This window comes from Pseudomonas sp. Kh14 (assembly GCF_900291005.1).
Classification (GTDB): domain Bacteria; phylum Pseudomonadota; class Gammaproteobacteria; order Pseudomonadales; family Pseudomonadaceae; genus Aquipseudomonas; species Aquipseudomonas alloputida.
This window is the reverse complement of record NZ_OLKJ01000022.1, coordinates 1-56945: the sequence shown is the minus strand read 5'-3', so window position 1 is coordinate 56945 and position 56945 is coordinate 1. Positions and strand designations below refer to the sequence as shown.

54 protein-coding genes and 1 pseudogene (1 of these 55 running past the window's edge) are annotated in these 56945 nt (G+C 62.6%); 27 read left to right on the top strand and 28 right to left on the bottom strand.

Annotated elements, in window-relative coordinates; translation table 11 throughout:
• The 7 genes from FQ668_RS09855 to FQ668_RS09825 all read right to left on the bottom strand — a co-directional run.
• On the bottom strand, positions 1-298 hold the start of the coding sequence (locus FQ668_RS09855) for an SDR family oxidoreductase (RefSeq protein WP_014591351.1). It extends 509 nt beyond the left edge of the window; only the first 298 of its 807 coding nucleotides appear in the window; its start codon is at positions 296-298; its stop codon lies off the left edge, out of view.
• Entirely contained in the window at positions 285-965 is a 681-nt protein-coding gene (locus FQ668_RS09850) for a TenA family transcriptional regulator (RefSeq protein ID WP_019436677.1), read from the bottom strand. The genes FQ668_RS09855 and FQ668_RS09850 overlap by 14 nt, the downstream gene beginning before the upstream one ends.
• Positions 966-973: 8 nt before the next feature.
• The gene (locus tag FQ668_RS09845) at positions 974-2443 is read right to left on the bottom strand and encodes an AMP-binding protein (protein ID WP_019436678.1); all 1470 of its coding nucleotides are present in this window, start codon (positions 2441-2443) and stop codon (positions 974-976) included.
• Positions 2433-3113 (bottom strand): thermostable hemolysin, encoded by a 681-nt coding sequence (locus tag FQ668_RS09840; RefSeq protein ID WP_144180063.1) that lies wholly within the window; start codon positions 3111-3113, stop codon positions 2433-2435. The genes FQ668_RS09845 and FQ668_RS09840 overlap by 11 nt, the downstream gene beginning before the upstream one ends.
• 116 nt (positions 3114-3229) lie before the next feature.
• The gene (gene xth / locus FQ668_RS09835) at positions 3230-4027 is read right to left on the bottom strand and encodes an exodeoxyribonuclease III (protein WP_014591355.1); all 798 of its coding nucleotides are present in this window, start codon (positions 4025-4027) and stop codon (positions 3230-3232) included.
• Positions 4024-4266: a hypothetical protein gene (locus FQ668_RS09830; protein WP_003254042.1), complete on the bottom strand. Its 243-nt coding sequence runs from the start codon at positions 4264-4266 to the stop codon at positions 4024-4026. The genes xth and FQ668_RS09830 overlap by 4 nt, the downstream gene beginning before the upstream one ends.
• Positions 4267-4332: 66 nt before the next feature.
• Positions 4333-4590: a hypothetical protein gene (locus FQ668_RS09825; protein ID WP_019436681.1), complete on the bottom strand. Its 258-nt coding sequence runs from the start codon at positions 4588-4590 to the stop codon at positions 4333-4335.
• Between the two features lie 180 nt (positions 4591-4770).
• Between FQ668_RS09825 and FQ668_RS09820 the strand changes: the two genes are divergently transcribed.
• On the top strand, positions 4771-5322 hold the full coding sequence (locus FQ668_RS09820) for a GNAT family N-acetyltransferase (protein WP_019436682.1): 552 nt from the start codon (positions 4771-4773) through the stop codon (positions 5320-5322).
• 171 nt (positions 5323-5493) lie between these two features.
• On the opposite strand, the gene FQ668_RS09815 is transcribed toward FQ668_RS09820, so the two are convergent.
• Complete coding sequence (locus FQ668_RS09815; RefSeq protein ID WP_019436683.1) at positions 5494-6678, bottom strand: M20 aminoacylase family protein; 1185 nt, start codon at positions 6676-6678, stop codon at positions 5494-5496.
• 1 nt (position 6679) lies between these two features.
• Positions 6680-7981 (bottom strand): MFS transporter, encoded by a 1302-nt coding sequence (locus FQ668_RS09810; protein ID WP_019436684.1) that lies wholly within the window; start codon positions 7979-7981, stop codon positions 6680-6682.
• 373 nt (positions 7982-8354) lie between these two features.
• On the opposite strand from FQ668_RS09810, the gene FQ668_RS09805 reads away from it, so the two are divergent.
• On the top strand, positions 8355-9485 hold the full coding sequence (locus tag FQ668_RS09805) for a porin (RefSeq protein ID WP_019436685.1): 1131 nt from the start codon (positions 8355-8357) through the stop codon (positions 9483-9485).
• Here FQ668_RS09805 and FQ668_RS09800 read toward each other — a convergent pair.
• On the bottom strand, positions 9462-10400 hold the full coding sequence (locus FQ668_RS09800) for a LysR family transcriptional regulator (RefSeq protein WP_144180060.1): 939 nt from the start codon (positions 10398-10400) through the stop codon (positions 9462-9464). The genes FQ668_RS09805 and FQ668_RS09800 overlap by 24 nt on opposite strands.
• Positions 10401-10486: 86 nt before the next feature.
• Positions 10487-10987: a peroxiredoxin gene (locus FQ668_RS09795; RefSeq protein ID WP_019436686.1), complete on the bottom strand. Its 501-nt coding sequence runs from the start codon at positions 10985-10987 to the stop codon at positions 10487-10489.
• A 231-nt stretch (positions 10988-11218) separates the two neighbouring features.
• Here FQ668_RS09795 and FQ668_RS09790 point away from each other — a divergent pair, with 231 nt between their 5' ends.
• From FQ668_RS09790 to FQ668_RS09775, 4 genes and pseudogenes are all read left to right on the top strand, one after another.
• A complete protein-coding gene (locus FQ668_RS09790; protein WP_019436687.1) occupies positions 11219-12202 on the top strand; it encodes a DUF1852 domain-containing protein in 984 nt (327 codons plus the stop codon).
• Between the two features lie 26 nt (positions 12203-12228).
• Positions 12229-13263, top strand: coding sequence for a methionine synthase (locus FQ668_RS09785; protein WP_023390404.1), 1035 nt, complete (start codon positions 12229-12231; stop codon positions 13261-13263).
• 25 nt (positions 13264-13288) lie between these two features.
• Complete coding sequence (locus FQ668_RS09780; protein WP_014591365.1) at positions 13289-13798, top strand: flavin reductase family protein; 510 nt, start codon at positions 13289-13291, stop codon at positions 13796-13798.
• 98 nt (positions 13799-13896) lie between these two features.
• Positions 13897-14826, top strand: a pseudogene (locus FQ668_RS09775) (LysR family transcriptional regulator).
• 66 nt (positions 14827-14892) lie between these two features.
• On the opposite strand, the gene FQ668_RS09770 reads toward FQ668_RS09775, so the two are convergent.
• Positions 14893-15780 carry a LysR family transcriptional regulator gene (locus FQ668_RS09770; RefSeq protein WP_014591367.1) on the bottom strand — a complete coding sequence of 296 codons (888 nt, stop codon included), beginning with the start codon at positions 15778-15780 and terminating at the stop codon, positions 14893-14895.
• 95 nt (positions 15781-15875) lie between these two features.
• Between FQ668_RS09770 and FQ668_RS09765 the strand changes: the two genes are divergently transcribed.
• The 13 genes from FQ668_RS09765 (at position 15876) to dsdC (ending at position 31231) form a co-directional block, all read left to right on the top strand.
• The gene (locus FQ668_RS09765; protein WP_019436690.1) at positions 15876-17318 is read left to right on the top strand and encodes an aldehyde dehydrogenase family protein; all 1443 of its coding nucleotides are present in this window, start codon (positions 15876-15878) and stop codon (positions 17316-17318) included.
• Between the two features lie 13 nt (positions 17319-17331).
• A complete protein-coding gene (locus FQ668_RS09760; protein WP_019436691.1) occupies positions 17332-18318 on the top strand; it encodes a dipeptidase in 987 nt (328 codons plus the stop codon).
• A gap of 55 nt (positions 18319-18373) precedes the next feature.
• On the top strand, positions 18374-19924 hold the full coding sequence (locus FQ668_RS09755; protein WP_019436692.1) for a BCCT family transporter: 1551 nt from the start codon (positions 18374-18376) through the stop codon (positions 19922-19924).
• Between the two features lie 26 nt (positions 19925-19950).
• Complete coding sequence (locus FQ668_RS09750; RefSeq protein ID WP_019436693.1) at positions 19951-21645, top strand: hypothetical protein; 1695 nt, start codon at positions 19951-19953, stop codon at positions 21643-21645.
• Between the two features lie 2 nt (positions 21646-21647).
• Positions 21648-22343 carry a DUF3726 domain-containing protein gene (locus FQ668_RS09745; protein ID WP_014591372.1) on the top strand — a complete coding sequence of 232 codons (696 nt, stop codon included), beginning with the start codon at positions 21648-21650 and terminating at the stop codon, positions 22341-22343.
• A gap of 27 nt (positions 22344-22370) precedes the next feature.
• Entirely contained in the window at positions 22371-22742 is a 372-nt protein-coding gene (locus FQ668_RS09740) for a RidA family protein (protein WP_003254071.1), read from the top strand.
• 432 nt (positions 22743-23174) lie between these two features.
• Complete coding sequence (locus FQ668_RS09735) at positions 23175-24584, top strand: circularly permuted type 2 ATP-grasp protein (RefSeq protein ID WP_019436694.1); 1410 nt, start codon at positions 23175-23177, stop codon at positions 24582-24584.
• A 3-nt stretch (positions 24585-24587) separates the two neighbouring features.
• A complete protein-coding gene (locus FQ668_RS09730) occupies positions 24588-25538 on the top strand; it encodes an alpha-E domain-containing protein (protein WP_003254074.1) in 951 nt (316 codons plus the stop codon).
• On the top strand, positions 25535-26314 hold the full coding sequence (locus tag FQ668_RS09725; RefSeq protein WP_019436695.1) for a transglutaminase family protein: 780 nt from the start codon (positions 25535-25537) through the stop codon (positions 26312-26314). Before FQ668_RS09730 ends, FQ668_RS09725 begins: the two co-directional genes overlap by 4 nt.
• Before the next feature lie 73 nt (positions 26315-26387).
• Complete coding sequence (locus FQ668_RS09720) at positions 26388-27110, top strand: proteasome-type protease (RefSeq protein WP_014591375.1); 723 nt, start codon at positions 26388-26390, stop codon at positions 27108-27110.
• A gap of 410 nt (positions 27111-27520) precedes the next feature.
• Positions 27521-28864 (top strand): gluconate:H+ symporter, encoded by a 1344-nt coding sequence (locus FQ668_RS09715; protein ID WP_023390151.1) that lies wholly within the window; start codon positions 27521-27523, stop codon positions 28862-28864.
• A 34-nt stretch (positions 28865-28898) separates the two neighbouring features.
• Positions 28899-30248, top strand: a complete 1350-nt coding sequence (locus FQ668_RS09710; protein WP_019436697.1) for a D-serine ammonia-lyase — start codon at positions 28899-28901, stop codon at positions 30246-30248.
• A 35-nt stretch (positions 30249-30283) separates the two neighbouring features.
• Positions 30284-31231, top strand: a complete 948-nt coding sequence (gene dsdC, locus FQ668_RS09705) for a DNA-binding transcriptional regulator DsdC (RefSeq protein WP_014591378.1) — start codon at positions 30284-30286, stop codon at positions 31229-31231.
• Between the two features lie 76 nt (positions 31232-31307).
• On the opposite strand, the gene FQ668_RS09700 is transcribed toward dsdC, so the two are convergent.
• The 10 genes from FQ668_RS09700 to pedF form a co-directional block, all read right to left on the bottom strand.
• A complete protein-coding gene (locus FQ668_RS09700; protein WP_019436698.1) occupies positions 31308-32972 on the bottom strand; it encodes a NahK/ErcS family hybrid sensor histidine kinase/response regulator in 1665 nt (554 codons plus the stop codon).
• On the bottom strand, positions 32956-34119 hold the full coding sequence (gene ercA / locus FQ668_RS09695; protein ID WP_004576476.1) for an alcohol dehydrogenase-like regulatory protein ErcA: 1164 nt from the start codon (positions 34117-34119) through the stop codon (positions 32956-32958). Before ercA ends, FQ668_RS09700 begins: the two co-directional genes overlap by 17 nt.
• An 89-nt stretch (positions 34120-34208) precedes the next feature.
• On the bottom strand, positions 34209-34481 hold the full coding sequence (gene pqqD, locus FQ668_RS09690) for a pyrroloquinoline quinone biosynthesis peptide chaperone PqqD (protein WP_014591381.1): 273 nt from the start codon (positions 34479-34481) through the stop codon (positions 34209-34211).
• A 51-nt stretch (positions 34482-34532) separates the two neighbouring features.
• Positions 34533-34604, bottom strand: coding sequence for a pyrroloquinoline quinone precursor peptide PqqA (gene pqqA, locus FQ668_RS09685; RefSeq protein WP_003243383.1), 72 nt, complete (start codon positions 34602-34604; stop codon positions 34533-34535).
• Positions 34605-34836: 232 nt separating this feature from the next.
• Complete coding sequence (locus FQ668_RS09675) at positions 34837-36357, bottom strand: aldehyde dehydrogenase family protein (RefSeq protein WP_003254088.1); 1521 nt, start codon at positions 36355-36357, stop codon at positions 34837-34839.
• 316 nt (positions 36358-36673) lie between these two features.
• Positions 36674-38461, bottom strand: coding sequence for a PQQ-dependent alcohol dehydrogenase PedH (gene pedH / locus FQ668_RS09670; protein ID WP_019436699.1), 1788 nt, complete (start codon positions 38459-38461; stop codon positions 36674-36676).
• Positions 38462-38656: 195 nt separating this feature from the next.
• Positions 38657-39580, bottom strand: a complete 924-nt coding sequence (locus FQ668_RS09665; protein ID WP_019436700.1) for a quinoprotein relay system zinc metallohydrolase 1 — start codon at positions 39578-39580, stop codon at positions 38657-38659.
• 38 nt (positions 39581-39618) lie between these two features.
• The gene (locus FQ668_RS09660; RefSeq protein WP_019436701.1) at positions 39619-40380 is read right to left on the bottom strand and encodes a quinoprotein dehydrogenase-associated SoxYZ-like carrier; all 762 of its coding nucleotides are present in this window, start codon (positions 40378-40380) and stop codon (positions 39619-39621) included.
• Between the two features lie 8 nt (positions 40381-40388).
• A complete protein-coding gene (locus FQ668_RS09655; protein ID WP_014591385.1) occupies positions 40389-41264 on the bottom strand; it encodes an ABC transporter substrate-binding protein in 876 nt (291 codons plus the stop codon).
• A gap of 5 nt (positions 41265-41269) precedes the next feature.
• Positions 41270-41731 (bottom strand): cytochrome c-550 PedF, encoded by a 462-nt coding sequence (gene pedF / locus FQ668_RS09650; protein WP_010953594.1) that lies wholly within the window; start codon positions 41729-41731, stop codon positions 41270-41272.
• 254 nt (positions 41732-41985) lie between these two features.
• Here pedF and exaA point away from each other — a divergent pair, with 254 nt between their 5' ends.
• Positions 41986-43881, top strand: a complete 1896-nt coding sequence (gene exaA, locus FQ668_RS09645) for a quinoprotein ethanol dehydrogenase (RefSeq protein WP_014591386.1) — start codon at positions 41986-41988, stop codon at positions 43879-43881.
• A 66-nt stretch (positions 43882-43947) separates the two neighbouring features.
• The gene (locus tag FQ668_RS09640) at positions 43948-44607 is read left to right on the top strand and encodes a pentapeptide repeat-containing protein (RefSeq protein ID WP_019436703.1); all 660 of its coding nucleotides are present in this window, start codon (positions 43948-43950) and stop codon (positions 44605-44607) included.
• A 203-nt stretch (positions 44608-44810) separates the two neighbouring features.
• On the opposite strand, the gene FQ668_RS09635 is transcribed toward FQ668_RS09640, so the two are convergent.
• On the bottom strand, positions 44811-45449 hold the full coding sequence (locus FQ668_RS09635; protein WP_003254098.1) for a response regulator transcription factor: 639 nt from the start codon (positions 45447-45449) through the stop codon (positions 44811-44813).
• Positions 45449-46723 (bottom strand): histidine kinase, encoded by a 1275-nt coding sequence (locus FQ668_RS09630; RefSeq protein ID WP_019436704.1) that lies wholly within the window; start codon positions 46721-46723, stop codon positions 45449-45451. The genes FQ668_RS09635 and FQ668_RS09630 overlap by 1 nt, the downstream gene beginning before the upstream one ends.
• A 150-nt stretch (positions 46724-46873) precedes the next feature.
• On the opposite strand from FQ668_RS09630, the gene FQ668_RS09625 reads away from it, so the two are divergent.
• From FQ668_RS09625 to FQ668_RS09595, 6 genes are all read left to right on the top strand, one after another.
• Positions 46874-48067, top strand: a complete 1194-nt coding sequence (locus FQ668_RS09625; protein WP_019436705.1) for an ABC transporter substrate-binding protein — start codon at positions 46874-46876, stop codon at positions 48065-48067.
• A gap of 30 nt (positions 48068-48097) precedes the next feature.
• Positions 48098-49087, top strand: a complete 990-nt coding sequence (locus FQ668_RS09620) for a YVTN family beta-propeller repeat protein (RefSeq protein ID WP_019436706.1) — start codon at positions 48098-48100, stop codon at positions 49085-49087.
• Entirely contained in the window at positions 49084-49824 is a 741-nt protein-coding gene (locus FQ668_RS09615) for an ABC transporter ATP-binding protein (protein WP_014591391.1), read from the top strand. Before FQ668_RS09620 ends, FQ668_RS09615 begins: the two co-directional genes overlap by 4 nt.
• Entirely contained in the window at positions 49821-50612 is a 792-nt protein-coding gene (locus FQ668_RS09610) for an ABC transporter permease (RefSeq protein ID WP_010953586.1), read from the top strand. The genes FQ668_RS09615 and FQ668_RS09610 overlap by 4 nt, the downstream gene beginning before the upstream one ends.
• 274 nt (positions 50613-50886) lie before the next feature.
• Complete coding sequence (locus tag FQ668_RS09600) at positions 50887-51447, top strand: PQQ-dependent catabolism-associated CXXCW motif protein (RefSeq protein ID WP_014591392.1); 561 nt, start codon at positions 50887-50889, stop codon at positions 51445-51447.
• 54 nt (positions 51448-51501) lie between these two features.
• Complete coding sequence (locus FQ668_RS09595; protein WP_003254108.1) at positions 51502-52167, top strand: response regulator transcription factor; 666 nt, start codon at positions 51502-51504, stop codon at positions 52165-52167.
• A 45-nt stretch (positions 52168-52212) separates the two neighbouring features.
• Here the strand turns inward: FQ668_RS09595 and FQ668_RS09590 are convergent, their stop codons facing one another.
• The 4 genes from FQ668_RS09590 to FQ668_RS09575 form a co-directional block, all read right to left on the bottom strand.
• A complete protein-coding gene (locus tag FQ668_RS09590) occupies positions 52213-54111 on the bottom strand; it encodes a NahK/ErcS family hybrid sensor histidine kinase/response regulator (RefSeq protein ID WP_014591393.1) in 1899 nt (632 codons plus the stop codon).
• Complete coding sequence (nosP, locus tag FQ668_RS09585) at positions 54080-55243, bottom strand: nitric oxide-sensing protein NosP (protein WP_014591394.1); 1164 nt, start codon at positions 55241-55243, stop codon at positions 54080-54082. The genes FQ668_RS09590 and nosP overlap by 32 nt, the downstream gene beginning before the upstream one ends.
• A gap of 140 nt (positions 55244-55383) precedes the next feature.
• Entirely contained in the window at positions 55384-56571 is a 1188-nt protein-coding gene (locus FQ668_RS09580) for a porin (protein WP_010953581.1), read from the bottom strand.
• Between the two features lie 283 nt (positions 56572-56854).
• Positions 56855-56945: IS3 family transposase (locus FQ668_RS09575; protein ID WP_144180057.1), on the bottom strand; the 91-nt coding region annotated here is incomplete at its 5' end.

Below are 56945 nucleotides of genomic sequence, written 5' to 3'. Positions count from 1 at the left end.
ACTCATCCAGCTGGTCGAGCAGAGCGAAGCGATTCACGCCAGCAGCGTTGATCAGCACATTCACAGCCCCCATCTCGCGTGCCCGCTCGATGACATGTTCGCGCCCCGACGGGCTGCGCAGGTCGGCTTCCTGCCAGCGCAGACGATCAGGGTACAGGTTCATCAGGCCAGCCAGCTTGCCCATATGCCGACTGACGGCCAACACCTGGGCACCGGCAGCGCAGAGCTGTTCAGCCAGCGCCAGGCCTATGCCCCCACTGGCGCCGGTGAGGATCACCACGGACTCAGCCAAACGCATGATGCACCACTTGCTGCCCGGCACGCGGCAAGCCCTGGAACATTTCGGTGTACAAGCGGTAGACGACCTTGGCCGCGTGGAGAACGGCCTGCTGGTCACCGGCATCGTCGAGGCGGTCCATCAACTGTTTGTAGGTCACCATGTGCTCCTGGTCGAGCGCACCGTGCGAGCTGAGATAGCTGAAAGCCTGGTCAGGCAGTGCCAATGTGTTCTGGATAACGCCCGCCGCCTGGGTGGCCAGGGCGATGCTGGTGCCTTCGAGCACGTTGACCATGCCGAACAACCCGACCGGGTTGCCACGGGCGATCAGGTCGTACAGGTAGGCGACCATCAGCTCGATGGATTGCACCGGCTGGCCATCGCGCACGGCCTCCCAGTCACCGCCGCATGCTTTGATGTCGTTGAGGATCCACTGCTCGTGGCCATATTCCTCTTCAATGTATTCGCAGACCGCGCCGCGCAGCCACTCCAGCCGCAGCGGCAATCGAGCCCCACAGGCCATCATCAGCGGCACGGTATGGCGCACGTGATAATAGGCCTGAGTCAGGAAGGCAACGTAGCTGTCCAGGCTGACCTGGCCGGCCAGCGCTTCGCGGATCACCGGTACGGCGAACAGCGCCTGACGCTCTTGGGCGGTTTGTACTTGCAGGGTGTCGAAAAAGGACATTGTGAACCTCACAACGAGATGTCGGACAACAGGGTGTGGTAACGCTGCAAGATCGCCTCACGTCGCGGGCGGCCATTGGCAGTCAGGGTTTCGTCAAGCGTGCTCAGAGGCACTGGCAAGCGGCGCCAGGCGTGCACCCTGGCGTAATCGGGCAATCGCGCGTTGCATTGCTGTACGGCCTGTTCGATGCCCTCGTCGCTGATGCCGGGATCCAGCGGCCAGAGCAAGGCAAGGTTGCGTGGCAAGGCTTCGCCATGCACGAAAGCCTGGGCGATCACGCCACTTTGGCTCAGCTCGGCTTCCACCCATTCCGGGTTGACGTTGCGCCCGAAACTGGTGATGAACTGATGCTTCTTGCGGCCATCCAGGTAGAGGTAGCCCTCCTCATCGAGGTGCCCTACATCGCCTGTTGCCCACCACTGCCCGGTTACAGGCGGCTCTCCCAGGTAGCCCAGCAATGTCGAGCCGGCCACCAGGACTTCGCCATCCTCGGCGATGCGCACCTGCACATGCGGCAATGGCTTGCCGACGCTCCCAGGGCGCACAGCCCCTGTGCGGTTGAGCGCCACTACCGAGGCGCACTCGGACAAGCCGTAACCTTCGAACACCGGCAAACCGACCGCCTCGGCCCGCGCGAGCAGGCTTGGCGATACCCGAGCCCCGCCAACCGCCACCAAACGCAGTGGGCCGACTCGCATCAGCCCACGTTCGATCGCTGTCACCAACCCCATCAGCAGTTGCGGCACAAGGATCAGGCTTTGCGCACCACTGAGGGCGATTGCGCCCAGCAGGCGCTTGAAATCGACCTGGCTTGCCCCTCCCATCCCCAACTGCTGCTGCGGATAGAGCTGCACACAAGCGCCAGCCATGAGCGCGGCGTAGACGCCCAGGTTTTCCAGCAAAACGCCCAGTGGCAGTACCGCCAGGTATCGCTGCGGCTCGGTTGGGCGGCTGGCGGCCTCCAGCTCATGCGCCACGCGCAGCAGGGTTTCAGCGCTCAGGCACACGCCTTTGGGCGTGCCGGTGCTACCGGAGGTGTAAGTGATCTTGGCAGTGCCCTCAGGCAGCGCCGGGGCGACAAAACTGTCACGCTGCCACACGCCAGCTGGCGCCTGCCGGGCAAAGCCAAGCGCAATGAGCTGTTCGGCCCACTGCGCTTGGCACACGACCGCCGTGACTCCGCTTTGCTGCAAGCAGTGCTGGAACTGGGTCGCGCTGAAAAACGACGGCACTGTCACACTGGCGCGTTCGGCGAACAGCGCCGCCAAATCCCAGAATAGCGCCTCGGGCCCGTTATCCAGCACCACGGCGAAGGTTCCCGGTGATTGGCTGCGCAGGCAGCCCGCACGGGATTCGACCTCGTCGAGCAGTTGCCGGTAGGTGTAACGCTGCGCATCGCCCTGAACGGCCACGGCGTCAGGATGTTCGAAGGCGTGCTGGCGCAACAGTGTCTGAAAGGCAGTCAATTCATGCCGCATGGCCGGTCTCCAGGGCTAACGTGGGAAACCCAAGCCGCTCGAACATGCCCGCCTGCTTCAGGGCATCGAAGCCAAAGCCTATGTTGCCGGCAAATACCTGAGGTCGCTGGTCGTAGTAGGTCCCCCACTGGTCCACTTGGCCCTTCAGGCGCGCAGGATCCGCTGAGGCCAGAACAGTAGGCACCAGCCCCAGTCGCCGGAAACTGTTGAACAGTGTCGCGGCGCCCGTGAATGCGACCCACTCCAAACCGCGCATCGCCAGCAACCACGTCACGGCGATGATCATTATTCGAGCGCTGCCGGCGCTGAGTGAGGCCAAGTTGCCTACTTCCACCATGCAGCTACGATCCGGTGAGGCACCGGTTACCCGTGAAACAGCAGATTCCAGAGGCTCGTCCAGGTACCGCTCGAGAAAGAGCGGCCCTTCGCTGGCCGGTCGCATGCCCGCCGCCGCGATCACTCGACAGTGGCTACCCTGCAAGGCAAGCAGTTCCGGCAGGTAATGCTGCACATCCGCCTGGTGCACGCTGGCAAAGCGTTCGTGTATGAAGTGCTCCAGCTCGCCGCGCCCTTGATCGCCGCTGAGGTGAAGAGAAAGGTGCGCCTGATGATCGGCATGGCTACCGATGGGTAACGGAAGCAAACCGTGCCATTGATGAGACTGAGTCATGAAGTTTCCCCCGCCTGGGTGCGACGGAGGGAATTATCGGGGCCGAATCTGAATGCAATCTGAAGTCGCTACTGTCGGAGCGTCTCAGCCCGGCGCTGGTTCATGTGCTGAACTGACTATGACCGAGCACGACGCGTACCCAGCTCGATCCAGACGGGCGCATGGTCGCTGGCCTTGGCCTCGTTGCGCACCCATGCATCGACACCCGCCCGTTTCAGATAAGGCGCAAGCTCGTGGTTGAGCAACAGGTGATCGATTCGCAACCCGGCATTGCGGGCCCAGTGGTTACGGAAGTAGTCCCAGAAGGTGTAGACACGCTCGTCCGGGTACAGATGGCGTATGGCATCGAGCCAGCCCTGGTCAAGCAGTCGTTGGTAACACGCTCGCGACTCAGGCTGCAGCAGTGCGTCCTTCAGCCAGGAACGCGGGTTATAGATGTCCATGTCGGTGGGCACGACATTGAAATCCCCTGCCAGCAGCGTGGGGTGGCCACTTTCATAGAGGCTGCGCGCATGCTGGATCAGGCATTCGAACCAGTGCAGCTTGTAATCGAACTTGGGCCCGGGCTGCGGGTTTCCGTTCGGCAGGTAGAGGCAAGCGACCAACACCCCGTGTGCCGCAGCTTCCAGATAGCGGCTCTGGCTGTCCTCCTCCAGGCCGGGCAAGCCGCGGCGAACCTCGAGCGGATCGCTGCCCCGCACCAGAATGGCCACGCCGTTCCATGACGGTTGCCCATGATGAAGGCTGCCATAGCCTGCTGCCTCCAGCTCCGCGCGAGGGAACTGCTGATCGGCCGCCTTCAGCTCCTGCAGGCAGGCAATGTCGGGCTGCTCCCGCTCCAGCCAGGCCAGCAGCGCCGGCAAACGGCTGCGGATGCCATTGATGTTGAAGGTGGCGATCTTCAGCGCTTTCATGCGTCCGGGTCGCTCACATGGGCCTGCACGGCATCTTCCAGCGCGCGGATATGCGCCTCATCGGCCAGCGCCTTGAGCGCCAACCAGTCGTCCCAGTCGATGGCACCGTCGTCGCGCAGGGCCTCGGCTGTGCGAAGCAGTTCATGGTGGTAGGCATCCGGTGACGCGCGCCGATAACTGATGTCGTCGTACTGGGCGTACCAGGCTTCAAGCTCGGGAATGTTGCGTTCGATGCTCATGAAAGCGTCCTCGCTGTACCCTTTGCTTGTCAGAACCCGGGCACAGCGCGACGTTCAATCAGGACGTCACTGAAAGTAATGGGGATACCGTGCCATGTCGCTCTCCAGCTTGTCCGCATCCGCTGCCCTCTTGCGCACTTCGGCATAAAACAGCTGGCACTGGTTCTGAAACCTGGTGAAATCGCGGTTGGCGGTTTCAATGGCACTGCTCAGGTCGCTGCCCTTGAGGCCTTCGACAAGCCGCTGTGACGAGGTATACGCCTGCCAGCAGGCTTCAACCTGCTGCAGCCCCTTTGCAAGGTTCTCGGTGTCGATAGTCGCCATTGCAGCACCCTCTTTGGACCGAGCCTGGTCCGTCGGTGTGAATCGCCAGAGCGACGATAACGGGATGAAGCCTGTCACGACGCGCTTCGGCTAAGAGCGTAGACTATTTCGGCGCAGACGCATGGATACCAGGTTTCACAAGTCTCAGACGCATTATCCGCAAGCTCAGGAGCGAGTGCCATGGATTGCCTTCCAACGCTGTTCACAGACCGTCTTGTTCTCACACCCCTTCAGTTGGGAGATGCAGCAACCATTCAGAAACTGTTCCCCCAGTGGGAGATCGTCCGTTATCTGGACCGTCGTGTGCCGTGGCCTTACCCGGAAGACGGCGCATTGATCTATGTGCGCGATATCGCCCTGCCGGCCATGGTGGCGGGCCGCGAATGGCACTGGATGATCCGGCTGCGCGATGCAACCGAGAACGCCATTGGCAGCATCAGCCTGTATGAACAGCCTGGAAACAACCGAGGCTTCTGGCTTGCACCGCAGTGGTGGGGGCAAGGCTATATGCGCGAAGCATGTCAGGTCATCAACGCATACTGGTTCGAGACATTGTCGCGTCCGGTCATGCAGGTTCCCAAAGCGGTTGCCAACCATGCTTCACGCAGGGTTTCGGAGTATGAGGGCATGCGCAGGGTGGCAACGCGAGACGGGCATTTTGTCGCTGGGCAGATGCAGGTAGAGGTATGGGAGATGACACGCAGTGCCTGGCTCGACAGGAGGCAAACCTGACCCTGCCTCGGCCTGCGCAGATGATGCAGGGTCAAAAGGCAGTCCAGCTTGCAGGCGCGGGCTTGCCCGCGAACACCGGCGAAGCCGGTGCCATGCACCGCCGGGCATTCTCCGCGGCAAAGGCGGCACTTGCCGGAGCGGTGGAAGCCCCGGCAAGCCCCGACAAAGGGGTCAACGCAGGTAGTCCTGAACCCACTTCACCCAACAATCAGCGCCAATCTTCACCAACGCATCATTGAAATCGTAGTGGGGGTTATGCACCGAGCACCCATGGAACTCGCCCGTGCCATTGCCCAGCATGAAGTAACAGCCAGGCCGCGCCTGCAACATGTAGGCAAAGTCTTCGGTGCCCATGACCTTCTTCGGCATCTTGTCCAGCAGCGCGCCGTCGGTGAACAACGGCCTCAGGCTGTCACGCAGCAATGCACTTTCGTGATCGCTGTTGCACAAGGCGGGCGCCAGTTGGGTGAATTGCACCTCGATCTCCACGCCATAGCTTTCGGCATGCCCCTTGGCCAGGGCGTCAATGCGGCTGTTGATCTTCTGCTGGGTCTGGGCCGTGTCAGTGCGCACGCTCAGCAACATGCAGGCCTCGTCGGGGATGATATTGTAGACGGTGCCGGCCTGGATCATGCCGATGCTGATCACGGCGTAGTCCTCGACGCTCAGGTTGCGCGACTTGATGGTCTGGATGCCACTGATCAGGCTGTTCAACGCCATCACCGGGTCTACCGACAGCTCCGGCATCGCACCGTGCCCGCCTTTGCCGGTAATCCGAATGCTGACGCGTTCGGAAGACGCCATGGTGGGCCCCGCCTGCACCACGCACGTGCCCACCGGCAGGCCGGGCATGTTATGCAGCGCGTACACCGAGTCGCACGGAAAGCGCTCGAACAGGCCGTCGTCGATCATCGCCTTGGCCCCCGCCAGGCCTTCCTCGTCGGGCTGGAATATCACGTTCAACGTCCCGTTGAACTGGCGTGTAGTCGCCAGTTGCGCAGCGGCTGCCAGCAGGATCGCGGTATGCCCGTCATGGCCACAGGCATGCATGCGGCCGGGGATCTTGCTGGCATGCGCAAACGCATTCTTTTCGCCCATGGGCAGTGCGTCCATGTCTGCACGCAAACCGATGCTGCGCGGGCTGTCCCCCACTTTCAGCACGCCGACCACACCATGCCCACCTACATTGCGATGCACTTCATAGCCCAAAGCTTGCAGCTTGTCGGCTACCAGGGCCGCTGTATCGGGGGTGTCGCCGCCAATTTCCGGCGCAGCGTGGATCTGCCGGCGCAGCATGACGAACTCATCCAGCTCGGCAGCTGAGCCCCGTGTTTGATTGCTCTGCAAAATACCCATATCACTCGCATCCTTTGTTTTCGGGGAAGTACCTGAGGCAGGCCAGGCTGACGATGCCGCCGGCCAGCAAGAAGTAAGCTGGCGCCAACGCCGTGCCCAGCGCTGCAATCAGCCAAGTGGCCACCAACGGCGAAAAACCACCGAACAGGGTCACACCCAGGCTGTAGCTGACCGAGGTGCCGAACGAGCGCCTGGCCTTCGGGAAGCCCTCCATGATCAGCGCGAAGAACGCACCGGCACCGATACAGGTCGGCAAGATCAGGATCGCCACGCCCATCATGGCCAGGCCCATGTGCTGCACTTGCCCAAGCAGATAGAACACGGGCAGGGTCAACACCACCGGCGCGGCGACCGTCCACACCAGCAGGCGTTTTCTGAGCTGATACTTGTCGGCGAATTTGCCGGCCAACGGGCAGATGACGGCCATGCAACCGCTACTGATGCAGGCAATCGCCATCGCGCTGCCGGGTGGATAATGCAAGGCGGTGGTCAGGTAGGTCGGCATGTAGAACACGAACAGGTACATGCCAATGGTCGAGCTGGCCATCAGGCCGATGCCTTGGGCGATGCGTTTGAGCAGTTCGGCATCCAGCCCCTGCTCTGTCTTCTGCGCCGGTGCGACCTCGTGGGTTTCCGGCAACCGCGTGCGTATATACCAACCGACCGGCCCGATCAGCAGGCCGAAGATGAACGGTATGCGCCATCCCCAGCTTTCCAACGCCGTGGGATCGAGCAACTGGCTGAGGGCCAGGCCAAAGCCGGCCCCCACCAAGGCGGCATAGCCTTGGCTGGCAGCCTGCCAGCTGACGCTCTGGCAGCGGCTGCCAACCGCACTGGATTCCATCAGGAACACCGACGCGGTACCGACCTCCCCGCCTGCCGACATGCCCTGGATGAGCCGGCCGGTCACCAGCAGCAAGGTGGCGAAAATCCCGATCTGTGAATACGTGGGCGCAAAGGCAATCATTGCGGTGCCCAGGGTCATCAGCCCGATGGTCAGGCTCAAAGCGGCCTTGCGTCCATGCCGGTCAGCATAGCGGCCGATGACCATCGCCCCGACCGGGCGCATCAGGAAACCGACGCCAAAGGTGGCCAGCGACATCAACAACGACGCCATGGCCGAGTCAGAGGGGAAGAAGTGCTTGCCGATCAGTACAGCGAAGAAGCTGTAGATCGTGAAGTCGTACATTTCCAGCGCATTGCCCAACGAGCAGGCGACCAAGGTTTTACGGGAGGACGATACCTGCGCGGCTGAATGCGCACCTTTTTGCAGGCTCGCCGATGTGGGTAGCGGTCTGATCATTGTTGTCTCCGTTGGCAAATCGCGGCGTGCAGCGAATATCAGCCAATCGGGCACTCAATACACTTGCAGTTTCGGCATAGGGATAACCAATGATTAATTAGCCGGCGCGATCGTTGGCCAAATTGCCCTGAGCTGGAGCACAGTCCGCCCTCGCTCCGCGCGCGGCCCCAATAACGCCCACAGATCAGCATCCGTAGCGCAGCGTTGACGCGGGTACGAAGCCTGTCTAAAGCGGAGGTGCCCGCCAATCCACACGCCGTGCCAGCCCCTGATTAACCAAACGGCATGAGCTGACCGAATAAGCAATCACGCTGCAACGTTCTGTTCACCGACGCTAAAGCCACCACATCACCGTGCTGGCCTGGAGTCGTGAATGAACACTCGCATTACGTCGTTGCTGTTGATGATCCAAGGGGCTTGCCTTGCTTTGCAGGCACAGGCAGAGGGTTTTCCGACGCTCGCGCGGATTGCGCCGGGTTTTGGTTATTACGGGCTGGATTACGGCTTCGATGACACGCTCAAGGTGTACGGCACCGTGGATGCATTCGCCAGCTACCACGACTCACAGCACCACTCGGGTTTCAGGCTGGCCGGTGGCGGCGCCTGGACCAACAAGCTCGGGCTGTACGCACGCAAGGCGCTTACCCCCGATACCGTCGTGGAGCTTGACGTCGAGGAGGGTTTCAACCTCAATGGCGAGGCCCTGGAGGGCACCTGGGATACCGTCGGTACCCTGCGCCTGGCGACAGTCGCCCTGCGCTCGCGCACCCTGGGCAAGCTCGAGTTCGGCAAGACCTACGGCATGGCCACGCCCACCTACGCCGACCCGTTCCTGGCCACCTATGGCTCGCCCTACACCTACCTGGCCCTGCCTGCCGCCGGCAAGGGCGCCTTTTACCTTGACCTGCGTCCCAAGCACACCCTGGCCTACACCAGCCCGACCTTCAGCGGCTTCAGCCTCGGTACCGCGCTGAGCTTCGGCTTCGACGATGCCGCCAGCGCTGGGCGCACCGTGCGTGGCGGTGGCGCCCGGCTGCAGTACCGCAACAGCCGGGTGATGTTGCTGGCCTCCTACAACCGGTACTACAGCGACCCATGGGACGACGGCGGCGTTTCACGCCAGACCGCCAACGATTTCAAGAGCCTGTCGGCGTTCTACGATTTCGGCCCGCTGGCCACCAGCCTCACCTGGCAACGTCAGGACGTGGACCAGGCCGGCACGCCCAGCACCACGCTCTACACCTTCGGCATGATGGCGCCGGTGGGCGAGCTGGACGTGCTGCGCCTGGCAGTGATGCAACGCCAGGTCAGCGCCCGCGACAAGGACGCGTGGGGTGTGATGATCGGCTATGACCACTTCATCAACCCCCGCTGGGCCCTTTATGGACGCCTCGGCATGATCGCCAACCAGCGCGCCTCGTCGGTCACCTACGCCGGCACCCCGGTGGACCAGGCGGGCGATAACCCAAGCAACGTCTCGCTAGGCATGTACTACCACTTCTGACCCCACGGGGCGGGTCTGCTTGAGCACCTGCCCGCGCAAGCTGTGGAACAGCTCCTGGGCAGGCGCCGTGAGGCTGTGGCGGTCGATGCAGACCAGGTTGATGGGGTAATCCGGAATCAACTCCTGCACCGCCATGGCGACGAACTCGCAATCGATACCGTAGGTAAACCCTTGGTCCACCGCCAGTTCGCTGATGGTCATCAACGATTCCGTGTTCTTCAACAGCTTCAGCGCCATCATCACTGAAGTGCATTCAACGGTATTCTGTGGCACCCGAAGGCCGTTGGCTTCGGACAGTTGGTGAAACTGCGAAGCCTGGTCGGACAACTCGTCCAGGCTGATCCAGGGGGCGTATTGCAAGGTGCGCAGTGACTGGCTGAACTTCTGCCGATTCGAGGCGTGGCAAATCACCCTGCCTTTGATACTGCCCAGTGCCTCCCAATCCAGGCTCAGCCGACTCAGCGGTTGCTGCGAAGTAATGGCAAAGTCCAGGCTGCCATCGCGCAAGCGCTGCAGGATCTGGCTGGGGCGCAGGTCGGTGATGGTAATCTTCACCCGCGGGTACTTGCGCCGAAAGGCCAGGATACTTTCATCGACGCCATCGAGCATCGCCGTCAACGACGTAACCCCGATCGACACGGCGCCCAGCGCCGCATCCTGAATGCTCGCCGCTTCGATCTGCAGGCGGCGTATGCTCTCTACCACAAGGTTGGCATGGCGGATGACACGCTTGCCTTCCTCGGTAAGGGCCATGCCTTTATGCGACCGCTGCAACAGGGTAAACCCCACCTCCCGCTCCAGCTCCTTGATCGAACGGCTCAGCGCGGGCTGAGTAATGTGCATGAGCTTTGAGGCTTCGAGGATGCTGCCTGCGTTATGAATGGCGACCAGCGCCCTGAGTTGGTGAAGTTTCAACCGTCTGTACCTTGTTGTTAGCGGCCGGTTCGAAAGGTGTTCTGGCAGCCCTGACAGCCGTTGTCGGCAAGGCCTGAAAGGTATGGCTAGCGCAACACAGCCAGCATGCTGGCCGCATCGCTGACCTCGAACTTGCCGGGGCTTTCAACCGCAATGTACTGGACTACCTGGTCGTCGACCAACATCGCATACCGTTGCGAGCGCCGCCCCAAACCGCGTGCCGAAAGGTCCTGGGTCAGGCCCAGCGCCTCGCTGAATTCGCCATTGCCATCGCCGATCATCTTGACCGCATCCCCGACCTGCAAGCTGTTGCCCCAGGCGTTCATGACAAAGGCATCGTTCACCGAGACGCACAGGACTTCGTCAATGCCAGCCGCAAACAACGCAGGGGCCGCCGCGACATAACCGGGAACATGACGTTCAGAGCACGTCGGCGTGAACGCGCCCGGCAACGCGAAGATCAGCACCTTCTTGTGCTTGCAACGCTCGCGAATGGAAAAGGCCTTGGGGCCGATCGCGCAGGCACCTGCGTCGTTGTTGTATTGATAAAGGGTAACGTCGGGCAGTTGATCGCCGGTTTTGATCATCGCTGTCTCCTGGGTGAGGTGAAGGCCAGGCAGCCATGATGCCGCAGTCGACCAGGCAACGCATCATGAGCAGGGCTAAAAAACCTGTGAAATAACTTCAATATCATTCATGCAGCGCCCCGCCTAGGATACGCCTCAATCAAACACATCAAGATTACGGTGTGAACGACTCAGCCTACGCAACTGACCAGCACTGGATCGCTCACACTCAGGCACCTGGAAGCCATAACCATGGATAAAGCGCCAACATTCACCGTCAAGCGCATTGCGTTCGACGAACATTATCTCCCTGCCGAAAATACCCGCATCACGACCAACTTCGCCAATTTGGCACGGGGTGCAAACCGCCAGCAGAACCTGCGCAATACCCTGACGATGATCAATAACCGTTTCAATGCGCTGGCGCACTGGGACAACCCCGAACATGATCGTTACCGTGTAGAGCTGGACATCATATCGGTGGAAATGAACCTTGAAAGCGCGCAGTACGGCAATGCCCTGCCGCTGATCGAAATATTGAAAACTTATATTGTCGACCGCAAAAACAATACTCGCCTCGAAGGCATGGTAGGCAACAACTTCTCCTCGTACGTGCGCGATTACGACTTCAGCGTACTGTTACTGGAGCATAACAAGCATCGGTCGACCTTCAGCATTCCCGATCATTTCGGCGAGCTGCACGGCAACCTGTTCAAGTGTTTCGTCAACTCGCCAACCTACCAGGAGCACTTCAGCAAACCACCGGTTATCTGCCTGAGCGTATCGAGCAGCAGGACTTACCTGCGCACCGAAAATCAGCACCCTGTGCTAGGGGTTGAATACCAGCAGGATGAGTACTCGCTGACGGATGAATACTTCAAGAAAATGGGCTTGAAGGTGCGCTATTTCATGCCGCCGAACAGCGTCGCCCCGTTGGCGTTTTATTTTGCCGGCGACTTGCTGGCTGACTACACCGACCTTGAACTGATCAGCACCATCAGCACCATGGACACCTTTCAGAAAATCTACCGACCCGAGATCTACAACGCCAACTCTCCTGCAGGCAAGGCCTACCAGCCCAGCCTGAAGAACCAGGACTACTCGCTCACGCGCATTATCTACGACCGGGAAGAGCGCAGCCGCCTGGCGATCGAGCAGGGCAAGTTTGCCGAGGAGCAATTTGTCAAACCCTACCAGGCCACGCTGGCGCAATGGTCCGCTCAATACGCACGTTGAACATTCAAAGCACAAGGTCACTGTTCATGAACACATTGCTACCCACCTCCACGGCCGGCAGCCTGCCTAAACCCGCCTGGCTTGCTCAACCCGAAACACTTTGGTCACCGTGGAAGTTGCAAGACGAGCAACTGACTGAAGGCAAACAGGATGCCTTGCGCCTGGCCTTGCAAGAACAACAACACGCCGGTATCGACATCGTCAGTGACGGCGAACAAACCCGGCAGCACTTTGTCACCACGTTTATCGAGCACCTCAGCGGCGTTGATTTCGAACAACGGAAAACCGTCAGAATCCGTGATCGCTACGATGCAAGCGTACCGACGGTTATGGGTGCTGTCGCTCGACAAAAGCCGGTGTTTGTCGAAGATGCCAAGTTCCTCCGCCAGCACACCACACAGCCGATAAAGTGGGCGCTGCCCGGCCCCATGACCATGATCGACACACTGTATGACAACCACTACAAAAGCCGCGAGAAACTGGCCTGGGAGTTCGCCAAGATTCTCAACCAGGAAGCCAGAGAGCTGGAAGCCGCGGGCGTGGACATCATTCAGTTCGACGAACCGGCATTCAATGTTTTCTTTGACGATGTGAATGACTGGGGCGTGGCTACCCTCGAAAGGGCCATCGAGGGCCTAAAGTGCGAAACGGCCGTCCATATTTGCTATGGCTATGGCATCAAAGCCAACACCGACTGGAAAAAGACCCTCGGTTCAGAATGGCGGCAATATGAACAGGCCTTCCCCAAACTGCAGCAGTCCAGCATCGATATCATTTCGCTGGAATGCCATAACTCGCATGTTCCGATGGACCTGCTCGAGCTGATTCGCGGCAAGAAGGTCATGGTCGGCGCCATCGATGTGGCCACCCATGCCATTGAAACACCCGAAGAGGTCGCCGCCACCCTGCGCAAGGCACTGCAATTCGTCGATGCCGACAAGCTCTACCCTTGCACCAACTGCGGCATGGCACCCCTGCCACGCCAGGTAGCCAGCGGCAAGCTCAAGGCGTTGAGTGCAGGCGCGGCAATTGTCCGCCAGGAACTCGCTAACGCACGCTGAAATGAATGCAGCCACAGGACCTACCATGTTGCTTTCCGGTACGGCGATCGAGCCGTCGACTTTTCGTCAGGCACTCGGGCACTACGCATCCGGCATCACGGTGATTACATCGCATCTTGAGAGCGAGCCGATCGGTTTCACCTGCCAGTCGTTCTATAGCGTGTCGATGAGCCCGCCGCTGGTGTCATTCAGTGTGATGTCCAGTTCGGCCAGCTACCCGAAGATTCGCCAGGCTGGCCGCTTCACGGTCAACATCCTGTCAGGTGAACAGGTCAGCATTTCCAACCAGTTTGCCCGGCGCGGCGCCAACAAGTGGCAGGGCGTCGAATGGCAAGCATCGCCGTTGGGCAACCCGATCATTGCCGGCAGCCTGCATTGGCTTGATTGCGAAATTCACGCCGAACATGCCGCCGGGGACCACCTGATCGTGATTGGCGAAGTCAAAGCGTTGAACCTGCAGGCAACTGCTGCCACGCAGCCGCTGCTGTATTTCAAGGGGCAGTATTGCAACCTCGCCGCGCATGACGCGGCTTGAGCCTCACTCCACTCACGGAAAACCCAGCAAAGGAATTGCCAGGATCACGCGGCAGTGAAGAAAGCCCGCCATTACTGCGTTGATCCGCTATTTTACTCATGATCGATTTACGCCACCTGCGAACCCTCCAAGCGCTGCGTGAAACCGACAGCCTGCACGAGGCCGCCGAGCGCCTGCACCTGACACAATCAGCCCTGTCGCACCAGTTCCGCGATATGGAAGAGCGCATCGGCATGCCACTGTTCGTGCGCAAATCCAGGCCGGTGCGCTTCACCAGCGCCGGGCTGAAGCTGCTGCAGCTGGCCGATCAGGTGCTGCCTCAGATCCGCAATACCGAACGGGAGCTGGGCAAACTGGCCGGGGGCTGCGCCGGACGGCTGCACATCGCCATCGAGTGCCACAGCTGCTAGCAGTGGTTGATGCCTTCAGTGGATGAGTTCCGCGGCGCCTGGCCTGAGGTGGAACTGGACCTCGCCTCCGGTTTTTCCTTCGCACCACTGCCAGCCCTGGAGCGCGGCGACCTGGACCTGGTGGTGACCTCCGACCCGGTGACACTGCCAGGTATCAGCTACGTGCCGTTGTTCAGCTACGAGGCGCTGCTGGCCATCGACAACCACCACGCCATGCGCCACAAGCCGTATCTGGAGCCCGCCGATATCGCCAGCCAGACACTGATCACCTACCCGATCGAACGCACCCGTCTGGACATCTTCACCCGCTTCCTCGACCTCGCCGACATCGAGCCCGCACAGGTACGTACTTCAGAACTGACCGTGATGATGATGCAACTGGTTGCGTCCGGGCGAGGCGTCTGCTGCCTGCCCAACTGGGCCGTGCACGAATACAGTTCGCGCGGCTATGTAACCGCCAAGCGCCTTGGCGAGCACGGCCTGCAGGCAAACCTTTATGCTGCGCTGCGCAGTGACATGCTGGACGTGCCGTACGTGCGTGATTTTCTGCTCACGGCCAAGGACATCTCGTTCACCACGCTGGCAGGTGTCAGCGTGGCGTCAGGCCCGGTTCTCTGAAAGCCGGGCGTGCGTTTGCGAACCTCAGTACCGGCCATGGCGCGCCATGCCCCTACCGCCAACGAATCAGCCAGCCTTCGCCAACTGCACTTGCAGAAACGCCATCAGTGCCCCCGCCACAGGTGACAGGCTGCGCCCTTTGCGGGTGAGCATGCCGATATGCCGTTCTACCCTGGGCTCCTCAAGGGGTACGAACGCCAGTTTGTCGTTCTCCTGCGGAAAAGCGAGGTACGGCAAGGTACTGATCCCTACCCCCTCCTCCAGCATGGCGATCAACGAAATCATGTTGGAAATGAACAGCCGGCTATCGGCCAGCAAACCCTCGGCCTCGGTACCCGCCAGCAATTGCGAGGTACCGTTGCGGATCATCGGCACGCCCAACAACTGCGCCCAATGCAGCCGCCCCCCCGCCTGCGCCAGCGGGTGGTCGCTGCGGCACACCACGCCAACCTGATCATTCACGATGGGGGCGAAGTCGAGCTGATCATCGTCCACCCACAGGCTGCTGATGCCGAAATCCACCTGCCCTTGAGCGAGCAACTGCTGCACACGTTCGGCCGTGCCGTCCTGAATGCTGACCTGCACATTGGGGTGCGCGGCCACAAAGCGGGCCAGCGGCCCTGGCAGCATTCGGCTGGCCACAGAAGGCACGGTGGCGATGCTGACCTGGCCGATTTCATGCCGGGCAAACAGCATGGCTTCACGCGCAATACGGTCATGGTGCTCGATCAAGCCACGAAACAACGGGAGGCAATGCTCGCCAAATGGCGTCAGCTCTACCCGGCCACCGCCCTTTTCGACCAATGCCTGCCCCAGCTTCTGCTCCAGTTCACGCAGGGCCAGGGATATCGCAGGCTGGGTGCGAAAGGCCTGGCGGGCGGCCGCGTGGAAACTCTTGAGTTCGGCGACCAGTACGAAGTAACGCAACTGGGCGATTTTCAGCTCGGGCAACATGGTTAGCATTCCTTATCAAAGCATTTTTTTTATTAATTTTTATTTGCTGCATATTGCTCGCATCATGAATGCCATGCAAACGGAGGCGTTCATCCATGTCACACAAGACCTACAACAACTACATCGATGGCCAGTGGTGTGAAGGCCACGCCACTTTGGGCAACTACAGCCCCTCGGACACTGGCGACCTGATCGGCCAGTACCATCAGGCCAGCGCCGAACAGGCCCGCCAGGCCATCCAGGCCGCGCGCGCCGCTCAACCCCTGTGGGCCGCCAGTGGTTTGGAAAACCGCCAGCAAGTGCTGATGGCCATCGGCGACGAGCTGATCGCCCGCAAGGAAGAGCTCGGCGAACTGCTGTCGCGAGAAGAAGGCAAACCCTTGGCCGAAGGCATCGGCGAGGTCAACCGCAGTGGCCAGTTCTTCCATTACTACGCCGCCGAAGTGCTGCGCCAGATGGGCGAGACTGCCGCCTCGGTGCGCCCTGGGGTCGACATCGAAGTGCATCGCGAACCGGTGGGTGTGGTGGGCATCATTACCCCCTGGAACTTCCCCATGGCCACCGCCGCCTGGAAAATCGCCCCGGCCCTGGCCTTCGGCAACGCCGTGGTGTTCAAGCCGGCCAACCTGGTGCCGGCCAGTGCCTGGGCGCTCACCGAGATCATCAGCCGTCAGGGCCTGCCCAGCGGCACCTTCAACCTGGTGATGGGCAGCGGTGCCGACGTCGGCGAGGCCCTGATCCAGTCCGCCGAGATCGATGCCCTGACGTTCACCGGTTCTCTGCAGACGGGCCGACGCGTAGCGGTGGCCACCGCCGGTAACCTGGTGCGCTGCCAGCTGGAAATGGGTAGCAAGAATGCCCTGGTGGTCATGGACGACGCCGACCTCGAACTGGCCGTGGAATGCGCGCTCAACGGGGCCTTCTTCGGCACCGGGCAGAAATGCACCGCGTCGTCACGGCTGATCGTCTGCGACGGCATCCACGACCGCTTCGTCGAGGCGCTGCGCCTGCGTATGCGCCAGCTCAAGGTTGGCCATGCACTGGAGGCTGGCGTACAGATCGGCCCGGTAGCTGACGCGCGCCAGCTGGAACAGAACCTGGCCTACCTGCAACTGGCCCAGGCCGAAGGCGCCACCCTGATCGAAGGTGGCGAGCGCCTGCAACTGGCCTGCGATGGCTACTACATGCGCCCTGCCTTGTTCATCAACAGCCGCAACGACATGCGCATCAACCGCGAGGAAGTGTTCGGCCCCATCGCCTGCGTGATCCGCGTGCGCGATTTTGAAGAGGCGCTGACCACGCTCAACGATACCGAGTACGGCCTCACAGCCGGGATCATCACCCAGTCGCTGCGCCACGCCAGCCACTTCAAGCGCCGCGCCCAGACCGGCTGCGTGATGGTCAACCTGCCCACTGCCGGCACCGACTACCACGTGCCATTCGGGGGCCGTAAAGCCTCGAGTTTCGGCCCCCGGGAACAGGGGCAATACGCTCGCGACTTCTACACCGTGGTCAAGACCACCTACCTGCGGCCCTGAAGGAATACATGCCATGCACGACCTCTTGATGATCGACGGCCTGCAGTACTCCAACTGGAGCCAGGAAATATTCCAGCAGATGCAGGCCGGTGGCCTGAGCGCGGTGCACGCCACCATCGCCTACCACGAAAACGCCCGCGAAACCCTGTCGCGCCTGGGCGAGTGGAACCGCCGCTTCGAAACATGGCCCGAGCTGATCCGCCCGGTACGCACGGCCAGCGACATCCGCCTGGCCCACGAGGAGGGCCGGGTAGGCATCTTCTTCGGCTTCCAGAACTGCTCGCCGATCGAGGACGACATTGCCCTGGTGGAGGTTTTCCGCCAGCTCGGGGTGTTCGTCATGCAACTGACCTACAACAACCAAAGCCTGCTGGCCAGCGGCTGCTATGAGCGCGAGGACAACGGCATCAGCCGCTTCGGCCGCCAGGTGATCGCCGAAATGAACCGCGTCGGCATGCTCATCGACATGTCTCACAGCGCCGAGCGAAGCACGCTTGAGGCCATCGAACTGTCCAGCCGACCGGTGATCATCTCCCACGCCAACCCTGCCAGCTTCCACGCCGCCAAGCGCAACAAGTCCGATGCGGTGCTACGCGGGATCGCAGAGTCCGGCGGGCTGCTGGGTTTCAGCACCTACCCGTTCCACCTCAAGGGTGCCTCGGACTGTAGCCTGGAAAGTTTCTGCGACATGGTCGCGCGCACCGCCGACCTGATGGGTGTGGAGCACATCGGCATCGGCACCGACCTGTGCCAGGCGCAACCCTTGTCTGTGCTGGAATGGATGCGCAACGGCCGCTGGAGCAAGGACAAGGACTACGGCGAAGGCTCCAGGGACAACGCCAACTGGCCGGCGCCCTTGCAGTGGTTCCGCGACAGCCGCGACTTCCGCAACATTGCCCAGGGCCTGCGCGCCCGCGGCTTTGCCGAGCAAGACGTGGGCAACATCATGGGGCTGAACTGGTTGCGCCTACTGGAGACCGCCACCACGGCACAGGCCTGACCCCCTTGCACGGACAGCACCAACAATAAAAACAATCGCAGGTTCCGGAGGTTTCATGAAAAACCCAACCACCTTGCAGGCCGACGGCCAAGCCATGGGCGTGCCTATGGCACGCGATATCGACTGGCCGTTGTTCCTGATCAGCGGCGGATTCCTCGGCGCCTTCCTGCTGGCGGCGCTGATCGACATCGACACCGTGTCGGCGCTGGTCAATACCCTGTTCGCCTGGTCGACAAAGGCCTTTGGCCTCTATTGGCAAGTGCTGATGCTGGCAACCTTCGCCGTCAGCCTGTTCATCGGGTTTTCCAGATGCGGGCGTGTACGCCTGGGCGGGGTCACCCAGCGCCCAGACGTCAGCCCCTTCAACTGGATCGCAGTGATCATGTGCGCCTTGCTGGCAGGTGGTGGCGCCTTCTGGGCCGCTGCCGAACCCTTGATGCACTTTGCCAGCCCGCCGCCCTTCTTCGCCGGCCTGCAACCGCACAGCGAAGCGGCGGCCACCGCGGCGCTGGCGCAATCGTTCGTGCACTGGGGCTTCCTGGCCTGGGCCGTGCTGGGTAGCCTACTGGCGATCGTGCTGATGCACCTGCATTACGATAAAGGCCTTCCGCTGGCGCCGCGCACCCTGCTTTACCCCCTGTTCGGCCAGCGAGCGCTCAAGGGCCCGATCGGCACCTTGGCCGACGCTGCCTCGATCATCGCGGTAGTGGCCGGCACCATCGGTCCGATCGGTTTCCTTGGCCTGCAGATCAGCAGCGCCATGCACGCCGTGTGGGGGTTGCCCAACACTATCGTCACCCAGTCGCTGACCATTGTCCTTGTTACCGCGATGTACACTGTCTCGTGCCTGGTGGGCCTTAAAGGCATCCGCTTTGTCAGCGAGATCAACGTCTGGTTGATGATCGGCCTGGCACTGTTCATGGTGGTATTCGGACCGACGCTGTTCATCCTCGGCGGTTTCCCGGCGGCCTTTGCCCTGCACGTGGAGCACTTCATCCCCCTGACGATGTTCCGCGCCGACCCCAAATGGCTGGACTGGTGGACGGTGTTCTACTGGGGCTGGTTCATCGGCTACGCGCCCATGGTGGCACTGTACGTCGCGCGGATCTCGCGGGGCCGCACCATCCGCGAGATCATCATGACGCTGTCGATCATCGCACCGCTGGTGACCATGTTCTGGTTCACCGTGGTAGGCGGTACCGGGATCGGCCTGGAGCTGCAAACGCCAGGCAGCGTCACCGCCCATGGCGCCAAGCCTGAAGACCTGTTGCTGGGAGTGACGCAGAACCTGCCACTGGGTGGCCTTGTCAGCGCGCTGTTCCTGTTCCTGAGTTTCATCTCGGTGGCCACCAATGGCGACGCCATGGCCTTCACCGTGGCGCTGGCGATGTCCAGCGACGATAAACCGAAGAAGTGGTTGCGTGGTTTCTGGGCAATCGGCATGGGCCTGGCGGCGGTGGTGCTGATCACCATTGGCGCAGGCGGTGTGACGGCCCTGCAATCCTTCATTGTCATCACCGCGGTGCCGGTGTCGCTGGTGATCCTGCCAGCGCTGTGGGATGCCGTGCGCATCGCTCGACACATGGCCCGTGAACAAGGCGTCTGAACATGATCCATCCAGGTACAACAACAATGCCCAACAGCGTGCCTGCAATACCCGCGTTGCGCCCTGCCAGCCAAGTCATGGACCTGGCCCGGCTGGGTAGCCACTTCCAGAGCCCGCTAAGCTTCGTGCGCAGCAGCATGCGGCGGATGATGCAGCAGCGCTGGCAAATCCGGCGCAGCTGTTTCGACCTTGATGGCCAAGGCTTCGGCACTGCGATCTACCGCATCGAAACGCCAAACGGCCATTACCACTGCGTGATCTTCTCGGCCTACCTGCCGCCGGAAAAGCGCAGCGATCGGGTCATCGCCGACCAGTGGGACGTCAGCTTCGTGCTGGTGGCCGGCGATGTCGACTCGGCACAGCTGGCTGACCTGCAACGCAACGTGCCGCTGCAGGAAGCCGGCCGCTTCGATGCACGCGTGCTGGTGTTGTCGCGGGCCAACCGTAGCTTGCGCAATTTCGACCGGTTTCTGGCGGCGCTGGCAGAAGGACGCCAGCCCGATCCACAGCAACTGGCTGAAGTCGGCTACCTGTATCGCACCACAGCGGTTTACGGTAACGGCAAGTTCGGCATCGCCGATTTTGGTTGCCTGCAAGATAACCCGGACTTCAACCAGCCGTTCAGCGCACAGATGTTCACCGTCTACCTGCTGCGTCACTTCAGCATCGAGCAGATCAACCACATGGCCCGGGCACTCGCCCCGCAACGGGCAGTGCAACTGGCCCCGGCGCTACAGCGCTACCTGGGGGTCGGCAACGCGACCGGACTGGGAATGGCCCCTTTTCTGATCAACCACCCTCAACTGGTGGAGCACTGGATCAGTACGCGGGAAACGGCCCTGGCCCTGGTGCTGGCGCAGTCGGCGGAGCCCGCCCCGCTGGCGCGCCTGCAGCAATTGCTGGCGCGCGCCCAGTTGCACCTGAGCCAGTCCCGGACCGAAGACCAGCGCCAGCATGAGCAGAACCTGCAAACCTTGGCCGAGCTTGCTTTACTGGCCACCTGGCTTGGCACGCAAGCCGACGGCGCGGGCCTTTGGCCGCGCCTGCTGGCCTGGGCGCAATTACATACGGGGGTGGGCTGCCAGGAGCTTCTGGTCAGCCTGCTGCTGGAGCTGTACCCCGAGCAGGTCACGCCCCTGGCCGAGCACATGGGGGTCAACGAAAGCTGGCAGCTGGACGCCCAGATGCCCCTTGGGCACCTGCGCCAGCTCATCGAGCAGCAGTATGGCTGGGCGTTGCGCTACGACTTCAGTGCTGCCGATGCGGAGCACTTCTTCTGGTACCGCTCAGCTGAAAAAGAAGAGCCGCGCCTGGGCATTCGCGCAGAGGAGCCAGGGGCCGAAAAAGAAATGCAGCTGGGTATTGCCCGCAATATTCAGCAGTGCCATAGCGCGCTGCTGGAGCACCTGCACCTGCAGCCTCAGGCGCTGACCGCTCACTTCCTGATCGCCCAACCGATGTTCAAGGGCGCGGTACGCCGCCTGCAAGGCATGGCAAAAACAAACTTCGGTGAAATCCGTGCCAATCTGCTGGCCCGGGACATGCTGCCGATTCACCTGCTGCGCTGCAAACTGGCATTTTTCGGCGCGGGGAAATTCGACCCCAAGTCAAGCCGCTGGGTGCGTATCACGCTGTTCCAGGGCGCGCCGCTGGTCAGCGACATCGGTCAGCCGTTCGCAGACGACTGGAATTTCGCAGTCATGCCGCAAAGGGAGTTTTGACCATGCGCGTATCGCTTAACGAAATACAGGTGATGTGCCGCAAGGCATTCGAAGGCATGGGCTTCGCCCCGGGCGACTGCGAGGATGCCGCCGAACTCGTGGGCTGGTTGCAACTGCAGGGGCTCGATGGCGTCGGTGCACTGGAAAAGGCGTTGCGTTATCTAAAAGCCGAAGCTGCACGGCCATACGCCTTGTGCCATGAGGATAACGCCCTGCTGGTGATCGACGCCAAGGGCCAGAGCGTGTTGCGCTGCGCCGCGACGGTGGTGGAACTGGCGGCAGCCAAGGCCATGCGCTGTGGTCAGGCCGAACTGCGCATACGCCACTGCCACAACCGTTTGCTGTTGCTGGGCTACCTGAGCCGGGCAGCGGTGCAGGGGCTGCACGTGCAAGCCCGCTGGGAGGACGCCCGCCAATACCACCTGGCCGATTTTACCGCCGGCATGCCGCGCCCGGAACTGAGCAGTGAAACCCGGCCCCAGGCCATTGAAGCGGCCGCGCAAGACGTAACGGTGCTGTTCACCCGAGCAGGCCAGACCGCCCAGGCAATAACCGACCCGCAGCGCACACTGCAGCAAGGTTTTACAGTCAACGAACATACCTGGCAAAGGCTCAGGCAGTTGGCCGAACACATCCTTGTCGAGAGCACCGATGCCTCACGCCGCCACGGTGCAGGCGGCGGCAGCGACGCCGACTGAACACCCTTGCCACTGAGGAAACAACCCATGAAGCATGCGATAAAGACCGAGCTGTTCGCCTCCAGGGCGCCACTGGAATGGGCGGTCGTTGGCAACGGTACGTTGTACACTGCGCAGATCCCAATCGATACGCAGGGCCAGGTGGTTGCCGGCGGCATCGAGGCCCAGGCCCGCCAGACACTGGACAACCTGCGCCACACCCTGGAAGCCGCTGGCAGCTCGCTGGATGCCGTGACCCAGGTGCTTATCTACGTGACCGACCGCCGTTATCTGGCAACTGTAAATGCCGTGTACGCCGAGTATTTCCAGGCACCCTACCCCAACCGCGCGGCCGTAGTGGTAGCTGGCCTCGCCCGGGAAGAAATGCTGGTGGAACTGGTGGTCTACGCCTGCCTCTGACGCCCTGAAGGCGCCCGTCTCACGATATTCAGCGTTCGCGCAATCGAGTGCCGCCCGCGCGGCGCTCGATGCATGCCCCCTCCGCCCCACGTCATGCACCCGGAATATTCCCTTTTTCGCCCGCCAGGTACCGGCCTGCGCCCCATTTCGGTTCAAAAGCCGCGCCCGGATCAATAGCGCCCTTTTTTGATGCGCCGGCCCTTGCGGCCAGGCAGCTCACATCGGTTGTGCCCCTCACATTTCCCGCCCCCCAGAGCCGCCAGGCGTGTTCGGCACTTTTATTGCAAAGACTGATTGTGCTCAACGCACAGGCAATCTACCGAGACCGAGGTTAACGCGAGACACAGCTCCCACTTACCCCAGCAAGGCAGCACCCTGAAAGACGCAGATGAACCGCAATGAAGCTGCCGGCAACGGCGGCAAGGAGTGGGTATGTCCCGGGCTTTTTTCAATGAAATGTACGAAGCGGACGGCAACTGCCGCCCGCATTACCAGGAGTTCGCCCGCTGGCTGGCCAACACCCCGCTGGAGTTGCTGGAACAGCGCCGGCGCGAGGCCGACCTGCTGTTTCACCGCGCAGGCATCACCTTCACCTTGTATGGCGACAAGCAGGATACCGAGCGCCTGATCCCCTTCGATATCATCCCGCGCAGCATCCGCGCCAGCGAATGGCGCACGGTCGAGCGTGGCTGCATTCAACGGGTACAGGCGCTGAACCTGTTCCTGCAGGACATCTACCACGACCAGCGCATTCTCAAGGCCGGCATCATCCCGCCAGAGCAAGTGCTGGCCAACGAGGGCTACCAGATCGCCATGCAGGGCCTGGACCTTCACCGTGGGCTGTATGCGCATATTGCCGGTGTCGACCTGGTACGTGACGGCGATGGCAGCTACTTCGTGCTGGAAGACAACCTGCGCACCCCCAGCGGCGTCAGCTACATGCTCGAAGACCGCAAGATGATGATGCGCCTGTTCCCCGAACTGTTTGCCGCCCAGCGCATCGCGCCCATCGATCACTACCCCAACCTGCTGCTGGACACGCTCAAGAGCGCCAGCCCACTGGACAACCCCACCGCGGTGCTGCTCACGCCCGGCCGTTTCAACAGCGCCTATTTCGAGCATGCTTTCCTGGCCCGGGAAATGGGCATCGAGCTGGTCGAAGGCGCCGACCTGTTCGTACGTGATGAGCATGTGTACATGCGCACCACGGCCGGCCCCCACCAGGTGGACGTGATATATCGTCGCCTGGACGACGACTACCTCGACCCGCTGTCCTTCAACCCTGACTCCATGCTGGGCGTGCCGGGGCTGATTTCGGTTTACCGCGCCGGCAATGTGGTACTGGCCAACGCCGTCGGCACTGGCGTGGCCGATGACAAATCCATCTACCCCTTCGTCGACGACATGATCCGCTTTTACCTGAGCGAAGAACCGATCCTGAACAACGTGCCGACCTGGCAGTGCCGCAAGCCGGCGGACCTGTCCCATGTACTGGCCCACCTGCCCGAACTGGTGGTCAAGGAAACCCAAGGTTCCGGCGGCTATGGCATGTTGGTCGGGCCCGCCTCGACCAAAGCCCAGATCGAGGACTTCCGCGCGCGCATCAAAGCCCGCCCGCACGCCTATATCGCTCAACCGACGCTGTGCCTGTCAACCTGCCCGACCTTCGTCGACAGCGGCATCGCACCGCGTCACATCGACCTGCGCCCGTTCGTGTTGTCGGGCAGTGAAACCCGCCTGGTGCCCGGTGGCCTGACGCGCGTGGCGCTCAAGGAAGGCTCGCTGGTGGTCAACTCGTCGCAAGGCGGCGGTACCAAGGACACCTGGGTGGTGGAGGACTGAGCCATGCTTTCGCGAACCGCTTCCGACCTGTACTGGATGTCCCGCTACCTGGAGCGTGCAGAAAACCTCGCACGCATGCTCGAGGTCAGCTACTCGCTATCGCTGATGCCCCAGGCCGGGCGCAGCGACGGCCATGCCGAACTGGCAATGTCGCTGATGGCCTCGGGCATGCTGGATGACTACCTGCGTCGCCACAAGGAACTCGACACCGAGCGCATGCTGCACTTCTTCGCCCTCGACGCCACCAACCCCAGCAGCATCTACTGCTGCCTGCAGGCCGCCAGGACCAATGCCCATGCTGTGCGCGGCCGTATCACCGCTGACATGTGGGAGAACATCAACGCCACCTGGATCGAAATGCGCAACATTGCCAGCAATGGCCTGGGTCGCTACGGCATCAGCCAGTTCTGCGACTGGGTCAAGGAACGATCGCACCTGTTCCGCGGTGCGACCTCCGGCACCATCATGCGCAACGATGCCTACAGCTTCATTCGCCTGGGGACCTTCCTGGAGCGGGCGGACAACACCCTGCGCCTGCTCGATTCGCGCTATGAAATGTTCGGCGAGGCCTCCGAAGAGGTCAGCGACGACTCTGCCCGCGGCTATTACCAATGGAGCGCCCTGCTGCGCGCGCTGACCTCGTACGAGGCCTTCAACGAGCTCTATCGCGCCGCGCCCAGCGCCCGGCCGGTGTCCGAGCTGTTGCTGTTGCGGGTGGACGTGCCGCGCTCGCTGCATGCCTGCATCGAGGAACTCGACCTGATCCTGGCGGGCCTGCCGGGCAGTACCGGGCGGGCCGCCCAGCGCATGGCCGCCGAACTGAACGCGCGCCTGCGCTACACCGCAATCGACGAAATCCTTGATGCAGGGTTGCACCCGTGGCTGAGCGACTTCATCGGCCGCATCAACCAACTGGGCCAGGCCGTCCATCACTCCTACCTGGAGGTTGTATGAAACTGTCCATTCGCCACGACACGACCTATAGCTACGCCAGCGACGTGTGCAACAGTATCCAGTTCCTGCGCCTGACGCCGCGCAGCAGCGAACGCCAGCGTATCAATCAATGGCAACTGGACCTGCCCTGCAAGGTCAAGGGCCAGATCGACCCTTACGGCAACATCCTGCATGTGCTGACGCTGGACAAACCCCATGGCCACCTGGCGCTTACCGCACACGGCCAGGTCGAGATCGACCCGGATTGCGAACACGAAACCGAGAGCCAGTCGCCCCTGCCGTTCCTGCGCGGTAGCCACCTGACGCTGGCCGACAACACCCTGACTGCTTTCGCCGCCCGGCAATGTGGCAGTCACCGCGACCGGGCTGCACTGATCGGGCTGATGCAAGGCCTGGCCGAGCACATGCCCTACAGCCCAGGGGCCACGTCGGTGGGCACCACGGCCATCGAAGCCTTCAGCGGTGGCGCAGGCGTGTGTCAGGACCACACGCACGCCTTCCTGGCCTGCGCACGCAGCCTGGGGGTGCCGGCACGCTATGTTTCCGGCTACCTGTGCACCGAGGACGAACAACACCTGGCCAGCCACGCCTGGGCCGAAGCCTGGGTCGACGATGCCTGGTACAGCTTCGACATTACCAATCGCCTGACCCGGCCAGAGCGTCACCTGAAGCTGGCGGTGGGCCTGGACTACCTCGATGCCTGTCCGGTCAGGGGCGTACGCCGCGGCGGCGGCGCCGAATCGATGCAGGCCAGCGTCCACGTGCATCGCCAGTGACAGGCTGGCTTCAGACCGGTCTTGCCGCGCGAGTGCGGCAAGACCCTTCCACACGCAACACAAGGGAAACCGCATGACTTACTGTGTCGCCATGCACCTGGAGGACGGGCTTGTCTTCATCAGCGACTCACGCACCAACGCCGGCATCGACCAGATCTCCACGTTCACCAAGTTGTTCGTCTTCAGCGTACCGGGCGAGCGGCTGATCGTGCTGCAGACCGCCGGCAATCTGGCGACCTCGCAGTCGGTGGTAAACCTGCTGCAGCAACGCACCCAGGGCAACGGCCCCCACCTGCTGAACGTTGCCACGCTCTACGATGCAACGGTGCTGGTCGCAGACACCCTGCGCGAGGTGGTCAAAAGAGACCGCAGCAAGCTCACGGCCGATATCGACCTTAGCAGTTCATTCATCGTCGGCGGCCAGATAGCCGGCGGCCCCATGGCCATCTACAACGTGTATGCACAAGGCAATTTCTTCCAGGCCACACCGGACACCCCGTTTCTGCAACTGGGTGAAAGCAAGTACGGCAGGCCAATACTCGACCGCAACCTGGATTACCGCACACCGCTCGATGAAGCGCTGCGCTGCGGCCTGATTTCGTTCGACTCCACCATCCGCAGCAACCTGTCGGTGGGCATGCCGCTGGACTTGCTGGTGTACCGCAATGACAGCCTGGAAAGCATGACGCGCAAGCGCATTACCAGCGACGATGCCTATTACCAACAGATTCGCAGGCAGTGGAGCGACGGCTTGAAAACCCTGCTGGCCGAACTGCCAGCGCCGCCTTATGGCTGAACAAGCAAACGGTTCAGATCCTTTGCCCGTACCGGCCCTTCGCGGGCTTGCCCGCTCCCACAGGTACTGTGCAAGCCTTGAAGGCTGTGATGTCCAGTGGGAACGGACGAGCCCGCGAAGGGGCCGGTACAGGCAACACCTCAGTAAAGCCAATGTGTAATGTTCCAGACTCCGTGGGTTATCCTGCGCCTTCCCCCCTGTCACGATACTGTCATGTCGTGCGCTGCTACACCGGTGCAAAACCACTGCGCCGAACAGACTCCCGCAATGCCGCCCCATGCCATGCATGACATGGGTTCAACTGTGGCGTGAGGAGTGATCGTTTGAGTCGATCAAATCGCTGAAATCTAATGGGTGCAAACCAACAAGAAGCTCGCACGGAAGCGATCAGCGATAGAGAAAACCACACGATGACTCCAACGTTCTCATTACTCGTCCTGGGCACCGCGATACTCCTGATCGTCGTCATGATCAGCAAACTCAAAGTACACCCGTTTCTGGCCTTGATGGCCGCAAGCCTGGTGGTCGGTGTCGGCACCGGCATGGCGCCAACGGCAATCGTGGCGGCATTCGAGAAAGGCATGGGCAGCACGCTGGGCTTTCTTGCCGGCATCATCGGCCTGGGCAGTATCCTCGGCAAACTGCTGGAGGAATCCGGAGGCGCCAGGCGCATCGCCACCACACTGTTGAACAGGCTGGGGGAACGCAATGCCTCGTGGGCAATGATGCTCGTCGGCTTCATCGCCGGCATCCCGGTATTCTTCGAAGTCGGCTTCGTCCTGCTGATTCCGTTGATCTACGTGGTTGCACGGCAAACCCGTATCAGCATGCTGTACCTCGGCGTGCCGCTGGCCACCTCGCTGATGTTGGTGCACTGCATTCTCCCGCCACACCCGGCCGCCACAGCCATCACCGGCATGCTCAATGCGGATATCGGTACTGTCATCCTGTACGGCCTGATCGTTGGCCTGCCGACCGCTATCATCGCGGGCCCGGTGTGGGTTCGCTTCACCTGTAACCGTGAAGCCGGCGAATCCCAGCAGGCCTTCCTGTCTGCGCGCACGGTGGCTCAAGCAGAAGAGCAGGCAATGCCCGCGTTCGGCATCACACTCACCACTGTACTGCTGCCACTGGTGTTGATGGTCGGCAAAACGTTGGCCGTCACGGTCCTGGACAAGGGCTCTGCGCTGTACGAGTGGGTGGCCTTCCTGGGCAGCCCACTGATTGCCCTGACGCTGTCGGTGGTGTTCGCCTACTGGGCACTGGGCTTGCGCCGCGGCCTGGATATGGCAGACCTGCTGAGCCTGACCCAGCGCTGTTTCCCTCCCCTGGCCGGCATTCTGCTGATCATCGGTGCAGGCGGTGCCTTCAATGACATGCTCGTGGGCAGCGGCATCGGCAAGGCACTGGCCGATGTGCTGAACCAGACGCAGCTCAACCCGATCATCCTCGCCTGGTTGATCGCCGGGATCATGCACTTTGCCGTCGGCTCGGCCACCGTCGCGATGATCAGCGCGGCCGGCATGGTAATGCCAATCCTTGGCCAGCACCCGGAATACAACCGGGAAATCCTGGTGATCGCCATCGGCGCCGGCGCCATCGGCTGGACCCACATCACCGACTCGGCGTTCTGGGTGGTGAAGGAGTACCTGGGCCTTTCCCTGAGTGATGCACTGAAGAAGTTCACTGCCGCTACAGTGCTGGCCTCGGTAGTCGCCTTGTGCCTGACCCTGCTCCTTTCGAAGATTGTCTGATCTACTCTGCACATACCGCACTACAGGTGAAATCATGATTCACGGAAAAACCCTGGAAGCCTGGCAACAAAGCCACCCGATCATCGCCGAGCTGATGGCCCTGAAGCCAACCAGCTGGTTCAACCCTGGCATCGCCAAGGCTGCAGAAGCCCTGCACGACGTGGGCCTGACGGCGGCCGACGTGCAAGCGGCCAGCGCGCGGCTGCAGCGGTTCGCGCCTTACCTGGCCACCGTGTTCCCCGAGACGACAGCGGCCGGCGGGGTCATCGAGTCGCACATCACCCCGCTGCCACAGCTGCGCCAGCTGCTTGTCGAGGAGGGATCGCTGCAGAACGCAGGCAGCCTGTGGCTCAAGGCGGACAGCGACTTGCCTATCTCCGGCTCGATCAAAGCCCGGGGCGGCATCCATGAGGTGCTCAAGCACGCCGAGGACCTGGCCCTGGCTGCCGGCTTGATCACGCCAACGGATGACTACACCAAACTGGCGAGCGACCAGGCCCGCGCATTCTTCAGCCAGTACAAGATCGCCGTGGGCTCGACCGGCAACCTGGGGCTGTCGATTGGCATCATGAGCGCCAAGCTGGGCTTCCAGGTGAGCGTGCACATGTCGTCTGACGCCAGGCAATGGAAGAAGGACAAGCTGCGGGCCAACGGCGTCACGGTGGTCGAACACGCCTCCGACTACAGCGTGGCGGTCGAGCAAGGCCGCCAGCAGGCGGCATCCGACCCCAGCTGTTACTTTGTCGACGACGAAAACTCCCCGCAGCTGTTTCTCGGCTATGCCGTGGCCGCCGAACGGTTGGCGCGGCAATTCGACCAGGCGGGCATCCAGGTAAACGCAGATCATCCATTGTTCGTGTACCTGCCGTGCGGCGTAGGGGGCGGCCCAGGCGGTGTTGCGTTCGGGCTGAAACTGGTATTCGGCGATGCGGTGCATTGCATCTTTGCCGAGCCTACCCATTCCCCCTGCATGCTGCTGGGTGTCTATACCGGCCTGCACGATGAAACCAGCGTGCAGGACTTCGGCATCGACAACATCACCGCCGCCGACGGCCTGGCGGTCGGGCGCCCATCAGGGTTTGTCGGCAAAGCCATGCAGCGGCTGATCGATGGTTACTACACCGTGACCGACGAAGAACTGTACCGCTTGATGGTCATCGCCCATGAGCAGGACAAGGTCAAACTGGAACCCTCTGCCCTGGCCGGCGTACCCGGTATGCTGCGGGTGCTGCAAGCAGGCGAGTACCTGGCTCGCCAGGGCTTCACCCCAACCCAGCTGCAGCAGGCTACACACCTCGTCTGGGGGACGGGTGGCAGCATGGTGCCGGACGATGAGTTCAACGCCTATCTGGCGAAAGGGCGCAGCCTGCAGGCAAACGTGTGACCGCAATCAGCTCACGGCGCAGGAAGGATTGATCAATGAAAAAGCCCGGCGGCGGCGCCGTGAAACTCAATGGCTCGCACCTGGGCAGCCTGCATGTCTTTCTGGTGGCGGCACGCCACTTGAGCTTCTCGCGCGCCGCCGATGAGCTGTGCCTGACGGCCAGTGCCGTGAGTCACCGCATCAATCGCCTGGAAGATGAGCTGGCGCTCAAGCTGTTCCACCGCATGCCGCGCAAGGTCAGCCTCACCGAAGACGGCGAGCGCCTGTTCGCGGTCATGCAACGGACCATGGATGAGTTAAGCGAGGCCGTGCAGGAACGTGCTCACGCCGAAATCGCCGGCCAGTTGACGTTGTATGTGCGCCCGTCAGTCGCACAATGCTGGCTGGTGCCGCGGCTGGCGCAGTTCACCGCCCGCTACCCTGATATCCAGCTGGATATCAGGGTGGGCAACGAGAGCATCGATTACCGCACCCGCAAGATCGACCTGGTCCTGTGTTATTCGGATGGCCATCACCCGGGGTTGCAGAGCATCCACTTGATGGACGAGCGGATCGCCCCGGTGTGCTCCCCCCGTTACGCAGAAACCCATGCATTGACCGGTGACCTGCACCCGCTGGATCATTGCACCGCCTTGCATGACGTAGCGGCCTGGGACAACGCTGCATTCGATGCTGAATGGCAGCTCTGGGCCAACACCACAGGTGCGGGTATCAGCCTCCCGCGCCGATTCCTCACATTCGATCGCTCCGATCTGTGCACACTCGCGGCGCTGAACCACTCAGGCATCGCCATCGGCCGGGAACAACTGGTCAGGGAACGCATTGCACAGGGTGAACTGGTCCTGCCGTTCGGTGGGTTCGTCAACACCCCCAACCATGGTTATTACCTGGTCTACCCGCACCATGACCCGATGCCCAAACGCCTGCAGGTGTTGATCGACTGGCTCGTGGAATGTGCCCACTCATCCAGTGCAAGTCATTGAGCGACTCAACCTGTTCAGCAGATCAGCCAGCGCGTCAACGGATCTCAGCGTTCGCTGGGCGGGGCCGCATCAAGGCCTACCCCAGTAACTGGCTCAGCACCGCCCGTAACTTGCCCGGTTTGACCGGTTTGTTCAGCAACGGCGCGCCAAGTTTCTGCAATGATCGCCGGCACTGGTCACTGCGGTCCGCGGTGATGATCACGGCAGGAATGGGACTGGCAAAGTGTTCGCGCAAGTGCCTGACCACCTCACATCCGACCACGCCGTGGTCCAGGTGAAAATCCGCCAGGATCAGTTCCGGTGCCTGCCCCTGCAGCGCCAGCAAAGCCGCCTCCTGATCGGTGGCGGTGACAACCTCGCAGCCCCACTGCCCAAGCAGGGCACCCATGCTCTGGAGAATGCTCACTTCGTTATCCAGCACCAACAAGCGGCGGCCCGGCAATGGATTGCCGGCACTTGGCTGCAGCAATGCCTGGTGAACAGCCTGCGGCAGCTGCTCGCCAATCGGCACCTCGATGCTGAACACCGAGCCACGCCCTGGCCACGACCGCACTTCGATCCGGTAACCGAGTATCTTGGCGATCCGCTCGACGATGGCCAGCCCCAGGCCAACGCCCTTGCGATCCGCTGCACGCCCCACATCCAGCTGATTGAACTCGAGGAATATGTCCTGCAGCCGGTCCTGCGCAATGCCCCGTCCGGTATCCCACACCTCCAGCCGCAAATGACCACCGCGGCGCCTCGCCCCGAGCAGGATCCGCCCCTCCTCGGTATAGCGGCAAGCGTTGCTGAGGAAGTTGCGCAGGATGCGTGTGAGTAACCGCAGGTCAGTACTGATGGCGTAGTCGGCTATGCGTGCGTGCAGCTTCAAGCCCGCCGCCTCGGCCACCGGGCTGAACTCCGAAACCAGCGGCGCGAACAACTCATCCAGACGGTACACGGCCACATCCGGCTTTACCGCCGCCTGGTCGAGCCGGGAAATGTCCAGCAGGTCGGTCAGCAGGTCTTCCGCGCCCTCCAGGGCCTGGTGGGTACGCTCCACCAGCACATGCTCGGCCTCTGGCAATGGCCGCTCGCGCAAGGTCGAGATCAGCAAGCGCGCGGCGTTCAACGGTTGCAGCAGGTCATGGCTGGCGGCGGCGAGGTATTTATCCTTGCTGCGGTTGGCGGCTTCGGCGGCATCACGCGCCTCCAGCAATTCATCGGTACGCGCAGCGACCCGTTGCTCCAGTTCGTCATTGAGCTGCTGCAGGCGCTGCTGGGCCAGCTTGCGTTCGGTAATGTCGGCGACAAACCCCTCCACCAGCCCTTCATGGCCGGGTTTGAGCAGCAGGTTCATCAGCACATCGAGATGGCTGCCGTCCTTGCGCCGCAGACGAGTTTCGTAGCCGTGCAGGCTGTGCTCCCGGGCGAGTACCGCGGTAATGGCCTGTAACTCCTCGGCACCGCCATCAAACAGGTTGGCGGCCAGGTCAGTCAGGGAAAAAAGCACCGCTTGCGGGTCGTCATAGCCGAGCATGCGCGCCAGCGCCGGGTTTGCGGCGCGCATGCCGTCCTGAAGGCTGGCTTGGAAAATACCGTGCACGGCGTTTTCGAACAGCCATTTGTAACGGTTGCGTTCGGCTTCCAGTTCGTCCAGGCGGGCGGACAGCTCCGGGTAATGGCTTTTGCGCGCCGAGTGGTCACCCAGCCCCAGCAGCCCGGCCAACGCCCGCTGCTGCTCGTCAGAGGGCCTCGCCATAGACCACCTCGACATCACGCTGGCTGGACGCACGGGGGTTGGTGAGGATGCACGGGTCGTCCATCGCGTGTTGCGACAGGAACGGGATATCGGACGTGCGCACCCCGTGCAGGCCCAGGGTTTCATGGAAGCCGATGGCACGCTTCAGGGCAATCAGGTGCTCCACCAGCCGCCCGCAGATCTGGCGGTGATTGAGACCGCGGCAGTCGATACCGAACACCTCGGCGATCACCTTGAAACGCTCCGGCGCCGAGCTGTAGTTGAACGCCACCACGTGCTCCACCAGCACCGCGTTGCACAAGCCATGGGGCAAGTCGAGGAAGCCACCCAGGCTGTGCGACATGGCGTGCACTGCGCCCAGGATCGCATTGGAGAACGCCAGCCCCGCCTGCATGCTGCCGAGCATGATCTTCTCGCGCAGTGCAATATCGGTGGGGTTGGCGATCATCTCCACCAGGTTGCCATTGATCAGGCGCATGGCTTCCAGCGCATGGGGGTCGGTCAGCGGTCCGTGGCCGGTAGACACGAAGGCCTCGATGGCATGCACCAACGCATCGATGCCGGTGCAGGCCGACAGGAACGGGTCCATGCTCAGGGTAGTCTGCGGGTCGATCAGCGACACGTCCGGCACCACCGCCTTGCTGACGATGGAGAACTTCATGCGTTCCTGCTGGTTGGAAATGATCACGAACTGCGACACGTCCGCCGAGGTGCCGGCGGTGGTCGGGATCAGGATCAGCGGCGGGCTGGGCACGCGGATCATGTCCACGCCTTCGAATTCGAGGATGCTGCGCCCATGGGCCACCACGATACCGATGGCCTTGCCGCAATCCATCGGGCTGCCGCCACCGACGGCGACGATCACATCACAGTGGTTCTGCCGATAGATCTCGGCGCCCAGCATCACCTCCTCGACCCGCGGGTTGGGTGATACCGCTGTGTACAGGCAGTAGTCGATTCCCTGGGCCTGCAGGCTGGCCTCCACATCCGCCACCCAGCCGGCGGCGATCACGCCAGGGTCGCTGACCACCAGTACCTTGCGCGCACCGAAGGTTTTGGCGTAATTGGCCACATTGTGCCGGCAGCCGGCACCAAAGATGATTTCAGGCGATACGAACTTGCGAAGGGGGCTGAAACTCTGGCTCATCGGTAAGCCTGTTCTTATTGTTCTGGAAGATAACCGCCAGCGTAAAGCATCCCACCACGAAAGCAACCAGACCAAAGCGGGGCTACCGGTCATTCTATCCAGGATTTGGCGCGGGCCACCTCCAGAAACGCCAGTACGTCCTCTTCGAGCCCCGGTACATCGGGGAAGCGTTGTGCCAGGCGGTCGATGACCGTTGCCACGGTACTGTGGCCGTCCAGCAGCTCCAGGACCCAGCCGGCACTGGCATTGAGCTCGATGATGCCCCCAGCGTACAACAGCACGTGGCAAGCCTTCCGTGGCTCCCAGTCCAGGCGCAAGCCTCGCCCCAAGGCAAGGGCCTGCTGGCGATCAATCAGGTTCACAGGCACATGCTCCAGGAGGATCCGGCCACCGTGGCGATGGCCGGGCCGTCATCAACGGTTGGCGAAATACATCGTCACTTCGAAGCCAATGCGCAGGTCGGTATAGGCGGGTTTAGTCCACATAGGGCAAGTCCTCTTCTTGTGCCGGAGGATTCCGGTAGAAGCATTAATGCACGGGGGCGGAGCGGACCGAATGCTACTTTGGAACGAGCTGGCGGGGTGCGTTGGTACGGGTAGGCCGTTACGTGTGCGGGCCTCTTCGCGGGCAAACCCGCGCCCACAGGTTCTGCACCGGTTCTGGAACCAGCGGTGAACCTGTGGGAGCGGGCGAGCCCGCGAAGGGCCGCGACGCGGTTTAGAAGAAGCCCAGCGGATTGATGTCGTAGCTCACCAGCAGGTTCTTGGTCTGCTGATAATGGTCAAGCATCATCTTGTGGGTCTCACGGCCAACACCGGACTTCTTGTACCCCCCGAACGCCGCATGCGCCGGGTACAGGTGGTAGCAGTTGGTCCACACTCGCCCGGCCTTGATCCCGCGGCCCATGCGGTATGCACGGTTGATGTCGCGGGTCCACAGGCCGGCGCCCAGGCCGAATTCACTGTCGTTGGCGATCGCCAGTGCTTCGGCTTCGTCCTTGAAGGTGGTCACGCCCACCACCGGCCCGAAGATTTCCTCCTGGAACACGCGCATCTTGTTGTTGCCCTTGAGCAGGGTTGGCTGAATGTAGTAGCCGCTGGCCAGGTCACCCTGCAGGCGCTCGGCACCACCGCCGGTGAGCAGCTGCGCACCCTCCTCCCGGGCAATCTCCAGGTACGAAAGGATCTTGTCGTACTGTTGCTCGGACGCCTGGGCACCCACCATGGTTTCGGTATCCAGCGGGTTGCCGCGGGTGATCTTGGCGATCTTCTTCATCACCTCGGCCATGAACGGTTCGTAGATCGACTCCTGGATCAGCGCCCGTGACGGGCAGGTGCACACCTCGCCCTGGTTGAAGAACGCCAGCACCAGGCCTTCGGCAGCCTTCTCGATGAATGCCGGCTCGGCCTGCATGATGTCTTCGAAGAAAATGTTCGGCGACTTGCCACCCAGTTCGACGGTGGACGGGATGATGTTCTCGGCCGCGCACTTCATGATGTGCGAGCCCACCGGAGTGGACCCGGTAAAAGCGATCTTGGCAATGCGCTTGCTGGTGGCCAGCGCCTCGCCGGCCTCACGGCCAAAGCCCTGGACGATGTTCAGTACGCCTGCCGGCAACAGGTCGGCGATCAGTTCGGCAAAGACGGTAATCGACAGCGGCGTCTGCTCAGCGGGCTTGAGCACCACGCAGTTGCCAGCGGCCAAGGCCGGGGCGAGCTTCCATGCGGCCATCAGCAGCGGGAAGTTCCACGGGATGATCTGCCCCACCACGCCCAGCGGCTCGTGGATGTGATAAGCCACGGTGCCTTCGTTGATCTCGCCTACGCCACCCTCCTGGGCGCGGATGCAACCGGCAAAATAGCGGAAGTGGTCCGCTGCCAGCGGCACGTCGGCATTCAAGGTTTCGCGTATGGCCTTGCCGTTGTCCCAGCTTTCGGTAACCGCCAGCACTTCCAGGTTCTGTTCGATGCGGTCGGCAATTTTCAGCAGTACCCGCGCACGGTCTTGCACCGAGGTCTTGCCCCAGGCTTCGGCGGCGGCATGCGCGGCGTCCAGGGCGCGCTCGACGTCCTGGGCTGTGGAGCGCGGGAATTCGGCAATCGGCTGGCCATTGACCGGCGAGCTGTTGGTGAAGTACTGGCCAGCCAACGGCTGCACGAACTCGCCACCGATGAAGTTGCCATAACGGGGTTTGAAGGATACGACGGCGCCTGGAGTTCCGGGTTGTGCGTAGATCATGCTGAGCCTCTGCGGGTCGGTGCCTGTCCCACGACAGGCGATGCACCGATGGTAACAAGCCCGCGTGCCGGGCGAATGCATCGTTGGCAGCGGGGCTCTCGTCATTTGGTAGCAGGCTCTGTACGAAAAGTCTTGAGACGCAGGTCAGGCAAGGCGAAAACAGCCGAGGAACGGCCGGGGTCGCGCCCGACTGTACTGGAGTACATGAGCACTCCGAGGCGGTTTTCAACGCAGCATGAACAAGTATCAAGGCTTTTCGTCAGAGCCTAGGGCCGCTTGCTACCGATCAGCGGCAGCAAGCGGCAGTAGGCAGGCGTTATGGCTTGGCGCTTGCCGTTTGCTGCAACTGCTTGGGCAACTTGAAGGTCCAGAGCATGCCGCCCTGGTTGAAGTCCTTGACCCGTTTGGCCACTTCGCCGCCCCACAGCGGCACCGCGCCGCCCCAGCCGGATACCACCGAAACGTATTGCTCGCCGTCCATTTCCCAGGTGACGGGCGAGCCAAGCACGCCTGAGCCAGTCTGGAATTCCCAGACCTTGTCGCCGGTCTTGGCGTTGAATGCCTGCAGGAAGCCCTCTGGCGTGCCCGTGAACACCAGGTTGCCCTTGGTGGTCAGCACACCCCCCCACAGCGGCGCGTAGTTCTTGTGGCGCCACACTTCCTTGCCGCTGACCGGGTCGATGGCGCGCAGCACGCCGATGTAGTCTTCGTTGAGCGGCTTGATGGTGAAACCGGCTCCGAGGAACGCCGCACCTTTCTTGTAGGCGATGCCTTCGTTCCAGATGTCCATGCCCCACTCGTTGGACGGCACGTAGAACAGCCCTGTGTCCTTGTTGTAGGCCATCGGCATCCAGTTCTTGGCGCCGAGGAAGGCCGGCGCGACGAACACCGAGCTGCCCTTGGCCTCGCTGCCGGGGGCGCCCGGGCGGCTGGCGTCGTTGTAGATCGGCCGGCCGTCCTTGTCCAGGCCAGTGGCCCAGGTGATCTTGTCCACGAAGGGGAAGCCGCGGATGAACTTGCCGTTGGTGCGATCGAGCACGTAGAAGAAACCGTTGCGGTCGGCCGTGGCGGCAGCCTTGACCTCCTTGCCGCCGTCCTTGTAGTTGAACGAGATCAGCTCGTTGACGCCGTCGAAGTCCCAGCCGTCATGCGGCGTGCTCTGGAAGTGCCACTTGATGGTGCCGTCGTCCGGGTTCAGTGCCAGGCGTGAGGAGGAGTACAGGTTGTCACCGGGGCGCAGGTGCGAGTTCCACGGTGCCGGGTTACCGGTACCAAACAGGATCAGGTTGGTTTCCGGGTCGTAGTAACCACCCAGCCAAGGGGCGGCACCGCCGGTCTTCCACAGGTCGCCAGGCCAGGTCTTGCCCGCCTCACCGCCGGAAATACCGTTCTCGATCGCCTTGCCGTCCTTGTACACATAGCCCATGTGCCCTTCCACGGTGGGGCGCATCCACAGCAGCTCGCCGTTCTCCGGGTTGTACGCCTGGATCTTGCCCACCACGCCGAACTCGCCGCCGGCAACGCCTGTGATCAGCTTGCCATTGACGATCATCGGCGCGGCGCTGATGGAGTAGCCTTCTTTGTGGTCGGCGACCTTCTTGCTCCAGACCACCTTGCCGGTGTCCTTGTTCAGAGCCACCAGCTTGGCGTCCAGCGTGCCGAAGAACACCAGGTTGCCGTACAGCGCGACGCCGCGGTTGATCACGTCGCAGCAGGGGCGGATGTCATCCGGCAGACGTGCATCGTATTGCCACAGTTTCTTGCCGGTGCGGGCGTCCACGGCGAACACCCGCGAGTAGGAGCCGGTCAGGTACATCACCCCGTCCTTGATCAGCGGCTGGGCCTGCTGGCCGCGCTGCTTCTCCCCGCCAAAGGAGAATGCCCAGACCGGGCGCAGTTCCTTGACGTTATTGACATTGAGCAGGTCCAGCGGGCTGTAGCGCTGGCCCTGGACGCCCAGGCCATTGGTCACGATCTGCTGCGGGTTCTTCGGGTCCTGGAGGATTTCTTCATTGCTGACAGCGGCGTGAGCGGCGCCGGCAAGCAGCATGGCGCTGAGCACCAGGCTCACGGCGAACAAGGGGCGACGTGGGGATCGGGTCATGACGGCTACCTTTGGTTTTTTTGTTGTGCCCGGGAAAATTTCCCGGTGTGTCGGGAATTCTTGGTCCCGACCCGATTGCCAACAATTGCTCGCAGTGCGGAGTTTTCTAGTTCCTTGGTAGGGGCCTGCGCGATGGATGGGTGCAGCCATAGAGCGCTGCGCGGGCGGTGCGGGGGCTCACAGGCACCGTAAATGTCATGGCAAGCGCTGCAACTGCTGGCGCTCGTAACGCGGGTACAGGTGGCTGACACTGCGGATCAGCTCATAACGCGTCAGGCTGATCCCGGCAAACCGTTCGGGAATGGGGCTGCGGATCATCTCGGCCATGTCGTCGCCGCGCGCCGCGCCATCACGCATCAGGCCATCGAGCCAGCCCAGGTAGTCACGCATCTGCACGAACGGCTGCGCATCACTGGCCAACGGGCCATGCCCGGGTACAAGCTGTTTCCAGGGCAGTGCCTGCAGGGTATCCAGGTCCTTGAGCCACACGTCCAGCCCCGGGCTGTTGGGCGTGGTCAGGGCGCGTTGGTAGAACACCAGGTCGCCGGCAAACAGCACGCCGGTCTTTTCATCGAAAATCGCCAGGTCGGCACCCGTATGCCCGCCCAGCCCCAGCAACCTCAGGCGGTGCCCACCCACCTCATGCACACCCGGCTGCAGCACCCGGGTCGGCAGCACCACCTCGGTACCGCGCATCCAGTCGCCGACCAGGCGATACATGTTTTCGGCCATGGCATCGCCCTGCTGGCGCAGCAGGTCGCGGGTGCCGGCCAGGGCACCGATCGGCACATCGGCAAAGGCTTGGTTGCCCAGCACATGGTCAGGATGATGATGGGTCAGCAGCACCTCCACTACCGGCTTGTCGGTGAGGGTGGAAATTGCCTTGCGCAATGCCTCGCCATAGCCCTTCGATGGCCCGCTGTCGATCACCACCACACCGCTGTCGGTCACGATGAACGCGGTGTTGACCACATTACCGCCATTGGCCTTGGCGAAATTGTCGGTGCTGCCTTCCAGCAACCAGGTGCCCTCGGCGATCTGCCGGGGGGTAAGCCGGTACGCCAGATCAGCCTGGGCCGGCAGCCCCAGGCACAGCAGCAACAGCAGGATCCAACGCATGACGGTGCCTCTGGTCAGGGTGAAATCAGACAACGCGCTCAGGGCAGCGCCGCCTCGAACTGGTTGCCGCTGTTGTCCCGCAACAGCAGCCGTGTTGGCCCAGGGCCCTGAATGTCAAAGCCCAGGTTGGGGTTTTCGCTGACCGCCGGGTACAGCTCCAGGCTGGCCAGGCGCTGGCCATCTGCACCTTGCAACTCGGCATGGTTGAGAAAGAATTCAGGAATGCCACTGACCAGGCCGTTATCCATCGGGTGGGCCACCTGCAGGCGCAGGCGGCTACTGTCGCCACGCGGGTAGCGCCCGCCCAGTACCTCACCGAGGTGCTCCTCCCAGCCGGGCTGGGTGCGCACCACGCTGGGTGCGGTACAACCGCCGCCGGCAGCATCGATCAGGGTCGAACCGACGTGCCACAGGCCATCGCGTGTCAGTACGGCGGCGCGCAACGGTGTGGCCTGTTCGATGCGGATGCGGATCGACAACCAGGGCAACACGCGCTCTCCGGGCTGAAAGTCGACGATGCGCGGCAGAGGGTTCAGTTCTGCCCAGGCGATAATCCGCACGACATCGCCCGTGAACGCCCGGGCGTCGATCTCCAGCGGTACCTGCCGTGCATCCTCGGCAAAGGGCGGCGCCAGAAGCTTCACACGGTCATCGAACACGAACGCCGCCTGCCCCAGCAACTGCTTGTGGTAGAAGTCCCACATCACAGAAGGCACCGGGTCTGTGTGGGTGCCTTGTGTCGCAGCCTGGGCGGCCCAGGGCATCCAGCAAGCCAGCAGGAAAGTTGCTCGCCAGTTCATGGGCACTCCTATTGATACATCTCCGGGACCTCGTAACGCAGGCCGTAGGCGGCATACATCGCCTTGAGCCGGCCATCGCGAATCATCGCTTCCATGGCCTCCTCCACGGCATAAGCCAACTGCCGGTTGCTTTCATGCACGGCCATGCCGATTTCCCAGGCCTGTTTACCGAGGTTCGGGTAGGCGTTCTCTGCCAAGGCCAGTTGCGCATCGGCGGCCTGGTGCAGCTGCCAGTCAACCTCGCCGCGCATCGCCATCACAGCGTCTACCTGGCCGGCCTGCATCGCAGCAAATGCCTGCTGCACGCTGGGGTAATGGTGGGTCCTGGCGCTGAGCATGCCGTTGAACACCGACGTCAGGTAGAACGATGGCACGCTGTCCACCTCTACCCCGATAGGGTGCTGCTGGAATACCGCGACACTGGCCACCGAGGCCAGGCGACGGCGATCGTAGGCCACCTGCCAACGCTCCTGCTGATAGGGGCCGAACATCACCACCTGGGCGTTTTCCAGCTCCCCCAGCTCATTGCGCCGCTGCGCGTAGGCGCGATCGTAAGGCACCCGCATCATCAGGTCGGCCAATTGCTGATGACGCAGCGGGCTGCCACGCCAGATGTAGTCGCGCAGGTCATCGTCGAGCTTTTCTCCGGGTGGCGCCCAGATCAGTTGCAGGCGTACCCCCAAGGCGGTGGCCAAGGCCTGCGCCAGCTCCACATCGACACCACGCGGCTGGCCGTGGTCCTGGAAACTGTAGGGGGCGAAATCCTTGTACACAGCCACCTTGAGCTCGCCGGCAGCGATGATCGCGTCATAGTTGCGCACCTGCGCCTGGGCCGCCGCGCAACACAGCAGCAGGCCACTCAACAGCACCGCCCACAGACGCATGGCCGTCACTCCTCGACGTGCACGCTGTCGAGGTAGGTGCGCACCGCCCACAGGGCTTCCTGGCTGAGGTAATCGGCCATCTTCGGCATGTACACGCGGCCGTCGCGAACCGCGCCGTGGCGTACCCGCTCGACGAACCATTCATCACCGGCATCACCCGCGTCGAGCATGCGCAAGTCAGGCGCGATACCACCCGACTTGGCCTCCAGGCCATGACAGGCAGCGCAGTTCTGGTTGTAGGCCGAGGCGCCGATTTCCACGGCCTTGTCGTGCTCGGGCGAGCTGCGGTACGGGTTGACCGCGGCCCAGCCGTCGCCGTCCAGGCTCACGCCAGTGTCCTTGATCGGGGTCAGGCCCTTGGTCTCCACTGCCTGGGGCACCACGTTGCCATGGGCCCAGGCTGTACCGGTCAGCACGGCTGCGGCCAGCAACCCAGCAGCAAGCAACACATTGCATTTTGTTGTCATTGTTATGCCCTCACCATTGCACACAAAGCCTCAACCACAGAGGCCGTGCCGCCATCTTAGAAACAGCCCGCGGGCGGCCGAATGCTGCTTTGGTGGCCGGGCCTTAATCCCTTGGTAGTAGGGCTTGTGGCGAAAGGCCAATTGAGGTGCCGTGCGGGAACTATTCCCGGCAAGGACGGGACTTTTTCCGTATCCCGCGACAGCCGCTGCGCCCCACCCTGTGCTGGCCAAAACCTCCACTGGGAACTGCAACCATGACAATAAGATCGCTACCCGCCCTTTCCCCTCTGGCCCTGAGCGTGCGCGTCCTGCTGATGGCCGGTAGCCTGGCCCTGGGCAATGTGGCAACAGCGGCCAGCACACCCGCTGCACCTGCCGGCAAGAACGTCACCTGGGAAGACATCGCCAATGACCACCTGACCACCCGGGACGTGCTGCAGTACGGCATGGGCACCAATGCCCAGCGCTGGAGCCCGCTGGCCCAGGTCAATGACAAGAACGTGTTCAAGCTGACCCCGGCCTGGTCCTACTCCTTCGGCGACGAGAAGCAGCGCGGCCAGGAATCCCAGGCCATCGTCAGCGATGGCGTGGTCTACGTCACCGGCTCGTACTCGCGGGTATTCGCCCTTGATGCCAAGACCGGCAAACGCCTGTGGACCTACAACCACCGCCTGCCCGACAACATTCGTCCCTGCTGCGATGTGGTCAACCGCGGGGCGGCGATCTACGGTGACAAGATCTACTTCGGCACCCTCGACGCGCGTGTCATCGCCCTCGACAAGCGCACCGGCAAAGTGGTGTGGAACAAGAAGTTCGGCGACCACAGCGCCGGCTACACCATGACCGGTGCGCCAGTGCTGATCAAGGACAAGACCAGCGGCAAGGTGCTGTTGATCCACGGCAGCTCCGGCGATGAGTTCGGCGTGGTCGGCCAGCTGTTCGCCCGCGACCCGGACACCGGCGAAGAGGTGTGGATGCGGCCCTTCGTCGAGGGCCACATGGGCCGCCTGAACGGCAAGGACAGCACCCCGACCGGCGACGTCAAGGCGCCGTCCTGGCCAGACGACCCGACCACCGAAACCGGCAAGGTCGAAGCCTGGAGCCACGGCGGCGGCGCCCCTTGGCAAAGCGCCAGTTTCGACCCCGAAACCAACACCATCATTGTCGGCGCCGGCAATCCCGGCCCTTGGAATACCTGGGCGCGCACGTCGAAAGACGGCAACCCGCATGACTTCGACAGCCTGTACACCTCCGGCCAGGTCGGCGTCGACCCGAGCACCGGCGAGGTCAAATGGTTCTACCAGCACACCCCCAACGATGCCTGGGACTTCTCCGGCAACAACGAGCTGGTGCTGTTCGACTACAAGGACAAGAACGGCAACGTGGTCAAGGCCACCGCGCACGCCGACCGCAACGGCTTCTTCTATGTGGTCGACCGCAACAACGGCAAACTGCAGAACGCCTTCCCCTTCGTCGACAACATCACCTGGGCCAGCCATATCGACCTGAAGACCGGCCGCCCGGTGGAAAACCCCGGCCAACGCCCGGCCAAGCCGCTGCCGGGTGAAACCAAGGGCAAGCCGGTGGAAGTCTCGCCACCGTTCCTGGGCGGCAAGAACTGGAACCCCATGGCCTACAGCCAGGATACCGGGCTGTTCTACATCCCCGGCAACCAGTGGAAAGAGGAATACTGGACCGAGGAAGTGAACTACAAGAAGGGCTCGGCTTATCTGGGTATGGGCTTCCGTATCAAGCGCATGTACGACGACCACGTCGGCACGTTGCGCGCCATGGACCCGACCACTGGCAAGCTGGTCTGGGAACACAAGGAACACCTGCCGTTATGGGCCGGCGTGTTGGCGACCAAGGGCAACCTGGTATTCACCGGCACGGGCGACGGCTTCTTCAAGGCCTTCGACGCCAAGACGGGCAAAGAGCTGTGGAAGTTCCAGACCGGCAGCGGCATCGTCTCGCCGCCCATCACCTGGGAACAGGACGGCGAGCAGTACATCGGCGTGACCGTGGGCTACGGCGGTGCGGTACCGCTGTGGGGTGGCGACATGGCCGAGCTGACCAAACCGGTGGCTCAGGGTGGCTCGTTCTGGGTGTTCAAGATCCCGAGCTGGGACAACAAGACTGCACAGCGTTGACCTGCAGCGGGGAGCGGCCTGCGCCCCTCCCCGTTTCTGCCCTTCTCCTGACCGGAGGCTTTTGCCATGAATTACCTGCCCTTGACCTTGCTGCTGGCGCTATCCCCTGCCCTGGCAGTGAACGCCGACGACGCCGGCAACGATACCCCCTTGACCATCAACGGCTGCGTGATAGCCGAAGCCAGCCAGTGCCCGGGCGTCAACCTGCGCGGCGCCAACCTGGCCAACCAGGACCTGCGCAAGATGAACCTGGCCGCTGCCGACCTGCGCGATGCCGACCTGCGTCATGCCCAGCTGGACCTGGCAAATCTGGAAAAAGCCCGCCTGCAAGGTGCCAACCTGACCCGCGCCAGCCTGCAACAGAGCAATCTGCGCCTGGCTGACCTGAGCAACAGCAGGCTGGTGGCCATTCAAGGCTGGGGCTTGTTCGCCCAGGGCGCACAGTTTGAAAAGGCGGACCTGCGCGCAGCCTACCTGCAGTTCGCCAGGCTGTCCGGGGCAAAGCTGCAGCAGGCCAACTTGCAGGCGGCGGACCTGGAGATGGCCTGGTTGAGCAAGGCTGACCTGCAAGAGGCCAACCTGGGGGATGCCAACCTGCAGGAGGCCAAGTTTGGCCAGAGCAACCTGGCACGCGCCGATTTGCGCGGGGCGCGGCAGCATTACGGGAATTTTCAGGAGGCCAACATGGAGGGGTGCAAGGGGTGCCCTGAAACCTGGGACAAATGAGAGGTCTGTAGGCGCGGGTTCCCCCGCGAAGGTCCGGGCCTGCTGGCCAATTTCCACCTGCCGTTCACCGTCGCAGCCGCCACCGTATTCGCGGGTAAACCCGCTCCTACACACAGATCGGGGGTGGACACATGTCGGGGGTGGACTCATTACGTTGTGCTCGGTGGGCTGCGACGCAGCCCCAACAGGTGCAATGAAATACCTCACCCCGCCACCCGCACCACCCCCAGATCAATCCCCAAATGCACAAGCTCGGCATGCGAGCTGACCTGCAACTTGCTCTTGAGCAAGGTCAGGTGGTTGGACACGGTCTTGGCACTGATACACAACTGCTCGGCAATCACCCGCGCCGGGGTTCCCTTGGCCAGCATCGTGAATATCTCCAGTTCGCGCTGGGTCATGCGCTGCAACCGCGGGTCACTGGTACTTTGCTGTGACAGGCAAGCCAGCTGGGTGGCCAGGGGCTGCTCGATGTAGGCATGCCCAGCCAACACCCGCTGCACCGCCTCGATCAGCACCTCGGGCGCCGAGTTCTTGGTCAGGTAGCCCGAAGCCCCCGCATCCAGCGCCTGGCGCACCAGCGGCAGCTCGTCGTGCATGCTGAAAAACAGCACCCGCAACTGCGGCAGGCGCTGGCGCAGGCGGCGAGTGGTTTCCAGGCCACTGATACCAGGCAGGCCAAAATCCATGATCACCAGGTTGGGCACCTGCTCCTGTACCCTGGCCAGCGCCTCTTCACCACTGGCGGCCTCACGCACCTGCACCAATGGCAGCACCGCCCGCAGCAAGCTGGCGTAGCCCTGGCGCACCACGGCGTGGTCATCGACCAACACGATATTCATCACACCTCCTCGGGAATGTTAAGGGCCAGCGCCCAGCCACCGCCCGGGCGGCTGAAAATGCGTAACTCCCCTCCAAGGCTGCGGGCGCGCTCGGCCATCGAGTGCAGGCCTACCCCTGGGCGCTGGGGCTGGTGGGCGCCGCAGCCGTTGTCGCGAATGAACAGGCGCAAGCCCTTGGGACTGCGCTGCAGGCGCACCCGCACCTGGCTGGCACCGGCATGCCGGGCGACGTTGGTCAACGCCTCCTGCAGCAAGCGGTACAAATGCGTTCTGCTCGGCCCAGTCAGCGCCGGCAAGTGCTCGCCAACCCGCAACCGGCATTCGATGCCCTGGGTGGCCTGCCACTGGCTCACCAACAGTCCGAAGGCCTCGGCCAGCGGCATGTAGTGCAGCGCCACCGGATACAGGTTGTGCACCAGCGCGCGAAAACCTTGCTGCAGGCGCTCGCAGTTGAGTTCAAGGGCCTGCACCGTCTGGGTCACCACTTCTGGCTCCTCGGCCACCATACGCAGCAGGCATAGCTGGGCACGCATGCCTGCCAGGTATTGCCCCAGATCATCGTGCAGGGTCTGCGCCAGCTGGGTACGCTCCTGCTCCTGCACCGCCAGCAGGGCCTGGGTCAGCTGGGCATTGTCGGCCTGGGCCTGCTCCAGGGTTGCAGCCATGCGGTTGAAGTGTTTGGCCAACTGGCGCACTTCCGGCAGGCCGGCCTCGCGCAGGCGTGCCGTCAATTGCCCGCCTGAGACCTGGTGCAAGGCCCCCAGCAGCTCATCCAGCAGGCCCATGGCCCGCCGTACCGCCCAGCGGATGGTCAGCAAGCTCAGCAACAACGCCAGGCCACAAACGCCAAGCAGTTGTTGCAGGGAGTCCCAGACTTCATCGATTTCATCCCGCGCATCCACGGCAATCAACACGCGGCGGCCATCACTCAAGTCCAGCAGCCGGCTGCTGTGGTAGCGCTCGCCGAACAACTGGCGGCCGAGCCAGGCATCGATACCGGCCTCTTGCGGCAGCCTTGGCACCTCACCCGCTGCCAGCCAATGCACCCGCACATGGCGCAGGCTCTTGGTCAAGCCGGGCTGCAGGTTTGCCGGGTCGCGTTCGGCGGTGTCGCCCAGGTATGCCACCACGGCTTCGGCTGACTGCAACTCACGTTCGACGTCGGCCACCGCCTGATGCAACAGCACCCCGGCACAAGCCAGCGTCACCAAGGCGAAGCACAACGTGACCCAGAGGTTGACTCGCCACAGGGCCGACAAGTTGACAAGGCGCACAAGCGGTTCTCCTCAGGCCGTTGTGGACCATCGTAAAACTGCGGCCCCCGCACTGAATTACTACCTTGGTACCGGCCGAGCGCTACTTTCTGCATATTCCCCCCTCCCGGCGGGCTTCCTATGCTGGCGCCATCTGCCGTGGAGTGTGTTATGCGCCAGCCTGCCCACCTTGCCTTGACCTGCCTGCTGGCCTTGGCCGCAACGCTGGCTACGCCCCTGGCGCCCGCCGCTCAGGGCCAGGCCGCAGCCCAGCTGCAGATACACATCGGCTACCTGGGCTATCGCCCCGCCGCTGGCCCGCTGCTGTCCAATGTCATCCCCGAACCCGGCGATGCCGGGCTCCAAGGTGCCGAACTGGCCATTGTCGACAGCAACAGCACCGGGCGCTTCCTGAAGCAGCAGTTTCAGCTGACCAGCGCCAATGTCGACAGCCCTGAGGCCCTGCTGCAAGCCGCCAGGGCCCAGCATGAACAAGGCCTGCGCCTGTTCGTGGTTAATGCCCCGGCCGCCAGCCTGCGTGCGCTGTCTGCCGCCCTGCCCGACAGCCTGTTGTTCAACGCCGGCAGCCCCGACGACAGCCTGCGCAGCAGCCAGTGCCTGGGCAATGTCCTGCACAGCCTGCCGAGCCGGGCCATGCTGGCCGACGCCTTGGCGCAGTTCCTGGTGCTGCGCAAATGGCAACGGGCATTGCTGGTGGTCGGCCAGACCCCGGACGACCAGGCTTACGCCGCTGCCCTACGCCGGTCTATGAAGCGCTTTGGCGTGCAACTGGTCGCGGAAAAAACCTGGACCTTCGACAACGACCAGCGCCGCAGCGCCCAGGCCGACATGCCGCTGTTCACCCAGACTGCCGAGTACGACGTGGTGCTGGTGGCAGACGAGCGCGGTGACTTCGGGGAGTACCTGCCCTACCAGACGTGGTATCCACGCCCGGTGGCCGGTACCCAGGGCCTGACCCCCACGGGCTGGCACAAGACGGTGGAAACCTTTGGGGCGGCGCAGTTGCAAAAACGCTTCGAGGCCCAGGCCGGGCGCTGGATGAATGACCGTGACTTCGCCGCCTGGATGGCTGTGCGCAGTGTCGCCAGTGCAGCCAGCAAGCTGCGCCTGTCCGAACCTCGCGCGGTTCAGCAACTGCTGCTCAGCGAGCAGTTGCCGCTGGACGGCTTCAAGGGGCGCAAGCTCAGTTACCGCCCGTGGAACGGCGAACTGCGCCAGCCAATCCCGTTGGTTCAGCCCCGCGCCCTGGTCAGCACCTCGCCGCAGGAGGGCTTCCTGCATCCCTTCAACGAAATGGACAGCCTGGGCTATGACAAGCCCGAAGTGACGTGTAGCTACCCCTGACCCGACAACCACAACAATAAGGAATCCGCCATGCGCCGCCCCCTCTTCCACCGGGCCCTGCTTTACCCCAGCCTGCTGTCGGGCGCCCTGGCGCTGGCCAGCAGTCACGCCATGGCTGCCACCGCCTGGGTCTCCAACGAGAAGGACAACAGCCTCAGCCTGATCGACCTGCAAACGCTGGAAGTCACCGAAACCCTGCCGGTGGGCCAGCGCCCGCGTGGCTTGCTGCTGTCACACGACAACAAGCTGCTGTACATCTGCGCCAGCGATTCGGACCGGGTGCAGGTGATGGACGTGGCCACCCGCAAGATCATCAAGGAGCTGCCTTCCGGCAAGGACCCCGAGCAGTTCGCCCTGCACCCCAACGACCGCTGGCTGTATGTGTCCAACGAGGACGATGCGCTGGTGACGGTGATCGACACCGTCACCGACAAGGTGCTCGGGCAGATCGAAGTCGGCATCGAACCCGAAGGCATGGCGGTCAGCCCCGACGGCAAGTGGGCGGTCAACACCAGCGAAACCACCAACATGCTGCACTGGATCGACACCAGCACCCAGACCCTGGCCGACAGCACGCTGGTCGACCAGCGCCCGCGCTTCGTCGAGTTCAGCAAAGACGGTTCGCGCCTGTGGGCCTCGGCAGAAATCGGCGGCACGGTGACCATACTTGACGTGGCCACGCGCCAGGTGCTGAAAACCCTGAATTTCCAGATCAAGGGCGTGCACCCGGACAAAGTCCAGCCAGTGGGCATCAAGCTCACCGCCGATGGCAAGTACGCCTTCGTCGCCTTGGGCCCGGCCAACCACGTGGCGGTGATCGATGCCAAGACCTTTGATGTGCTCGACTACCTGCTGGTCGGGCGGCGGGTCTGGCAGCTGGCATTCACCCCGGATCAGAGCCAGTTGCTGGCCACCAACGGTGTCAGCGGTGACGTTTCGGTCATCGATGCGAAGCAGCTCAAAGTGCTCAAGTCGGTGAAGGTCGGGCGCTACCCCTGGGGCGTGGTGGTGACACCATGAATGCCCTCGACGTCAGTGACGTGAGCTTTGCCTATGGCCAGCGCGAGGCACTCCGGCAGGTCGGTTTCAGCCTGGCACCCGGGCGCTTCGCCGCATTGCTGGGCCCCAATGGTGCCGGCAAGTCGACCTTGATCGCCCTGCTCACGCGCCTGTACGACCTGCAGCATGGCGACATCCGCGTGTGCGGCTGCTCGCTACGCAACGCTGCACGCCCGGCCTTGCGCCAGCTGGGTGTGGTGTTTCAGCAAAGCACCCTGGACCTGGACCTGAGCGTTGAGCAGAACCTGCGCTACCACGCCGCCTTGCATGGCCTGTCACGGCGTCAGAGCAACCTCCGAGTCGAAGCCGAACTGGCCCGCCAAGGCCTTGGCGAACGCCGGCGCGATCGTGTGCGTGAGCTGAACATCGGCCATCGGCGGCGGGTGGAAATTGCCCGCGCGCTGCTGCATGAACCGCGCCTGCTGCTGCTGGACGAAGCCAGCGTCGGCCTCGATCCGGCCAGCCGCCTGGCGCTTAACCAGCACCTGCGCCGGTTGTGCCGCGAGCAGCAGCTCAGTGTGCTGTGGGCCACTCACCTGCTGGACGAAGTGCAGCCCAGCGATGACCTGTTGATTCTGCATCAGGGGCGCCTGGTGGCCAGTGGCACGGCCGATGCGCTGAGCCTTGAGCACGGCGGCGACCTCGATAACGCCTTTGCCCGCTTGACCAACGCCCCCTCAGGAGCCAACGCCCGATGAACGCTTACTGGCAATGTTTCAACGGCATCATGCTGCGCGAATGGCTGCGCTTCGTGCTGCAGCGTACACGCCTGCTCAGCGCGCTGGTGCGCCCGCTGCTGTGGTTGCTGGTGTTCGCTGCCGGCTTTCGCGCAGCGCTGGGCATTGCCATCATCGAGCCCTACGACACTTACATCCCCTACGAGGTGTACATCATCCCCGGCCTGGCCTGCATGATTCTGCTGTTCAACGGCATGCAGGGCTCGCTGTCGATGGTCTACGACCGCGAGATGGGCAGCATGCGCGTGTTGCTGACCAGCCCGCTGCCACGCCCGTTCCTGCTAGGCAGCAAACTGCTGGCAACTTCGCTGATTTCCCTGCTGCAAGTCTATGCCTTCCTCGCCATCGCCTGGTTATACGGGGTACAGCCACCGGCTGCAGGCTTGCTGATGGCGCTGCCAGCGTTGCTGCTGGTGGCCTTCATGCTCAGTGCCCTGGGGCTATTGCTGTCGAACGCCATCCGCCAGCTGGAGAACTTTGCCGGGGTGATGAACTTCGTGATCTTCCCGCTGTTCTTCCTGTCGTCGGCGCTGTACCCGTTGTGGAAAATGCGCGAGGCCAGCCAGTGGTTGTACTGGCTGTGTGCTGTGAACCCGTTCACCCATGCCGTAGAGCTGGTGCGGTTTGCACTTTATGAGCGGTTGAACCTGCTGGCGCTGGCGGTGTGCCTGGGGTTGACCGCATTGTTCACCCTGCTGGCGATCCTCACCTTCAACCCCCAGCATGCAGCGCTGCGCAAGCCGCGCTGAAAACCTGGCGTGCAACGCGGATAGTGTGTGGGAGCGGCCTTGTGTCGCGATTGGGCCGCAAAGCGGCCCCTAGATTTCAGCTGCACCGCACACATTGCCGGGGCTGCTGCGCAGCCCTTTCGCGACACAAGGCCGCTCCCACACCTAGGGCGTCTCCATGCCTTCAGGCGCCCGGCCATCTACTACTTTAGTACTGCATTTACTGTCTATCGTCGCATTCACAAAGCACCGCCACTGGCATGTAATGAGTCCATAACAAAAAGGAAAAACCGCCATGCCACGTGCCCTGCCCCGGCTGCCACGCCCTTTGATGGCGGTACTTTCGCTGAGCCTGACGCTAGGTATCGCCCAGGCTGACACGGCGCCGCTGTTCTCCGCCGACGGCTATCGCACCACGCACTACCGCAGCCCGACCCCGCAACAGGTCGAAGGCGGCCAGGTCATCGACACCGCCACACTGCAAGGCCTGCTGGGCCAGACGCCCCGGCCGGTGCTGATCGACGTCTATCGCCGTCAATGGCTGCAAGGTCGCTTCATAGAAGACGAACCGCACAGCAACCTCCCCGGCAGCCTGTGGCTGGCCAACACCGGCGACGGCGAACTGAGCCCGGCATGGCAGGACTACTTCGTGCGTAACCTGCAAAAAGCCACGGCCGGGCACCCCGACCAACCACTGGTCTTTTACTGCCGCTCCGATTGCTGGTTAAGCTGGAACGCGGTAAAACGCGCGAAAGCCTTGGGCTATAACAACCTGTATTGGTACCGCGACGGCCTGGATGCCTGGCAGCAAGCCAACCTGCCATTGCAGCCGGCACAACCGGTGCCGTTCCCCTGAAATGCCTGCGTATGCGTGCCCCGCTCCATCCAATAAAAACAAGGTGAAAAGGCCATGTACAAAATTCTGATTGCCGACGATCACCCCCTGTTTCGCGAAGCCATCCACAACGTCATCAGCGATGGCTTCCAGGGCAGCGAGGTCATGGAGACCGCCGACCTTGAAAGCGCCCTGGCCCTGACCCAGGCGCATGACGACCTCGACCTGATCCTGCTCGACCTGAACATGCCCGGCATGCACGGCCTCAATGGCTTGATCACCCTGCGCAACGAGGCGCCGACCACGCCGGTGGTCATCGTTTCGGCCGAGCAGGAAAAACAGATCGTGCTGCAGGCCATTACCTACGGTGCCGTGGGTTTCATCACCAAGTCGTCGCCACGCTCACAGATGATCGAAGCGATCGAGCAGATCCTCAATGGCAATGTCTACCTGCCACCAGACATCATCCGCGCGCAGAAAAGCAGTACCAGCCGGCGCCATAACGATGCTCCGAGCTTCCCGCCGGAAATGCTCCAGGCCCTGACCCGCAAGCAACTGCTGGTGCTCGAGCGCATGACCAAAGGCGAATCGAACAAGCAGATCGCCTACACGCTGGACATCGCCGAAACCACCGTCAAGGCCCACGTTTCGGCGATCTTGCGCAAGCTCAATGTGCACAACCGGGTACAAGCCATCCTCAGTGCCGGCGATATCGATTTTGCTGATTATCTGCGCCGTTGACCTGTTCCAGCCGCTTCGCGGGTCAACCCGCGAAGCGGCCAACCGCTATGCCACGCCACTGGCCAGTAGATGGCTCATCGCCGTCTTGAGCTTCATCGGCCGTACGGGCTTGTGCATCAGTGTGTGACCCAGCTCGCGAATCTGCTGCTTGAGATCATTGCTGTAGTTGGCAGTGATCATCAGCGCCGGTAGCGGCTGGGCACGGCGGGCATTGATCCGCGCTACGGCGTCGACACCATTGCAGTCGTTGTCCAGGTGGTAGTCGGCAATCAGCAGGTCGGCCTCGGCGTGGTAGTTGTCCACCTGGCGCGCCAGGTCTTCCTCCGACAGCGCAGTGACCACCCGGCAGCCCCAACCTTCCAGCAAGGTGCGCATGCCCGCGCAAATCGCCGCATCGTTATCCAGCACCCACACCCGCGCCCCACGCAGGCGTTCGAGCATCGGCTCGCAGATCACTTGGCTCGGCTGGGCCTTGGGTGCAGTGGCGCTCAGCGGCACCTCGACAGCGAACACCGAGCCTTTGCCCAGCCATGAACGCACGCGGATCCGGTGGCCGAGGATGCCGGCGATCTTCTCCACGATTGCCAGGCCCAGGCCCAGCCCACGGTCCTGGTCCGGGCGCTGCACATCACCCCGCTTGAACTCCAGGAACATGTCTTCCAGGTGTTCTTCGGCAATGCCGATGCCGCTGTCCCATACTTCAATCCGCACGCCACCGCGCTGGCGCCGGCACCCCAGCACCACGCGCCCGCTGCGGGTGTAGCGGATGGCATTGCTGAGCAGGTTGCGCAGGATGCGTGCCAGCAGCTGGATGTCACTGCGCACGACGGCAGAACACCCCACAAAATGCAGCTCTAACCCTTCGCTACGCGCTACCTGGGCGTATTCGGCAGCCAGGTTGTCCATCAGTTCGTGGAGGGCAAACGGGGCGACATCGGCCTTGATCACCCCGGCATCGAGCTTGGAAATATCCACCAGGGTGCCCAACAGGTTTTCCACATCCTCCAGCGAATTGCTGACATTTCGCACCAGGTGGGCAGCGTTTTGCGGCTCGTCGCGCTCGAGCAACGCACTGGTGAACAGCCGCGCCGCGTTCAGCGGTTGCAGCAGGTCATGGCTGACCGCAGCCAGGAACTTGGTTTTCGACAGGTTGGCCTGCTCGGCCTCGCGCTTGGCCTCGCGCAGACGCGACTCGGCCTGGCTGCGCTCTTCGATTTCGCGCAACAACTGGTCGTTGAGACTGGTCAGTTCGGCAGTGCGCTCGCGCACCCGTTGCTCCAGGTGCTGATACGCCTGGTGCAACGCCTGTGCGGTGTTGCGCCGCTCGGTGATGTCGCGGATCAGCACGAAGATGCCCACCACTTCGCCACTGGCCAGGCGGTTCGGCACGTAGGAGCGCAGCATATAGCGCTCCTGGCCGTTGATATTGGTCTCGGCAAATTCAAACGTTACGCTCTCCCCCGCCAGCGCCCGCGCCACATAGCCTTCCAGGCGCCGGTAATGCTGCTCGCTGTGGGCCTCGCGCAGGCTCTGGCCCAGCATCACACCATGCGGCCAGCAATACCACTCTTCGTAAACCTTGTTGGTGAATTCGTAGACCAGATCGGCGTTCAGGTAGGCGATCAACGCCGGGACGTTGTCGGTAATCAGACGAATCTGGTGCTGGTGGGCAGTCTCGGCCCGCTGCCGGGCCTCGCTGAGCAGCCGGTTGACCGCCTTGAGTTCGGCCATGGCCTGGTTCAGCGCATCGGTGCGTTCGCGCACCTGCTCGGCCAGCACCACCGAATGCTGGAACGCGGCGTATGGGTCGTTGCCCCGGGTCACGCCCGACTCGATGCGCTCGATCAGTGCGTCATTGATGCGCTGCAGCTTGTGGTTCTGATGCTGCAGCCGGGTCAGCTCGGCCTGCAGTTCAGCGACCGACAGGAGGCCGGTTGCGGGCAATGGCGACCCCGGTGAAGGTCTGGTTGATGTGCATGCCATTGAACTGTTCTCCGTAGGTGTTGAAGCCAATCACCCGTTGCTCGCGCAGGAACGCGCCGACCGGCTCCAGGCCGTGATGGGCCTCCAGTTCCAGCCGCCGCAGGAAACAATCACAACCGATGGTCAGCAGCAATGGTCCGAGACGCTGGTGCAAGCCATCGAACAGCTGGTGCAGGTTCGGCAACAGCGGGCCCGGGGTCATGGCCGTGAGCACGATGCCGTTCTCCACCGCGCAGTAGAAGCTCAAGCTGAGGTCAGGGTGCATTTGCTGGATCGCCCGCACGTAGTACTGATCATGAATGCGCACGGCCAGCGGGTGGGCGGCGAACACCCGGTGATCGAGCGCAGCCACGGGCACACCGATGTGGCGGGCATATTCCTCGGCCGCCGGCTCGGCATTCAGTTCGAAAACCCGGCGCTGGGCGCTGTCGGCACCGGTTACCACCAGCTTTTCCTGGCGCGGCAGGATGTGATGCGTGGTGAACACTTCGAAGTCGAGCCAGGTGTTGACCAGCACCACCACGGCTGCGCCGTTGTGGAATGCACCGCCGTAATACACATGGGTGCGGTTCAGGTAATTGTCGTCACCGGCCGAGCCGCCGAAGTGCGGGATATCCCCCAGTGCTGCGCTGAGTGCGGCAAGCACCATCTCCTCGCGGCTGGACAAGCCATCGAGCAGCGTGAGTGCAAAGCTGTGGCCCTTGATTGGCGCCAGGGTATTGCTGCGGCAGGTGCCGACCAGCCGCTCGACCATCTGCTGCGCGTCGATCAGGCTGAAGCGCTCCATCTCATCGATCAACGCGGTGGCGATCGAAAAGTGCCGGTGATCGAAGCCCACCGCCGTCACGCAATTGCGGCCGTAGCCCAGCGGGGTGATTTCACCGGCGCTGGTGCAGCCGACCAGGCGTATGCCGCCAAAGTCCTGTTCCAATGCTTCGCCCAAAGCCTGCAAGTCGTATTCGGCGGAGCAGAAGAACAACACGAAACCCAGGTGCGGGTGCAGCAACTGCCGCGCCAGGTCCTGAGCGGCCAGCCGTGCGTCGGTAGCCTGAGACATGGCACTGACCACACCGTCGTTATGAGCCTGCTGCATCGTGGTCTCCGGCACGGGGTGGCTGAGTGATCAGTTTAAGGAGCGGGTGGCGGGTGACGAATGCTACTTGGGTAGCGGGTGGGCGGTTCCATGGGCGTAAAAGACCGCGTCATTCGGGGCCGCGTTGCGGCCCCGGCCACTTACCAGGTCAACACCGCGCCCACCGCAAAGGTATCGGTGTCTTCGTTCTGCGCACTGGTGTCATGCCCGTCGATGGAAAACTGGTTGTACTCGGCAACCAGTTTCAGGTTGTCGTTGATGTCATGGAACAGCGCCACACCCCGGGTCTCGTAGTCCGCGCCGCTGCCAACCGCACCGTTGCCATCGTCCTTGGTCTTGCCATAGGACAGCGCCACGCGGTTCTTGCCGAACTTGTACGAGCCCTGCAGCAGGTAGCCATCACTGTCGACATTGCGCAAAACCGGTTCGCCGGCATTGTTGGTGAAGAACGGGTTGATGCCTTTGGCCTGGAACCCCGAGCCGGTCAGCGACCAGCCGCCCATCTTTGCCTGCACCCCGTAACCCACCCCCTTGGAAGTGATCGTTTCTACCGTGGAGTCAGTATTGTCCGAGGTCTGGTAACTGCCGTTGACCCAGCTGTAGATCTGCGCGCCACCGAGGTCGAACTGGTAGGTGATCTCGCTCTCGGTGCGTGGGTTTTCCTGGTAGGCCTTTCCGGTCGGGCTGCTGTCGTTGGTGTCCACCGGGTCCATGATGCCCACCGCCACCCGTAGGCCCTCCATCACTGGCGTACGGTAGGTGATCTGTGAGGTAGGGAACGGGTATGGGTAACCGCTGCCAATGTTGCCGAACGACACCCCGCCGCCGTCCACCAGCCCCAGGGTGTCGCTGACCTGGCCATAGCCGGCCAGCAGTTCGTCGAGCAGGATGTTGGAACGGGCGAACAGCCCGAAGTCCTTGCCGATCAGCACCTCGCCCCACTCGGGGTTGGCCACCGTGCCATAGAACTGGCGCACGTCGATGGCGGTGTCGGTGCCGTTGGTTTCACTGTCGTTGATGGTTACCCAGAACGAGGCACGCGCGCCGAGCTTCAGGTCATCCACCTGCTTGCCCATGTTGAAGCCTAGGTAGTTGGGCAAGAAGCCCATCTTCACCCGCGACTGGCGGCGGTCAAACTGCTCGCCCTCACGGTCGACCTCGCTGTTGACGTAGAAGGCGTTGATATAGCCATCGGTGGAAAACGTCGTCTGATCCTTGTCGTACAGCATGATCTCGGCTTCGGCGACGCTGCTCAGGCCAAGCGCAGAAAAGCTGGCGATGGCGGCTGCGAGAAAACGAGGCGGCAGGTGCTTATTGTTGTTGTGCATGGCGCGCTCCAAACGGGGACGGGATGTCGGAGGCGATTATCAGAAGGGGGCAAACTGCCAGAAACGCTGCTTTGGCGTGGGGTGGCGAGTGCTTTGGGGCGGGAGGGTGTGGCCCGGTGATTTGGTCCCGGTACCTGCTTGGGTCCTGGTTCGAGACTTATGGCTCAGGCAGGAGTGGCAGGCGGGTATCAATACGATTGAATGAACCGGGGCCGCCTTGCGGCCCTTCGCGGGCTCGCCCTCGCTCCCACAATTTGGACTGCCCCCCAAAAGTTGGACAGTTCTAAGCTACAGCCCGAGCCCTGTATTCCACAGGGCTCAGGCCATTGAGTCTCAGCTTGATGCGATCATGGTTGTAGTAGTGAATGTACTCA

Excerpts from the sequence above, each read along its gene's own strand:
- FQ668_RS09850 (WP_019436677.1), bottom strand. The coding sequence starts at position 965 with ATGTCCTTTTTCGACACCCTGCAAGTACAAACCGCCCAAGAGCGTCAG.
- FQ668_RS09845 (WP_019436678.1), bottom strand. The coding sequence starts at position 2,443 with ATGCGGCATGAATTGACTGCCTTTCAGACACTGTTGCGCCAGCACGCC.
- FQ668_RS09840 (WP_144180063.1), bottom strand. The coding sequence starts at position 3,113 with ATGACTCAGTCTCATCAATGGCACGGTTTGCTTCCGTTACCCATCGGT.
- xth (WP_014591355.1), bottom strand. The coding sequence starts at position 4,027 with ATGAAAGCGCTGAAGATCGCCACCTTCAACATCAATGGCATCCGCAGC.
- FQ668_RS09830 (WP_003254042.1), bottom strand. The coding sequence starts at position 4,266 with ATGAGCATCGAACGCAACATTCCCGAGCTTGAAGCCTGGTACGCCCAG.
- FQ668_RS09825 (WP_019436681.1), bottom strand. The coding sequence starts at position 4,590 with ATGGCGACTATCGACACCGAGAACCTTGCAAAGGGGCTGCAGCAGGTT.
- FQ668_RS09820 (WP_019436682.1), top strand. The coding sequence starts at position 4,771 with ATGGATTGCCTTCCAACGCTGTTCACAGACCGTCTTGTTCTCACACCC.
- FQ668_RS09815 (WP_019436683.1), bottom strand. The coding sequence starts at position 6,678 with ATGGGTATTTTGCAGAGCAATCAAACACGGGGCTCAGCTGCCGAGCTG.
- FQ668_RS09810 (WP_019436684.1), bottom strand. The coding sequence starts at position 7,981 with ATGATCAGACCGCTACCCACATCGGCGAGCCTGCAAAAAGGTGCGCAT.
- FQ668_RS09805 (WP_019436685.1), top strand. The coding sequence starts at position 8,355 with ATGAACACTCGCATTACGTCGTTGCTGTTGATGATCCAAGGGGCTTGC.
- FQ668_RS09795 (WP_019436686.1), bottom strand. The coding sequence starts at position 10,987 with ATGATCAAAACCGGCGATCAACTGCCCGACGTTACCCTTTATCAATAC.
- FQ668_RS09790 (WP_019436687.1), top strand. The coding sequence starts at position 11,219 with ATGGATAAAGCGCCAACATTCACCGTCAAGCGCATTGCGTTCGACGAA.
- FQ668_RS09785 (WP_023390404.1), top strand. The coding sequence starts at position 12,229 with ATGAACACATTGCTACCCACCTCCACGGCCGGCAGCCTGCCTAAACCC.
- FQ668_RS09780 (WP_014591365.1), top strand. The coding sequence starts at position 13,289 with ATGTTGCTTTCCGGTACGGCGATCGAGCCGTCGACTTTTCGTCAGGCA.
- FQ668_RS09770 (WP_014591367.1), bottom strand. The coding sequence starts at position 15,780 with ATGTTGCCCGAGCTGAAAATCGCCCAGTTGCGTTACTTCGTACTGGTC.
- FQ668_RS09765 (WP_019436690.1), top strand. The coding sequence starts at position 15,876 with ATGTCACACAAGACCTACAACAACTACATCGATGGCCAGTGGTGTGAA.
- FQ668_RS09760 (WP_019436691.1), top strand. The coding sequence starts at position 17,332 with ATGCACGACCTCTTGATGATCGACGGCCTGCAGTACTCCAACTGGAGC.
- FQ668_RS09755 (WP_019436692.1), top strand. The coding sequence starts at position 18,374 with ATGAAAAACCCAACCACCTTGCAGGCCGACGGCCAAGCCATGGGCGTG.
- FQ668_RS09750 (WP_019436693.1), top strand. The coding sequence starts at position 19,951 with ATGCCCAACAGCGTGCCTGCAATACCCGCGTTGCGCCCTGCCAGCCAA.
- FQ668_RS09745 (WP_014591372.1), top strand. The coding sequence starts at position 21,648 with ATGCGCGTATCGCTTAACGAAATACAGGTGATGTGCCGCAAGGCATTC.
- FQ668_RS09740 (WP_003254071.1), top strand. The coding sequence starts at position 22,371 with ATGAAGCATGCGATAAAGACCGAGCTGTTCGCCTCCAGGGCGCCACTG.
- FQ668_RS09735 (WP_019436694.1), top strand. The coding sequence starts at position 23,175 with ATGTCCCGGGCTTTTTTCAATGAAATGTACGAAGCGGACGGCAACTGC.
- FQ668_RS09730 (WP_003254074.1), top strand. The coding sequence starts at position 24,588 with ATGCTTTCGCGAACCGCTTCCGACCTGTACTGGATGTCCCGCTACCTG.
- FQ668_RS09725 (WP_019436695.1), top strand. The coding sequence starts at position 25,535 with ATGAAACTGTCCATTCGCCACGACACGACCTATAGCTACGCCAGCGAC.
- FQ668_RS09720 (WP_014591375.1), top strand. The coding sequence starts at position 26,388 with ATGACTTACTGTGTCGCCATGCACCTGGAGGACGGGCTTGTCTTCATC.
- FQ668_RS09715 (WP_023390151.1), top strand. The coding sequence starts at position 27,521 with ATGACTCCAACGTTCTCATTACTCGTCCTGGGCACCGCGATACTCCTG.
- FQ668_RS09710 (WP_019436697.1), top strand. The coding sequence starts at position 28,899 with ATGATTCACGGAAAAACCCTGGAAGCCTGGCAACAAAGCCACCCGATC.
- dsdC (WP_014591378.1), top strand. The coding sequence starts at position 30,284 with ATGAAAAAGCCCGGCGGCGGCGCCGTGAAACTCAATGGCTCGCACCTG.
- FQ668_RS09700 (WP_019436698.1), bottom strand. The coding sequence starts at position 32,972 with ATGGCGAGGCCCTCTGACGAGCAGCAGCGGGCGTTGGCCGGGCTGCTG.
- ercA (WP_004576476.1), bottom strand. The coding sequence starts at position 34,119 with ATGAGCCAGAGTTTCAGCCCCCTTCGCAAGTTCGTATCGCCTGAAATC.
- FQ668_RS09675 (WP_003254088.1), bottom strand. The coding sequence starts at position 36,357 with ATGATCTACGCACAACCCGGAACTCCAGGCGCCGTCGTATCCTTCAAA.
- pedH (WP_019436699.1), bottom strand. The coding sequence starts at position 38,461 with ATGACCCGATCCCCACGTCGCCCCTTGTTCGCCGTGAGCCTGGTGCTC.
- FQ668_RS09665 (WP_019436700.1), bottom strand. The coding sequence starts at position 39,580 with ATGCGTTGGATCCTGCTGTTGCTGCTGTGCCTGGGGCTGCCGGCCCAG.
- FQ668_RS09660 (WP_019436701.1), bottom strand. The coding sequence starts at position 40,380 with ATGAACTGGCGAGCAACTTTCCTGCTGGCTTGCTGGATGCCCTGGGCC.
- FQ668_RS09655 (WP_014591385.1), bottom strand. The coding sequence starts at position 41,264 with ATGCGTCTGTGGGCGGTGCTGTTGAGTGGCCTGCTGCTGTGTTGCGCG.
- pedF (WP_010953594.1), bottom strand. The coding sequence starts at position 41,731 with ATGACAACAAAATGCAATGTGTTGCTTGCTGCTGGGTTGCTGGCCGCA.
- exaA (WP_014591386.1), top strand. The coding sequence starts at position 41,986 with ATGACAATAAGATCGCTACCCGCCCTTTCCCCTCTGGCCCTGAGCGTG.
- FQ668_RS09640 (WP_019436703.1), top strand. The coding sequence starts at position 43,948 with ATGAATTACCTGCCCTTGACCTTGCTGCTGGCGCTATCCCCTGCCCTG.
- FQ668_RS09635 (WP_003254098.1), bottom strand. The coding sequence starts at position 45,449 with ATGAATATCGTGTTGGTCGATGACCACGCCGTGGTGCGCCAGGGCTAC.
- FQ668_RS09625 (WP_019436705.1), top strand. The coding sequence starts at position 46,874 with ATGCGCCAGCCTGCCCACCTTGCCTTGACCTGCCTGCTGGCCTTGGCC.
- FQ668_RS09620 (WP_019436706.1), top strand. The coding sequence starts at position 48,098 with ATGCGCCGCCCCCTCTTCCACCGGGCCCTGCTTTACCCCAGCCTGCTG.
- FQ668_RS09615 (WP_014591391.1), top strand. The coding sequence starts at position 49,084 with ATGAATGCCCTCGACGTCAGTGACGTGAGCTTTGCCTATGGCCAGCGC.
- FQ668_RS09610 (WP_010953586.1), top strand. The coding sequence starts at position 49,821 with ATGAACGCTTACTGGCAATGTTTCAACGGCATCATGCTGCGCGAATGG.
- FQ668_RS09600 (WP_014591392.1), top strand. The coding sequence starts at position 50,887 with ATGCCACGTGCCCTGCCCCGGCTGCCACGCCCTTTGATGGCGGTACTT.
- FQ668_RS09595 (WP_003254108.1), top strand. The coding sequence starts at position 51,502 with ATGTACAAAATTCTGATTGCCGACGATCACCCCCTGTTTCGCGAAGCC.
- nosP (WP_014591394.1), bottom strand. The coding sequence starts at position 55,243 with ATGCAGCAGGCTCATAACGACGGTGTGGTCAGTGCCATGTCTCAGGCT.
- FQ668_RS09580 (WP_010953581.1), bottom strand. The coding sequence starts at position 56,571 with ATGCACAACAACAATAAGCACCTGCCGCCTCGTTTTCTCGCAGCCGCC.